Origin of the sequence: Reyranella humidisoli, assembly GCF_019039055.1 — a bacterium.
Taxonomy (GTDB): Bacteria; Pseudomonadota; Alphaproteobacteria; order Reyranellales; family Reyranellaceae; genus Reyranella; species Reyranella humidisoli.
Window position 1 is genome coordinate 54,052 of sequence record NZ_JAHOPB010000001.1, and the last position, 55,896, is coordinate 109,947.

54 protein-coding genes (1 of these 54 only partly in view) are annotated in these 55,896 nt (G+C 66.5%); 30 read left to right on the forward strand and 24 right to left on the reverse strand.

Annotated elements, in window-relative coordinates:
* Positions 1–152: 152 nt before the first annotated feature.
* The gene (locus tag KQ910_RS00315; RefSeq protein WP_216955791.1) at positions 153–1,001 is read left to right on the forward strand and encodes an amino acid ABC transporter substrate-binding protein; all 849 of its coding nucleotides are present in this window, start codon (positions 153–155) and stop codon (positions 999–1,001) included.
* Between the two features lie 23 nt (positions 1,002–1,024).
* Positions 1,025–2,044, forward strand: a complete 1,020-nt coding sequence (locus KQ910_RS00320) for an LLM class flavin-dependent oxidoreductase (RefSeq protein WP_216955794.1) — start codon at positions 1,025–1,027, stop codon at positions 2,042–2,044.
* A gap of 126 nt (positions 2,045–2,170) precedes the next feature.
* On the opposite strand, the gene KQ910_RS00325 is transcribed toward KQ910_RS00320, so the two are convergent.
* On the reverse strand, positions 2,171–2,752 hold the full coding sequence (locus tag KQ910_RS00325) for a hypothetical protein (protein ID WP_216955796.1): 582 nt from the start codon (positions 2,750–2,752) through the stop codon (positions 2,171–2,173).
* A gap of 88 nt (positions 2,753–2,840) precedes the next feature.
* Here KQ910_RS00325 and KQ910_RS00330 point away from each other — a divergent pair, with 88 nt between their 5' ends.
* Positions 2,841–5,180, forward strand: a complete 2,340-nt coding sequence (locus tag KQ910_RS00330) for a DUF6600 domain-containing protein (RefSeq protein ID WP_216955799.1) — start codon at positions 2,841–2,843, stop codon at positions 5,178–5,180.
* A 36-nt stretch (positions 5,181–5,216) separates the two neighbouring features.
* On the opposite strand, the gene KQ910_RS00335 is transcribed toward KQ910_RS00330, so the two are convergent.
* Positions 5,217–6,131, reverse strand: coding sequence for a D-2-hydroxyacid dehydrogenase (locus tag KQ910_RS00335; RefSeq protein WP_216955801.1), 915 nt, complete (start codon positions 6,129–6,131; stop codon positions 5,217–5,219).
* A gap of 112 nt (positions 6,132–6,243) precedes the next feature.
* On the opposite strand from KQ910_RS00335, the gene KQ910_RS00340 reads away from it, so the two are divergent.
* Genes KQ910_RS00340 through KQ910_RS00350 form a run of 3 tightly spaced genes read left to right on the forward strand, consistent with a single transcriptional unit; the run spans position 6,244 to position 10,353 of the window.
* A complete protein-coding gene (locus tag KQ910_RS00340) occupies positions 6,244–7,092 on the forward strand; it encodes an HpcH/HpaI aldolase family protein (protein ID WP_216955804.1) in 849 nt (282 codons plus the stop codon).
* Positions 7,093–7,108: 16 nt separating this feature from the next.
* Positions 7,109–9,193 (forward strand): S9 family peptidase, encoded by a 2,085-nt coding sequence (locus KQ910_RS00345; protein ID WP_216955807.1) that lies wholly within the window; start codon positions 7,109–7,111, stop codon positions 9,191–9,193.
* Complete coding sequence (locus KQ910_RS00350) at positions 9,190–10,353, forward strand: serine hydrolase domain-containing protein (protein WP_216955810.1); 1,164 nt, start codon at positions 9,190–9,192, stop codon at positions 10,351–10,353. Before KQ910_RS00345 ends, KQ910_RS00350 begins: the two co-directional genes overlap by 4 nt.
* Here KQ910_RS00350 and KQ910_RS00355 read toward each other — a convergent pair.
* From KQ910_RS00355 to KQ910_RS00375, 5 genes are read right to left on the reverse strand one after another with little or no spacing between them, the layout of a single operon-like run.
* A complete protein-coding gene (locus tag KQ910_RS00355; protein WP_216955813.1) occupies positions 10,341–11,570 on the reverse strand; it encodes an adenylate/guanylate cyclase domain-containing protein in 1,230 nt (409 codons plus the stop codon). The two genes, KQ910_RS00350 and KQ910_RS00355, sit on opposite strands and share 13 nt — an antisense overlap.
* Before the next feature lie 7 nt (positions 11,571–11,577).
* Positions 11,578–12,492: a polysaccharide deacetylase family protein gene (locus KQ910_RS00360; protein WP_216955816.1), complete on the reverse strand. Its 915-nt coding sequence runs from the start codon at positions 12,490–12,492 to the stop codon at positions 11,578–11,580.
* 2 nt (positions 12,493–12,494) lie between these two features.
* Positions 12,495–13,337 (reverse strand): phytanoyl-CoA dioxygenase family protein, encoded by an 843-nt coding sequence (locus KQ910_RS00365; protein WP_216955819.1) that lies wholly within the window; start codon positions 13,335–13,337, stop codon positions 12,495–12,497.
* 1 nt (position 13,338) lies between these two features.
* Complete coding sequence (locus KQ910_RS00370; RefSeq protein ID WP_216955823.1) at positions 13,339–14,091, reverse strand: SDR family oxidoreductase; 753 nt, start codon at positions 14,089–14,091, stop codon at positions 13,339–13,341.
* Between the two features lie 32 nt (positions 14,092–14,123).
* The gene (locus tag KQ910_RS00375; protein WP_216963461.1) at positions 14,124–14,864 is read right to left on the reverse strand and encodes a TerC family protein; all 741 of its coding nucleotides are present in this window, start codon (positions 14,862–14,864) and stop codon (positions 14,124–14,126) included.
* An 87-nt stretch (positions 14,865–14,951) separates the two neighbouring features.
* Between KQ910_RS00375 and KQ910_RS00380 the strand changes: the two genes are divergently transcribed.
* Positions 14,952–16,166, forward strand: coding sequence for an MFS transporter (locus KQ910_RS00380; protein ID WP_216955826.1), 1,215 nt, complete (start codon positions 14,952–14,954; stop codon positions 16,164–16,166).
* Here KQ910_RS00380 and KQ910_RS00385 read toward each other — a convergent pair.
* From KQ910_RS00385 to KQ910_RS00395, 3 genes are read right to left on the reverse strand one after another with little or no spacing between them, the layout of a single operon-like run.
* On the reverse strand, positions 16,139–17,119 hold the full coding sequence (locus tag KQ910_RS00385) for an aldo/keto reductase (RefSeq protein ID WP_216955827.1): 981 nt from the start codon (positions 17,117–17,119) through the stop codon (positions 16,139–16,141). The two genes, KQ910_RS00380 and KQ910_RS00385, sit on opposite strands and share 28 nt — an antisense overlap.
* Before the next feature lie 59 nt (positions 17,120–17,178).
* A complete protein-coding gene (locus tag KQ910_RS00390) occupies positions 17,179–18,174 on the reverse strand; it encodes a hydroxyacid dehydrogenase (RefSeq protein WP_216955830.1) in 996 nt (331 codons plus the stop codon).
* 60 nt (positions 18,175–18,234) lie between these two features.
* On the reverse strand, positions 18,235–18,714 hold the full coding sequence (locus tag KQ910_RS00395; protein ID WP_216955833.1) for an Lrp/AsnC family transcriptional regulator: 480 nt from the start codon (positions 18,712–18,714) through the stop codon (positions 18,235–18,237).
* Positions 18,715–18,805: 91 nt separating this feature from the next.
* Here KQ910_RS00395 and KQ910_RS00400 point away from each other — a divergent pair, with 91 nt between their 5' ends.
* The 3 genes from KQ910_RS00400 to KQ910_RS00410 all read left to right on the forward strand — a co-directional run bounded on the left by KQ910_RS00400 (position 18,806) and on the right by KQ910_RS00410 (position 20,362).
* Complete coding sequence (locus KQ910_RS00400; protein ID WP_216955836.1) at positions 18,806–19,054, forward strand: DUF6356 family protein; 249 nt, start codon at positions 18,806–18,808, stop codon at positions 19,052–19,054.
* A gap of 83 nt (positions 19,055–19,137) precedes the next feature.
* Positions 19,138–19,911: a CocE/NonD family hydrolase gene (locus KQ910_RS00405; RefSeq protein WP_216955839.1), complete on the forward strand. Its 774-nt coding sequence runs from the start codon at positions 19,138–19,140 to the stop codon at positions 19,909–19,911.
* Positions 19,912–19,978: 67 nt separating this feature from the next.
* Positions 19,979–20,362, forward strand: a complete 384-nt coding sequence (locus KQ910_RS00410; RefSeq protein WP_216955842.1) for an HPF/RaiA family ribosome-associated protein — start codon at positions 19,979–19,981, stop codon at positions 20,360–20,362.
* Between the two features lie 9 nt (positions 20,363–20,371).
* Here the strand turns inward: KQ910_RS00410 and KQ910_RS00415 are convergent, their stop codons facing one another.
* From KQ910_RS00415 to KQ910_RS00430, 4 genes are read right to left on the reverse strand one after another with little or no spacing between them, the layout of a single operon-like run.
* Complete coding sequence (locus KQ910_RS00415) at positions 20,372–20,974, reverse strand: DsbA family protein (RefSeq protein ID WP_369408262.1); 603 nt, start codon at positions 20,972–20,974, stop codon at positions 20,372–20,374.
* Between the two features lie 2 nt (positions 20,975–20,976).
* Positions 20,977–21,507, reverse strand: coding sequence for a hypothetical protein (locus KQ910_RS00420; protein ID WP_216955848.1), 531 nt, complete (start codon positions 21,505–21,507; stop codon positions 20,977–20,979).
* Entirely contained in the window at positions 21,504–22,679 is a 1,176-nt protein-coding gene (locus tag KQ910_RS00425) for a M20 aminoacylase family protein (protein WP_216955850.1), read from the reverse strand. The genes KQ910_RS00420 and KQ910_RS00425 overlap by 4 nt, the downstream gene beginning before the upstream one ends.
* Positions 22,680–22,684: 5 nt before the next feature.
* On the reverse strand, positions 22,685–23,479 hold the full coding sequence (locus tag KQ910_RS00430; RefSeq protein WP_216955853.1) for an alpha/beta fold hydrolase: 795 nt from the start codon (positions 23,477–23,479) through the stop codon (positions 22,685–22,687).
* A 49-nt stretch (positions 23,480–23,528) separates the two neighbouring features.
* Between KQ910_RS00430 and KQ910_RS00435 the strand changes: the two genes are divergently transcribed.
* On the forward strand, positions 23,529–23,879 hold the full coding sequence (locus tag KQ910_RS00435) for an MliC family protein (RefSeq protein ID WP_216955856.1): 351 nt from the start codon (positions 23,529–23,531) through the stop codon (positions 23,877–23,879).
* Between the two features lie 127 nt (positions 23,880–24,006).
* Here KQ910_RS00435 and cydB read toward each other — a convergent pair whose 3' ends face one another.
* Genes cydB through KQ910_RS00450 form a run of 3 tightly spaced genes read right to left on the reverse strand, consistent with a single transcriptional unit; the run spans position 24,007 to position 27,833 of the window.
* Positions 24,007–25,014, reverse strand: coding sequence for a cytochrome d ubiquinol oxidase subunit II (gene cydB / locus KQ910_RS00440; protein ID WP_304628327.1), 1,008 nt, complete (start codon positions 25,012–25,014; stop codon positions 24,007–24,009).
* Positions 25,011–26,444: a cytochrome ubiquinol oxidase subunit I gene (locus KQ910_RS00445; protein ID WP_216955862.1), complete on the reverse strand. Its 1,434-nt coding sequence runs from the start codon at positions 26,442–26,444 to the stop codon at positions 25,011–25,013. Before KQ910_RS00445 ends, cydB begins: the two co-directional genes overlap by 4 nt.
* A gap of 12 nt (positions 26,445–26,456) precedes the next feature.
* A complete protein-coding gene (locus KQ910_RS00450) occupies positions 26,457–27,833 on the reverse strand; it encodes an aminotransferase-like domain-containing protein (RefSeq protein WP_216955865.1) in 1,377 nt (458 codons plus the stop codon).
* A 19-nt stretch (positions 27,834–27,852) separates the two neighbouring features.
* Here KQ910_RS00450 and KQ910_RS00455 point away from each other — a divergent pair, with 19 nt between their 5' ends.
* Positions 27,853–28,293, forward strand: coding sequence for a DUF983 domain-containing protein (locus KQ910_RS00455; RefSeq protein WP_255560205.1), 441 nt, complete (start codon positions 27,853–27,855; stop codon positions 28,291–28,293).
* Here the strand turns inward: KQ910_RS00455 and KQ910_RS00460 are convergent.
* From KQ910_RS00460 to KQ910_RS00470, 3 genes are read right to left on the reverse strand one after another with little or no spacing between them, the layout of a single operon-like run.
* Positions 28,290–29,309, reverse strand: a complete 1,020-nt coding sequence (locus tag KQ910_RS00460) for an asparaginase (RefSeq protein WP_216955869.1) — start codon at positions 29,307–29,309, stop codon at positions 28,290–28,292. The two genes, KQ910_RS00455 and KQ910_RS00460, sit on opposite strands and share 4 nt — an antisense overlap.
* On the reverse strand, positions 29,306–29,833 hold the full coding sequence (locus tag KQ910_RS00465) for a hypothetical protein (protein WP_216955872.1): 528 nt from the start codon (positions 29,831–29,833) through the stop codon (positions 29,306–29,308). The genes KQ910_RS00460 and KQ910_RS00465 overlap by 4 nt, the downstream gene beginning before the upstream one ends.
* Entirely contained in the window at positions 29,830–31,527 is a 1,698-nt protein-coding gene (locus KQ910_RS00470; RefSeq protein ID WP_216955875.1) for a hydantoinase B/oxoprolinase family protein, read from the reverse strand. Before KQ910_RS00470 ends, KQ910_RS00465 begins: the two co-directional genes overlap by 4 nt.
* 79 nt (positions 31,528–31,606) lie before the next feature.
* Between KQ910_RS00470 and KQ910_RS00475 the strand changes: the two genes are divergently transcribed.
* Together KQ910_RS00475 and KQ910_RS00480 are read left to right on the forward strand one after the other, a co-directional pair.
* Positions 31,607–33,943, forward strand: a complete 2,337-nt coding sequence (locus tag KQ910_RS00475) for a xanthine dehydrogenase family protein molybdopterin-binding subunit (protein WP_216955878.1) — start codon at positions 31,607–31,609, stop codon at positions 33,941–33,943.
* 19 nt (positions 33,944–33,962) lie between these two features.
* A complete protein-coding gene (locus KQ910_RS00480; RefSeq protein ID WP_216955881.1) occupies positions 33,963–35,321 on the forward strand; it encodes a bifunctional 3-(3-hydroxy-phenyl)propionate/3-hydroxycinnamic acid hydroxylase in 1,359 nt (452 codons plus the stop codon).
* Positions 35,322–35,410: 89 nt separating this feature from the next.
* Here the strand turns inward: KQ910_RS00480 and KQ910_RS00485 are convergent, their stop codons facing one another.
* Complete coding sequence (locus tag KQ910_RS00485) at positions 35,411–35,806, reverse strand: Zn-ribbon domain-containing OB-fold protein (RefSeq protein ID WP_216955883.1); 396 nt, start codon at positions 35,804–35,806, stop codon at positions 35,411–35,413.
* Positions 35,807–35,809: 3 nt separating this feature from the next.
* Positions 35,810–36,982, reverse strand: coding sequence for a thiolase family protein (locus KQ910_RS00490; protein WP_216955886.1), 1,173 nt, complete (start codon positions 36,980–36,982; stop codon positions 35,810–35,812).
* A 127-nt stretch (positions 36,983–37,109) separates the two neighbouring features.
* Here KQ910_RS00490 and KQ910_RS00495 point away from each other — a divergent pair, with 127 nt between their 5' ends.
* Positions 37,110–37,922: a metal-dependent hydrolase gene (locus tag KQ910_RS00495; protein WP_216955889.1), complete on the forward strand. Its 813-nt coding sequence runs from the start codon at positions 37,110–37,112 to the stop codon at positions 37,920–37,922.
* Between the two features lie 74 nt (positions 37,923–37,996).
* Here KQ910_RS00495 and KQ910_RS00500 read toward each other — a convergent pair whose 3' ends face one another.
* Positions 37,997–39,202, reverse strand: a complete 1,206-nt coding sequence (locus tag KQ910_RS00500) for an LLM class flavin-dependent oxidoreductase (protein WP_216955892.1) — start codon at positions 39,200–39,202, stop codon at positions 37,997–37,999.
* A 76-nt stretch (positions 39,203–39,278) separates the two neighbouring features.
* Between KQ910_RS00500 and KQ910_RS00505 the strand changes: the two genes are divergently transcribed.
* The 9 genes from KQ910_RS00505 (at position 39,279) to KQ910_RS00545 (ending at position 48,639) form a co-directional block, all read left to right on the forward strand.
* Complete coding sequence (locus KQ910_RS00505) at positions 39,279–41,603, forward strand: CaiB/BaiF CoA transferase family protein (RefSeq protein ID WP_216955895.1); 2,325 nt, start codon at positions 39,279–39,281, stop codon at positions 41,601–41,603.
* Positions 41,604–41,606: 3 nt separating this feature from the next.
* A complete protein-coding gene (locus KQ910_RS00510) occupies positions 41,607–42,587 on the forward strand; it encodes an NAD(P)H-dependent flavin oxidoreductase (RefSeq protein ID WP_216955897.1) in 981 nt (326 codons plus the stop codon).
* A gap of 56 nt (positions 42,588–42,643) precedes the next feature.
* Entirely contained in the window at positions 42,644–43,756 is a 1,113-nt protein-coding gene (locus KQ910_RS00515; protein WP_216955902.1) for an S-(hydroxymethyl)glutathione dehydrogenase/class III alcohol dehydrogenase, read from the forward strand.
* A 27-nt stretch (positions 43,757–43,783) separates the two neighbouring features.
* Entirely contained in the window at positions 43,784–44,665 is an 882-nt protein-coding gene (locus KQ910_RS00520; protein ID WP_216955905.1) for an MBL fold metallo-hydrolase, read from the forward strand.
* A gap of 73 nt (positions 44,666–44,738) precedes the next feature.
* Positions 44,739–45,578, forward strand: coding sequence for an SMP-30/gluconolactonase/LRE family protein (locus tag KQ910_RS00525; protein WP_216955908.1), 840 nt, complete (start codon positions 44,739–44,741; stop codon positions 45,576–45,578).
* Positions 45,579–45,588: 10 nt separating this feature from the next.
* Positions 45,589–46,410: an SDR family NAD(P)-dependent oxidoreductase gene (locus tag KQ910_RS00530; protein WP_216955910.1), complete on the forward strand. Its 822-nt coding sequence runs from the start codon at positions 45,589–45,591 to the stop codon at positions 46,408–46,410.
* Between the two features lie 107 nt (positions 46,411–46,517).
* A complete protein-coding gene (locus KQ910_RS00535; RefSeq protein ID WP_216955912.1) occupies positions 46,518–47,072 on the forward strand; it encodes a carboxymuconolactone decarboxylase family protein in 555 nt (184 codons plus the stop codon).
* A complete protein-coding gene (locus tag KQ910_RS00540) occupies positions 47,072–47,872 on the forward strand; it encodes an SDR family NAD(P)-dependent oxidoreductase (protein WP_216955914.1) in 801 nt (266 codons plus the stop codon). The genes KQ910_RS00535 and KQ910_RS00540 overlap by 1 nt, the downstream gene beginning before the upstream one ends.
* Positions 47,873–47,880: 8 nt before the next feature.
* Positions 47,881–48,639 (forward strand): SDR family NAD(P)-dependent oxidoreductase, encoded by a 759-nt coding sequence (locus KQ910_RS00545; protein WP_216955916.1) that lies wholly within the window; start codon positions 47,881–47,883, stop codon positions 48,637–48,639.
* On the opposite strand, the gene KQ910_RS00550 is transcribed toward KQ910_RS00545, so the two are convergent.
* The gene (locus KQ910_RS00550) at positions 48,593–49,504 is read right to left on the reverse strand and encodes a LysR substrate-binding domain-containing protein (protein WP_216955918.1); all 912 of its coding nucleotides are present in this window, start codon (positions 49,502–49,504) and stop codon (positions 48,593–48,595) included. The two genes, KQ910_RS00545 and KQ910_RS00550, sit on opposite strands and share 47 nt — an antisense overlap.
* Positions 49,505–49,622: 118 nt before the next feature.
* Here KQ910_RS00550 and psrA point away from each other — a divergent pair, with 118 nt between their 5' ends.
* From psrA to KQ910_RS00580, 6 genes are all read left to right on the forward strand, one after another.
* Positions 49,623–50,735, forward strand: coding sequence for an iron-containing alcohol dehydrogenase PsrA (gene psrA / locus KQ910_RS00555; RefSeq protein ID WP_216955920.1), 1,113 nt, complete (start codon positions 49,623–49,625; stop codon positions 50,733–50,735).
* A gap of 32 nt (positions 50,736–50,767) precedes the next feature.
* On the forward strand, positions 50,768–51,634 hold the full coding sequence (phnD, locus tag KQ910_RS00560) for a phosphonate ABC transporter substrate-binding protein (protein ID WP_216955922.1): 867 nt from the start codon (positions 50,768–50,770) through the stop codon (positions 51,632–51,634).
* A gap of 30 nt (positions 51,635–51,664) precedes the next feature.
* Positions 51,665–52,507 carry a phosphonate ABC transporter ATP-binding protein gene (gene phnC / locus KQ910_RS00565; RefSeq protein WP_216955925.1) on the forward strand — a complete coding sequence of 281 codons (843 nt, stop codon included), beginning with the start codon at positions 51,665–51,667 and terminating at the stop codon, positions 52,505–52,507.
* A gap of 2 nt (positions 52,508–52,509) precedes the next feature.
* Positions 52,510–53,304: a phosphonate ABC transporter, permease protein PhnE gene (phnE, locus tag KQ910_RS00570; protein ID WP_216955928.1), complete on the forward strand. Its 795-nt coding sequence runs from the start codon at positions 52,510–52,512 to the stop codon at positions 53,302–53,304.
* Positions 53,305–53,405: 101 nt separating this feature from the next.
* Positions 53,406–54,998, forward strand: coding sequence for an ABC transporter substrate-binding protein (locus KQ910_RS00575; protein ID WP_216955931.1), 1,593 nt, complete (start codon positions 53,406–53,408; stop codon positions 54,996–54,998).
* A gap of 88 nt (positions 54,999–55,086) precedes the next feature.
* Positions 55,087–55,896 carry the 5' portion of a Bug family tripartite tricarboxylate transporter substrate binding protein gene (locus tag KQ910_RS00580; protein WP_216955933.1) on the forward strand. It continues 177 nt past the right edge of the window, so the window shows 810 of its 987 coding nt (coding positions 1–810); its start codon is at positions 55,087–55,089; its stop codon lies off the right edge, out of view.

Genomic DNA, 55,896 nt, shown 5'->3' on the forward strand with positions numbered 1-55,896 from the left:
CCGGAGTTTGGCCCGCAGGACGCGGCGCTACAAGCCACCACAATCCTCGTCGACCGCCGTGCGCAGGCTCTGCGTTTCCGCTCTTCCGGATTTCCAGTGGCCACGCGTGACCGAATATCGGATTGTTCCGCCGTCATTCGAAGAGGGACGAGATGAAGCCAATCCTGAGCGGTCTTGCGCTGGCCATGAGCTTCCTGGCCGCCGGCAGCGCCTGGGCCGGCACGCTGGACGACATCGCCAAGAACGGCGTGCTGCGCGGCGGCTTCCGTGAGAACGCGCATCCCTTCGCCTACAAGGGCGCCAACGGCGTCCCCGGTGGCTTCATGGTCCAGCTCTGCGAAGCCGTCGCCAAGAACATCGCCCGGCAGCTCAAGCTGCCCGGCCTCAAGGTCGAGTTCGTGCCCGTCACCACCGAGAACCGGCTCGACATGATCAAGCAGGGCAAGATCGACCTGCTCTGCGATTCGCTCACCGAAACGCTCGACCGCCGCGCCGTGGTCGACTTCTCCCTCACCACCTTCGTCGACGGCACGACCTTCGCCATCCGCAACGACGGCCCGCGCGACATGCAGGAGTTCGCCGGCAAAAAGGTCGGCGCCGTCGCCGGCACGCTGACGGAACAGGAACTGCGCAAGGCGCTGACCTCGATCCACGTCAACGCGACCGTCGTGCCCTTCACCGATTTTACCGCGGCCATGACGGCGCTCGAGAAGGGCGAGATCTCGGCCTACTTCGCCGGCGGCGCGATGCTCACGGCGATGATCAAGGATCACAAGGACGCCGCTAGGATCCTGCTGGCCAACACCTATCTCAGCCTGGAGCCCTTTGCGCTCGCCCTGAAACTGGGCGAAGGCCCGTTCCGCCTGGCCGTCGACCGGGCACTCAGCCACATCTACCGGTCGGGCCAGATCGCCACGATCTTCAGCGACGTGTTCGGCAAGAATGCGCGGCCGACGCAGCAGCTCCAGACGCTCTACATGATCGCGACCTTGCCGGAATAGGTCGCAGGGCCCATCTCCATCCCATGTCGCGTCCCTTCCGCCTTTCCGTCCTGGACCAGTCGATCGCCGTCTCCGGCCGGCCGCAGGACCAGTCGATCCGCAACACCGTGTCGCTCGCCCAGCATTGCGAGGCGCTGGGCTACGAGCGCTTCTGGGTGTCGGAGCATCACAACCATCCGACCATCGTCGGCACCGCGCCCGAGATCGTGATGGCGGCCATCGCCGCCACGACCGAGCGCATCCGGATCGGCAGCGCGGGCATCATGCTGCCGCACTATTCGCCGTTCAAAGTGGCGGAGGTCTTCCGCGTCCTCGAAGCGCTGGCGCCGGGACGCATCGACATGGGTCTCGGCCGCGCGCCGGGCTCGGACGGCCGTACCGCCTACGCCCTCAATCCGGCGGCGAACGAACGGCCGGAGCATTTCCCAGCCGACGTGCGCGACCTCATCGCCTGGGTGAGCAACCAACCACTGGTCGAGCGCCACCCCTTCGGCTCGGTGAAGGCGTTCCCGCAGTCGCCGACGTCGCCGGAAGTCTGGATCCTTGGCAGTTCCGACTATGGCGCGCAGGTCGCGGCCCTGTTCGGCTTGCCCTATTGCTATGCCTGGTTCTTCAGCGACGGCGCCGGCGGCGAACGCGCCATCGATCTCTACAAGCGCAGCTATCGCCCCAGCGCGCGCCATCCCGAGCCGCACTCGGCCCTCTGCGTGTGGGCACTGGCCGCGGATACGACGGAAAAGGCGCAGTACCATTTTACGTCGCGGGCCTTGAGCCGTATCAATCGCGACAAGAACATCCTGGGGCCGCTGCTGCCGCCCGACGAGGCCGCGCAGGCCCCGCTCGCCGATTTCGAGCGGGCGAAAATGGAACAGTTCCGCAAGGACTCCTTCGTCGGCACCGGACCCGAGGTCGCGGCCCGCATCACCGCGCTGAAGGAGCATGTCGGCGTCGACGAGATGGCCGTCGTCACCTGGACCCACGACGAGCAGATCCGCCGCGACAGCTACACCGAACTCGCGAAGGCCTACGGCTTCGCGCCGTAGAATCGTATTCCTCTCCATTCAAATGGGGAGGTGGCCCGCAGGGCCGGACGGGTCATGACCCCATCGCCCTCGTGAGACGAGGGCACTTCCCCTTTGCGGAGTCCGCAAAGGGGAAGCGGGAAGATTTCAGCGCTGTTCCGTCCAGCTTTCGGAAAAGGCCAGGGCCGAGGTGCTGAAGGGGCGGCCTTCGCGTTCGCGCGGCCACGGCTTGCCGCGGGCCTGCTGGCCGTTCAGCGTCAACCGGCCGGAGAGCGCAGGCACCAGGACGGTGCAGACGCCATAGGGCCGCGGGTTGGGGGCCTGGTTGGGCTCGGTGTGGATCAGCAGCGGGTCGCCGATATCGTGCCAGGTCAGCGCGATCTCGGCGTCGGGGGCCGAGACGTACTCGGTCCAGAAGTAGCGCGGGTCGCCGGACTTGCTGAAATCGGCGTCGATTACGGGGATCGACAGGTCCTTCAGCTCGGGATTGAGCATTCCCTGCACGGTCTGCTGCAGCCAGCGCGCCATGGCGATGTTGTCGGAATAGATCCGCCAGTGGCCATGCGTCAGCTCGCTCTTGAGATAGAGCACATGGCCGGGACCGGCCGGGCAGAACAGGATTCGCCAGTAGCTGGCATCGGTCGAATTGGGATCGCCGTCCTTCTCGCTGAGACGAAGGAACGGGTTTTCGCCCGTCAGGACGACGCGGTGCGGATCGGCGACACTCATGTTGATCTCCCCCTGTTCTTCTTCCCGGCGGCGCAACCGCGCCAGCAATCGGGCGTTCACGGGACCTAGCCTAGCAGGAGGTCCCGAAATGGGCGAAGCTTTTGGTCGGACGACGTTGAAGCTTCTGGCCGGGTTGATCGGCGCTTCACTGGTTACCGTGGCCGCCACGGCTCAGACCCAGGGCGAACCGCCGGGACGGGTCGGACGGCTGGCCTTCGTGGACGGTACGGTGTCGTTTCACGACGATGAGCAGAGCGGCTGGACGAAGGCCGTCCTCAACACGCCACTCACGAGCGGCGACGCGATCTGGACCGAACCCAACGCCCGCAGCGAGGTTTCCGTCGCCGGCACCCGTATCCGCATGGACGGGTCCACCGAACTCGACATGTCGCAAATCGATGACGAACAGGTCCGCCTGCAACTGGCACAGGGCCGCATCGACGTGAAGACCTTTGCGATGGATACGGCGCAGCCCTATGAGATCGTGACGCCGCGCGGCACGGTCACCCTGCAGCAGCAGGGCGACTATTACGTCGAGGCGGGCTCCACGCAGGACCCGACGCGCCTTGGCGTCCGGGCCGGTGCGGCACAGATCCAGGGCCTCGACGGAAAGGTTCTGGCGGTCCGCGCCGGCGAAGTCGGCGAGGTTTTCGGCGACGGAAGCGCGCTGCAGCTCCGGACCATCCAGGCCGCGCCGCCGGCGCCCGCCGCTTCCTGGGCCGCGCGCGACCGGCAGGTGATCTACGACCAGCAGCCGCAATATGTGCCCGCCGGCATGACCGGCTACGAGGATCTCAACGCTTACGGCAACTGGATCAATGGCAGCAGCTACGGCCAGGTCTGGGTGCCGCGCTCGACGCCCGCCGGCTGGGCGCCCTATCGCACCGGTCACTGGTCCTACGTGAAGCCGTGGGGCTGGACCTGGATCGACGAGCAGCCCTGGGGCTTTGCGCCCTATCACTACGGCCGCTGGGCCAACAGCAACAATCGCTGGGTCTGGGTGCCGCCGCAGCGCGAGCAGCGGCCGGTCTATGCACCGGCGCTGGTCGCCTTCGTGGGCGGCCTCGAATTGGCGGCGCAGCTCGGCAACCAGGGCCGCAATGCGGCTCCCGTCGGCTGGTTCCCGCTGGGACCGCGGGAGGCATACGTCCCGCCTTATTCGACCAACCGCGATTACTATCAGCGCATCAACCGGTCGGCGCAGATCCAGGACCGTGACCTGAACGATCGCTGGGAGCGTGCGCAGCGCCGTGAGGCATTCGTTGCGGGCCGGAACTCGGTGCTGGCCAACCAGCGCTTCGCGACCGTGGTGCCGTCACAGACCTTCGTGCGCTCGCAGCCGGTGCAGCGCGCGGCGCTGACGGTCACGGCCGACCAAATGGCGAAGGCCGCCGTGGCGCCCGTCTCGGCACCGCCGGCCCCCACCGCTTCGGTGGCGGCCGCTGCCGATGCCAAGACCGCCGCCAAGCCCGAGGCCCCGGACGCGAAGAAGCCGCCTATCGACGCCAAGGCCGCGCCCGAGGCCAAGGCGAAGCCGGGTGACGTTGCTGTCCCCAGGACGGCGGTGGCCGACATGCCGACCCTCGCCAGGCCCACGCCCGCTGAAAAGCAGACCGGGGCCAAGGCGCCGGGCCCGAAGTTCGTCTCGGCCGACACCAAGGCCGGTGTCGACGCCAAGCCCAAAACCGCCGAAAGCCCCGACGTGAAAACCGCCAAGCCCGCCACGCCGCCGCTGCAGCCGCGTCAGGGAGCCGCCCCGCCGCCGCTGAAGGAGACGAAGAAGGCCGCGCCGGAGCCGTCGAAACCCGAGGCCGGGAAGCCCGACAGCAAGCAGGATGGCGCCAAGCCGGCCGTCGCCCCGACCAAGGAAGCGCCACCGGCGCCGCCGAAGCCGGCCTTGGCATCGCCCGACCCGTCGCCGGCCAAGCGCGATGAGCCCAAGCGGGACGAGCCGCAAAAGGCCGCCCCGACGCCGGAAAAGCCGACCGCAACCCCGGCCCGCCCGGATGATCGCAAGCAGGCGGCCCCGGAACAGGCAAAGCCGACCGCCGCGCCGCAGCCCAAGCCGGAAGACCCCAAGCAGGCCGCACCGGCTCCGAAGCCGGCAGCAACGCTGCCGTCCCGTCAGGAAGAGCCACGCCAGGTCACCCCGCAACCTGCACCGAAGCCCGAGGCCGCGCCCCGCCCGGAAGCGCCGCGTCAGGCCGCGCCGCAGCCACGGGCCGAGCCTCCGCAGCCGGCGCAGCCGCCGCGTCCGCAGCAGCAGGCGCCTCAGCCGCCACAACAGCAGGCACCTAAAGAGAAGGAAAGCCGGGCGCCTGGCGCGCAGCCGCAACAGCTGCAGATTGCCCAGCCGCCGATGGCCGAGCCGCAACAGCAGCCTCAGCGGGGCAACAACAACGACAACAAGAAGGACGACAAGAAGTAGCTCGTCCCTCCCGAGGCCCGGGCCTGGACGCCCGGCTTACAGAACCTGGTTGCGGAGTGTCGCCTCGCCCCGCCACAGGCGGTCGAGGTTCTCGATCAGGATGTCGATTACGTTGTCTTCATAGGCGCGAGTCTCGCCCGCGGTGTGCGGGGTGATGAAGACATTCGGCAGTGTCCAAAGCGGCGACGCAGCGGGCAACGGTTCCTCGGCGGTGACGTCGAGGGCTGCCGCCCAGATCTTGTTGGCCTCCATCGTCTTGATGAGGGCCGCCTCGTCGGCAACCTTGCCGCGCGCCACGTTCACGAAAACCGACGAGGGCTTCATCGCGGCGAAGGCTGCTGCGCTCATCAGGCCGGTCGTCTCCGGCGTCAGCGCGCAGGTCAGCGCCACGATGTCGGCTTGCGAGACCAGGTTCACCACATCTTCCATGCCGTAGATTTCGTCGGCGCCGTTGGGGCCCGCCTTCGGATCACGACGCACGCCGATCACCTTCATGTCGAAGGCCTTGGCGAGCTTGGCGAGATGGCTGCCGATGCGTCCCATGCCGACGATCAGCAGCGTCTTGCCGCCCAACTCGTCCTCTCGCTGGGTAAGATCGCCCAGCATGCCGCGCCAGACCTTCTTGTGCTGGTTGTCGCGCGCCTCGGGGAGGCGCCGGTACACGGCGAGGATCAGCGCGAGCGCGTGCTCGGCGACGGCACGGGCATTGACGCCCGCTGCACTCGCCAGGCGGATGCCCTTGGCACCCAGCTGCTCCCTGGAATACTGGTCCATGCCGGAGCTGATCGACTGGATGAACTGCAGCCTGGTGGCGTGGGGGATGATGTCGTTCTTCCACATGCCCGAGACGGAGACGACATCGGCCTCGCCGACCCGCTGCACGAACTCGTCATAGCTGCGCACCTGAAAGCTGTTGATGCCGGTATTCCGGGCATCGAACCGGGCCTTCATCTGGTATGCCGCATGCGCGAAGCAGATTGTCAGTTTATCTCTCGTCGGAAACATGGAACTCCCCCTGCACAAGGTGCCACACTAGCGCGAACGACCACCCTGGGGGAACAAGATGAGCCGCAATCCACTTCGTGAAGCGCTGAACGCGGGCAAGCCCACCGTCGGCACGCACATCCTGTCGGCCTGGCCGACACTGGTCGAACTGATCGGTCATTCCAGGCAATACGACTATGTGGAGTTCACGGCCGAATATGCGCCGTTCACCATGCACGACCTCGACAATCTCGGACGCTCGTTCGAGCTGATGGGCATGTCGGGCATGATCAAGATCGAGCAGACGCAGTACACGCACCAGGCCATGCGGGCGATCGGCTCGGGCTTCCAGAGCGTGCTGTTCGCCGACATCCGTTCGGTGGAAGACGCCAAGGCCGCCGTCGATGCGGTGCGCGCCGAGACGACCATGGCCGAGGGCGCCCGCGGCCGCGGACGCCTGGGCGTCGGCATGCGTCGCGACGTCGGCACGGTTCGCACCGGCGGCTCGCCCGCCTATGTCGACGCGCTGAACGAAGTCGTGATCGCCATCATGGTCGAGAAGAAGTCCTGCGTGGACGATCTTGATGCCGTCCTCTCCGTGCCGGGCCTCGACATGGTGCAGTTCGGCGCGTCCGACTATTCAATGAGCATCGGGCTGACCGGGCAGGCCAACCACCCCGACGTGGTGGCGGCCGAGAAGAAGACGATCGAGATGGCGCTGAAGAAGGGCCTGCACCCGCGCGTCGAGCTGCGCGACCCCAGCCAGGCGGCCAAGTATCTCGACATGGGCGTGAAGCACTTCTGCATCGGCTGGGACGTCCGCATCCTCGCCGACTGGTGGGACACCAAGGGCGCCGAGATGCGCGGCATGCTGGGCGACAAGCCCGCAGCGCCGGCCAAGGCGCCCGCGAAGGCCGGCAACTACTGACGTCTGCGAGCGCCTCATGAAGCCACCGATCGCGCCGCGACGCCCGTCGCGGCGCACCCTGCACGGCGTCACGCTCGTCGACGACTATGCGTGGCTGAAGGACGAGAAGTGGCAGGAGGTGCTGCGCGATCCGTCCCTGCTCGATCCCGACATCCGCGCCTATGTGGAAGCGGAGAACGCCTATGCCGAGCAGAGGCTCGGCCCGACGCAGGTACTGCAGAAGACGCTGGTGGCGGAGATGCGCGGCCGCATCAAGGAAGACGATTCCGGCGTGCCGACACCGGACGGGCCGTTCGCCTATCTCTGGAAGTTCCGCGAGGGCGGCCAGCACCAGCAGATCGGCCGCACGCCGCGCGACGGCGGCGCGATGCAGACGATCCTCGACGGCGATGCGCTGGCCAAGGCATCCGACTATTTCAAGTTCGGCGGCACGCGCCACTCGCCCGATCATCGGCTCGAGGCCTGGAGCGCCGACCTGCGCGGCTCGGAGTATTTCACCCTGCGCGTCCGTCGCTGGGACACCGGCGAGGACCTGCCCGACCGTCTCGACGAGACCAGCGGCAGCGTCGTCTGGGGACACGACTCCTCGTTCTTCTTCTACGTCAAAGTCGACGCGAACCACCGTCCGCTGAAAGTCTACCGGCACCGGCTCGGCACGACGCAGACCGAGGATGTGCTGGTGTACGAGGAAGAGGACGTGGGCTGGTTCACCCGCATCGGTGAAAGCGCCAGCGGACGCTTCTGCATCATCTCCGGCGGCGATCACGACACGACCGAGCAGAGGCTGGTCGATCTTTCATTGCCCGACGCGCCGCCACGGCTGATCGCGCCGCGCGAGAAGGGCGTGCGCTACAGCGTGGCCGACCGCGGTGAAGAGCTCTTCATCCTCACCAACGAAGGCGGCGCCATCGATTTCAAGATCGTCACCGCGCCGCTCGCCGCGCCGGATCGCACCCAGTGGCGCGAACTGGTGCCGCACCGGCCCGGCACCTACATCCTGGGCATCGATCTCTTCGCCGGCCATCTCGTGCGGCTGGAGCGCGCCAACGCGCTCCCCTCGATCGTGATCCGCGACCTCGCTACACAGGCCGAGCACACGATCGCCTTCGACGAGACCGCCTACTCACTCGACATGGTCGGCGGCTTCGAGTTCGACACCACGGTGATGCGCTTCGCCTATTCGTCGATGACGACGCCGTCGGAAATCTACGACTACGACATGGCGACCCGGCAGAGGACCCTGCGCAAGCGCCAGGAGATTCCCTCCGGGCACGATCCGGCCGCCTATGTCACGACACGCATCCTTGCCCGCGCGCCGGACGGCGCCGAGGTGCCGGTCTCGATCCTGCATCGCCGCGACCTGGTGCGCGACGGCCGCGAACCGCTGCTCCTCTACGGCTACGGCTCCTACGGCATGGCGATGCCGGCTTCCTTCTCGGCCAACCGACTGTCGCTGGTCGATCGCGGTTTCGTCTATGCGATCGCTCATATCCGGGGCGGTGCCGACAAGGGCTGGTCGTGGTATCTCGACGGCAAGCGCGAGAAGAAGACCAACACGTTCGACGACTTCGTCGCCGCGGGCCGTGCCCTGATCGACGCCGGCTACACGGCGGCCGGCCGTATCGTCGGCCACGGCGGCAGCGCCGGCGGCATGCTGATGGGCGCCGTCGCCAACCGGGCGCCGCATCTGTTCGCCGGCATCATCGCCGAGGTGCCCTTCGTCGACGTGCTGGCAACCATGCTCGACGACAAGCTGCCGCTCACGCCGCCGGAATGGCCCGAATGGGGCAATCCTATCACCGACGCGGACGCATTCCGCTACATCCGCTCCTACTCGCCCTACGACAATGTGACGGCGCAGGCCTATCCGGCGATCCTGGCGATGGCGGGCCTGACCGATCCACGCGTCACCTATTGGGAGCCCGCCAAATGGGTCGCCCGCCTGCGTGCGACCATGACGGGCGGCGGGCCGGTGATCCTGCGCACCAACATGGGCGCCGGTCATGGCGGCTCGTCGGGCCGCTTCTCCCGCCTCGACGAGGTGGCGATCGGCTACGCCTTCGCGCTCGATACGGTCGGTCTTGCAGGAGCTACGTCATGAAGGCACGCATCGACACGATTCTGAGCGAGGCCGTGCAACGCGGCGACGTGCCCGGCGTCGCCGCCGTCGCCACGGGCGGGAACGGCACGCTCTACGAGGGCGGCTTCGGCAAGGCGATCCTGGGCCAGGACGCCGACATGACCCCCGATACCGTCGTGTGGCTCGCCTCCATGACCAAGGCGGTGACCGGCGCGGTGGCGATGCAGCAGGTCGAGCGCGGTGCGCTGAAACTCGATGCGCCCGCAAAAGAAGTGATCCCCTATCTCGGCGACGTGCAGGTGCTCGAAAGCTTCGACGCCGCCGGCAAGCCGCGCCTGCGCAAGCCAACACGCGACATCACCCTGCGCCATCTGCTGACGCACACCGCCGGCTTCGGCTACGACATCTGGAACCCGGAGATCCTGCAGTATCGCGAAGTCATGGACGTACCCACCATTGGCACCGGCCTCGACAAGTCGCTGACGACGCCGCTGCTGTTCGATCCCGGCGCGCGCTGGCAGTACGGGATCGGCATCGACTGGGCCGGCAAGATGGTCGAGGCGGTGACAGGCCGGAAGCTCGGCCAGGTGATGCACGACGAGCTGTTCGCGCCGCTCGGCATGGACAGCACCGCCTTCCGCCTCACGCCCGCGATGCGCGCCCGGATGGCCCGCGTCCATCATCGAAAGGCTGACGGCAGCCTGGTCGCCGACCTCAAGCGTGAGGTCCCGCAGGATCCCGAATTCGAGGCGGGCGGCGGCGGGCTCTATTCGACGGCCAACGACTATCTGAAGTTCGTGCGCATGGTGCTCGACGGCGGCAAGTCGGCGCGCGGCGACGTCGTGATGAAACCCGAAACGGTCGACGCGATGGCGACGAATTCGATGGGGGACTCGACCGTGACGCTGCTCAAGACCGTGATGCCGGCTCTGTCCAACGACGCCGAGTTCTTCCCCGGCGTCACCAAGCAATGGGGCCTGAGCTTCCTGATCAACAACGAGGAAGCCCCGACGGGCCGCTCGCCCGGCAGCCTCTGCTGGGCCGGCCTCCCAAACACCTACTACTGGATCGACCGCAAGAAGGGTCTAGGCGGCGTCTACATGACCCAGATCCTGCCCTTCGCCGACGTGAAGTCGCTGCCGCTCTTCTACGCCTTCGAGAGCGCGGTCTACGGCCGCTGATTAGCTAGACCGAACAGTTCCGTATCCTCACGAACGCCGCGCAGGCGATGGCGGCCGAGCGACACCAGACGGTCGCGACTCTCAGTCGCCGCCTCGGCGAAAGCCTGCGAGATCAGCAGTGCCTGGCCGAGCGGCTGGCACAGCGCCTCTATGCGCGAGGCCTCGTTCACCGCCGGCCCGATCACCGTAAAGTCGAGCCGCGTGTCCGAGCCGACATTGCCGTAGAGCACGCGGCCGATGTGCAGGGAGATGTCGAGCGAAGTGGCGGGCTGGCCCGCTTTGCGTCGCTCGACGTTCAGTGCGTCGACGCGCCCCAGCACCTCCTGCGCCGCCGCGAGGGCAGAGGCGCAGACCTCGGCGCGATTGCCGGCGACCACCGCGAAGGCCGCCAGCATGCCGTCGCCCATGAACTTCAGTACCTCGCCGCCATGCGCCATGACGGGCTGGACCATGCAGTTGAAATAGTCGTCGAGCAGCACGATCAGCTCGCGGCCCGGCATCGTGTCGGCGAGCGCCGTGAAGCCGCGCAGATCGGTGAAGAACACCACGGCCTCGACGCTCTGCACTTCGCCACGCAACACGGTGCCGGACAGCACGCGGCTCGCCGGATCGTTGCCGAGATAGGCCGCCAGCAATCCGTGCCCGATGCCGCGCAGGCTCGTGGCCTTTGCGGCTACGCCGAAGACCGGCAGCACCTCGCGCAGGAGTGCGACGCCCTCCTCGGAAAAGCCGCCGGGCCGGTCTGTCGCGGCCGAGACGGCGAGCCACAGCCGCTCGGCATGATCGGCCTCGGTCGGGCTGCCAACCTGCGGCGTCAGCTCGCCAAACGGCTGCACCCAACCCATCCACTCGGACATGCCCACGCCGCGCAGCTCGTCGAACACCGGCGTGTCGGGCAGTTCGTCGGCGCGGTCGAGAGGCTGCCGCAACTCGGCGATACCGTCACGCAGCATCGCCGCAAACGGGCTCTGCTGGATCTGCGCCGAATCGATATCGGCATGGGCGAACTCGAAATGCCGGGCGACACCCTCGCTCGAAGTCCAGATCAGGCTGCGCGCCCGCACCATGGGATGCAGCGTATTCATGCCCACGAACATGCGCTCGATCCGCAGGCCGGCCTCGTTGAGGCGGCGGCCGAAACCGTCGACCAGGTCCTCTAGGGACATGTTGCGCAGGCCGGCCTGCGCCAGCCAGCCGGCCATTGCGATGGCCGTCATCGCGCGCTCACGCCGCCGGGGGCGTCATCGTTCCCGCCGGCAGGGCGGCACAGTGATCGTAGATGTCGCTCGGTCGCGTGAACCAGACCTTGTCCTTCTGCGGATGGTTCGCGATGTGCGACAGCGCCTCGCGCAGCGCCCGCAGCCGGTAGGGCTGGCCCACGATCATGGTGTGGAGCGCGATGCCGCAGACCAGCGGCTGCTTGGCCGACTGGCGCAACAGCTCCTCGAACTGGCCGATGATCATGTCGCGGAATTCGTCGCCGCTGTGATGGCGCACCAGGACCTGCGGACTGTCGTTGACCTCGATCGGATAGGGCACGCTGAGCAGCGGGCCCGAGCGCGTTTTCATCCAGATCGGCTGGTCGTCGTTGGGCCAGTCCATCAGGAAGTCGTAGCCCGTCTCCTTGAGAAGATCCGGCGTGACGCGGGTCGAGGCCATCCACGGCGCCATCCAGCCGCGCGGCCGCTTGCCCGACGCCTTCTCGATCGAATCGCCGATCTCCTGCAGGAAGCGCTTCTCGTCGGCCTCCCACATGCCGCCGTGGCGCTCGGCATTGGTGCGGCCATGGCCGATGAACTCATCGCCGCGCGCCTTCAGCGCGTCGACGATCTGCGGCGCATAGTCAAACACCGTCGTGTTGATCAGGTGCGCAGCCGGCAGGTTGAGCTCGTCGAACAGTTCGAGGCAGCGCCACACGCCGACCCGGTTGCCGTAGTCGCGCCAGGCGAAGGTGCGCGGATCGGGCGGCGGGTTGGCGACCGTAAGCAGATGCCCCTCGCCCGCACCGAAGGCGAAATGCTCGATGTTGAGGCCGAGATAGACGGCGAGCCGCTTGCCCTCCGGCCACGAGTAATCCTTGCGCTCGGTGATCGGCGAATAGGGATACCGGTCGTGATACGGCAGCTTGATCGTGTGCATTCCTACCTCTTGACGACCGCAACCCTGTTGTCGGTCTGTTCGACATTCATCTTCCGGAACCTGTCGACCGCCTCGGTATGGAAGGCGCGCTCCTCGGGACCCGCCTCCTGCTGCGGCCGGCGCTCGTCGTCGAAGTGTCCGTACCTGTCCTCGCCCCGCACCAGCATCGCGCTGACCCTCGTGGGCGACATGCAGCGCGCCGAGGTCGGGATGTAGCTGATGCCGAGCCCGATGCGCCGGTCGTTCGAGCGGTTGGGCCGCGAATTGTGCACGAGATGGGTGTGGTGCAGCGAAAACTGGCCCGCCTTCACCGGCATGAAGGCCGTCTTGCTGCGATCGACGTCCGCCGCCAGCGCCTGGCCGCGCGACAGCAGGTTCTCCGGATCCTGCATCTCCGCATGCGGCAGCTGCCCGAGCTTGTGCGAACCCGGCACGACCTCCATGCAGCCCGCCTCGACCGGCGCGTCGGTCAGTGCGACCCAGGCCGTGACGTGGCAGGCCGGCTCGAGGGCAAAGTAGGTCGCGTCCTGATGCCAGCTCACATAGGCGCCGGAGCCGGCATCCTTGGGCCAGACGGTGAGATGGAACAGGCGGATGTCGGGGCCGATCAGATCCTCGACCGCGTCGAGCACCTCGGGCGAATGAACGATCTCGTCGACCCAGGGAAACAGAAGGTGCGGCTTGAAGTTATGGCCGCGCGTCATCTTCTGGCCCTGCGCGCGCTCGAAGCTCTCGAGCCTCTCGCGCCAGGCCCGTGTGCGCTCGGTCGAAAAAGCATCGACCGGGCAGACATAGCCGTCGCTTGCATAGCCCTCGATCTGTTCGGGCGTGAGTTTCCTGGGCATGTCAGTGCGCCGTCCAGCCGCCGTCGACGAACAGCAGCGTTCCAGTGGTGAAGGAGGAATCGGAGGAAGCAAGGAAGAGCGCGGCCTTGGCCACCTCCTCCGGCTGGCCGATGCGGCCCATCGGATGGCGCGTCTTCCACAGGGCGCGTGCCGCTTCGGGGTCGGCCTGGCGCTTCAGCGAGCGCGCCGGCATCGGCGTGTCGATCACACCCGGCATCAGCGCGTTGACGCGGATGCCCTGGCGCGCGTGATCGACGGCGACCGTCTTGGTGAAGGAGGCGATCGCGCCCTTCGAGGCGATATAGGCGACGTTGTTGCCAAGGCTCGACTGGGCGAGTTGCGAGCCCAGGGTGACGATGGCACCGGATTTCGCGGCGATCATCGGCTGAATGGCGTGATGAACCCAGAGGAAGGTGCCCTTCACGTTGATCGCAAAGGTACGATCCCAGGTCGCCTCGTCGATCCTGTCCACGGTGCCGCCCAGCGACGCGCCGGCTGCCGTCACCAGCACGTCGATGCGGCCCCATTTGTCCATGATGCGAGCGACGCCGGCACGCGCCTGCTCGTCGCTGCTGACATCGGCCGTCACAGTGAGCGTGTCGCCGCCGATCTCCGTCGCGACCTTTGCGAGGCCCGCTTCGTCGAGATCGACCAGCGCAATTTTCGCGCCCTCGGCCGCAAACAATCGCGCGGTCGCGGCGCCGATGCCGGAAGCGGCACCCGTGACGATGGCTACCTGATCCTTGAGCTTCATGGCCGGAAGCGCCTCCAGCGCCCGTTCAGTCTTTACTCTTTCCTGCCCTTGCGACGGGACAACATGTTGAGACCTTCGATCAGCGCCGAGAAAGCCATGGCGGCATAGATGTAGCCCTTGGGCACATGCACCCCCACGCCTTCGGCGAGAAGCGTGGCGCCGATCATCAGAAGGAATCCGAGGGCCAGCATGACGATGGTCGGATTGTTGCCGATGAAGCGCGCCAGCGGGTCGGCGGCCAGCAGCATCAGCAGCACGGCGACGACGACGGCGACGACCATGATCGGAAGATGCTCGGTCATGCCGACGGCGGTGATGATGCTGTCGAGCGAGAACACGAGGTCGAGCACGAGAATCTGGCCGATCGCGGACGTCATGGTCAGCGTCGCCGCGCCGACGGCGGCCGACTTTTCCTTGCCATGAGCGTCGTTCGCAACGGTATCGTGGATCTCCGTGGTGGCCTTCCAGATCAGGAACAGGCCACCGGCGATCAGGATGAGATCGCGCCACGAGAAATCCCGGCCGAACAGCGAAAACAGCGGCTGCGTCAGCTGCACGATGAAGGCGATCGTGCTGAGCAGGCCCAGGCGCATGAACACCGCCATGCCGATGCCGATCTTGCGCGCCCGCGACTGTTGATGCTCGGGCAGCTTGTTGGTCAGGATGGAGATGAAGATCAGATTGTCGATGCCGAGCACGACTTCCATGACGACCAGCGTCATGAGCGCCGCCCAGGCGGCGGGATCGGCGGCGAGGGCGAGCAGGTTTTCCATCATCGGACCATCATTGGCCGTGCCGTCTCGATTTTTCAAGAACGAACGACCTTTCCTTCGCCGGCCCAACCCGGTAAGGGCGCTGGCATGTCGCCGACTGCCGTTCCGCCGCGCGCTACCTCGACACTCGCAATTGTCTTCCTGTCGGTCGCCGCCTTCGCGTCGGCGGCCAACATGCGCGTGATCGACCCGCTGCTGGTGCAGCTTTCGGTGTCCTTCGGCGTCACGGTCGGCGCGGCCTCGATCGCTGCCACCGCGTTCCTGTTCGCCAATGGCGTCTTCGTGCTGGTGCACGGTCCGTTCGGCGATCGCTACGGCAAGATGCCGGTGGTTGCCATCGCCTGCATCGGCGCCGCGCTCTGCTGCATGCTGAGCGCAATCTCCGCCTCGCTGGGCATGCTGACCCTGGCGCGCTTCCTGACGGGCGTGACCGGCTCGGCGATCATCCCGCTCGCCATCGCCTGGGTCGGCGACAATGTCAGCTACGAGAAGCGCCAAGCCACCCTGGCGCGCTTCCTCACCGGTCAGACGCTGGGCCTGATGACCGGGGCGGCGCTGGGCGGCGCCATCGGCGACTGGCTGGGCTGGCGCTCGGTCTTCTGGGTGCTGGCCGCAATCTACATTCTGGCCGGCGGCGCTCTGTTCGTCGTCATGCGCGCCCGGCCCGACATCGCCCGCCCGGGCGAACGGGCAGCCGGCTCGATGATCGGCCAGATGCTCGGCGTCCTCAAGAGGCCGTGGGCCCGCACCGTGATCCTGGTCGTGGCGCTGGAGGGCGGCGTCTTCTGGGGTGCCTTCACCTTCGTCGGCGCCGATCTCCACCAGCGCTTCGACCTGGGCTTCGCCGCTATCGGGCTAGCCGTGGCGGCCTTCGGCGCTGGCGGTTTCGTCTACGTGATGGTGGCGCACCATCTGGTGCGCATCCTGGGCGAGCGCGGCCTCTGCACCTGGGGCGGCACCGGCCTTGGCATCGCCTTCGCGGCCATGGCGCTGGCGCCGACCGCCGAGGTCGAGTTCGCCGCCATCGTCGTGTCGGGCGTGTCGTTCTACATGCTCCACAACACGCTGCAGACCAACGGCACGCAGATGGCGCCGGAAGCCCGCGGCGCCGGCATGGCCCTGTTCGCCCTCTGCCTGTTCCTCGGCCAGGCGGTCGGCGTGCCGGTCGCCGCGCCCATCGTCGACCGCTGGGGCGCACCGCCCGTCTTCTGGGTGGCCGCCATCGTCCTGCCGGTGCTGGCCTTCTGGTTCTCGGCCGCGATCGGCCGGCGCGCTCAGTTGACCGGCGAAACGCGGAACTGATAGGGCGCCTCGAGCAGCTTCGACTCTTCTGGCGTCAGCGAGATCTCGGTCGACTGCGCGGCGGAAGTGAGCTGGTCGAGACCGGTAGCGCCAATGATGGGCGAGCCCATGTACGGCTTGTGCAGCAGCCAGGCGAGTGCCGCCTGGGCCGGCGTGCAGCCCTTCTCCTTCGCGATCTTCTTCAGCCGCTTCACGATCTCCCAGTCGCAGTCGCGATAGGTGCCGTCCTTGACCACCGTGTCGTTCTTCGCGCGCTCGGTCGAACCGCCGCCCTCCTTGCTGCGGTTGCCCGCGAGGAAACCGCGCGCCAGCGGCGAATAGGGAATGAGGCCGACGCCCTGCTCGTGGCAAAGCCGGTTCATCTCATGCTCCTCCTCGCGCTGGATCAGATTGTAGAGGTTCTGCATGGCGATCGGCCTTGCATAGCCCTTCCAGTCCGCCACCATCACCATCTGCGCGAACTTGTAGGCCGGCATGGTCGAGCCGCCGATGTAGCGGACCTTGCCCGAGCGCACGATCTGGTCGAGCGAGGACATCGTCTCCTCGATCGGCGTGTGGGGATCGAGGCGATGGACCTGGTAGACGTCGATGTAGTCGGTCTGCAGGCGCTTGAGCTGCGCATCGATCGAGGCCATCAGATGCTTGCGGCCGGTGCCGACGTCGTTCTGGTTCTCGCTCATGCGGATGCCGACCTTGGTCGACAGCACGAAATCCTCGCGCCTGGCCATCTTCATGAGCGTGGCGCCCATGATCTCCTCGGAGCGGCCGAAATTGTAGGTATCGGCGGTGTCGAAGAAGGTGATGCCGACATCGAGCGCCCGCTTGAAATACGCTGGCGCCTCGGACTCGTCGAACTTGCCCCAGCCGCGCCGGCCCTTGGCGCCCCACGAGTTTCCGCCGAGGCAGATCCTGCTGACGATCAGGCCCGAGCGGCCCAGCGGTCCGTACTTCATCGAAATCCCCTTGCCGGTTGCGGCATCGATCGATTGCGATCGATGCCGCCGTGCGAGCCTTAGCCCAGCACTTCCTTGTTCACGACGTTGGCTGCGTTGGGCCGGCCGTCGAACACGCTCAGGATGTTCTCGATGGCGGTGACGGCCATGCGATCGCTGGCTTCCTTGGTGACGCCCGCCATGTGCGGGCTGAAGATCACGTTCTCCAGCGTGAACAGCTTGTTCGTGGGCTCCGGCGGCTCCTTGTCGAGCACGTCGAGCCCGGCGCCGCGCAGCTTGCCGCTGCTCAGCGCGTCGAACAGCGCATCCTCGTTCACGATGCCGCCGCGCGCGGTGTTCACCAGGAAGGCCTCGGCCTTCATCAGGCCCAGCGTCTCCTTATTGAACATGTTGATCGTCTCGGGCGCCTTGGGGCAATGCACCGACACGAAGTCGACCTTGGGCAGGGTCGCCTTGAGGTCGGTCACCTTGGTGGCGCCGGCCTTCTTGATCTCGGCCTCGGAGATGTTGGGATCGAGGACGAGGACCTCCATATCGAAGGCGACGCAGCGCTTCACGGTGCGCGACCCGATGCGGCCCATGCCGACGACCAGGATGGTCTTGCCCGACAGGTCGGCCGGCAGGTCGGAGAGGCGCTCGGCCCATCCCTTCTCGCGCACGAAACGGTCGTACTTCTTCACCAGGCGCGCCGAGGCGAGCAGCATGTACATCGCGTGCTCTGCCACCGAGACCGAATTGGCGATGCCGGTGGTCATCAGCGGGATCTTGCGCTTGTTCAGCGCCGGGATCTCGACGGCATCGAAGCCGACGCCGAGGCGGGCCACCACCATCATGCCGGGTGCCGCGTCGAGCTCGGCCTGGCGAAACGGCGTAGCGCCCAGCGTCACGGCATTGGCGTCCGCGAGCTTCGGGTGCAGCGACGGGACGCGGTCATCCGTCAGGATCTCGTAGTCGACATCGTCGCGCGCCTTGAGGACGGCGATCCCCGCCTCCGGCATGCGGCCGACGATCAGCACTTTCTTGCGGTTCTTGCCAGTGTTCGGGCCCGTATTCATCGTTTCCCCTGCGGTCTTGTCATGCAAACGCGCGATCCTAAGGCCGGCCGCCGTGAGAGGCTAGGGCAAGTAGTTGAGGGGCAACCGCGTGGTGGACTTGATCTCCTCCATCGCGAACATCGAGGTCACGTCGGACAGCTCGATCTTGGCGATCAGGCGCTTGTAGAAAGCGTCGTAGGCCTCGATGTCGGGCAGGGCGAGCCGGATCAGGTAGTCGATTTCACCACTCATGCGATAGCAGTCCATCACCTCCGGAAACGAGGCCACGGCCTTGGCGAAGCGGGTCAGCCACTGGGCGTTGTGCTGCGCCGTCCGCACCGCGACGAACACGGTGACGCCGGCATTCACCGCCTTGCGGTCGAGCAGCGCCACGCGCGAGCGCACGATGCCCTCTTCCTGCAGGCGGTTGATGCGCCGCCAGCAGGGAGTCGTCGACAGGCCGACACGCTTGGCGACCTCGGCCAGCGGCATGTCGGCACTGTCCTGCAGGCAATCCAGAATCTTCTTGTCGAAGGAATCGAGTGTGAATTTTCCGGCCATTGGCATTCCTGCAGAATGAGATTCTCAAGTTAGGCCATCCCGACGCAAAGCTAGCAAGCCGTTTCCGTCCGCTGCCGGTACAATTGCTCTCATGATCCGCCGCTTCACCGAACACCCCGCCTCAGTCAACGAGACCTATTTCCAGCACATGGGGATGGCCTTCGGTTTCGGCAGCAAGATGCTGGTTGGCTCGATCGCCTGTTTCCTGCACGGTCTCTTTCCATGGGTCTGCCTCACCCGCGGAAGCGACACGGTTCGCGTTCTCCATCATCGCATGGTGAGCCATCGCACGGTGCGTCCCCCCAAGGACGCCACCACGGTCGTCGCGGCGGGCGACTAGCCCCGCTCTCCAGCTTCGTTGGTTGGCTCGTCGCGACGATTACCGTCGCGGCGCTTCCCGCGTTCGCGCAGGACCGCGCCCTGGTGCCGGTCACGGTCGACGGTGAGTCCGTGAAGCTCGCCACCATCACCTACAAGCCGGCCGGCAATGGCCCGTTCGCCACGCTGATCTTCCATCACGGCTCGACCGGCCGCGGCAACGATCCGGCGGCGTTTGCACGGCCGTACAATCCGACTGTTCTCGCCCAGTGGTTCACGGATCGCGGCTGGGCGGTCATCCTGCCGTCGCGCCGTGGCCGTGGCGGATCGGAAGGTCTCTACGACGAGGGGTTCGGAGCGAACCGTGCCTATGGCTACAGTTGCGAGGAGACGCTCGCACTGGCCGGCGCCGATCGCGCCTTGCGGGACATCGACGCGATCACCCCCCTGCTCCTCGCTCAGCCCTTCGTCGACCGCGGTCGTGTGGCAGTCGGCGGCTTGTCGCGCGGCGGCAGCCTGGCGATTGCCTGGACAGGCCGTCAGCCGACCGTGGCGCGCGCCGCGATCAATTTCGTCGGCGGGTGGATGGGTGAGGCTTGCTCGTCGGCGGCATCGATCAACCAGAACCTGTTCCGGCACGGCGTGCCTTTCCCTCACCCGTCGGTGTGGCTCTATGGCGACAACGATCCCTTTTATCGGCTCGTGCATTCGCGCGCGAATTTCGCCGCTTTCAGGGCGGCCGGCGGTCGCGGAACGTTCCATGAGTATGCACCACCGCCGGGCCTGAACGGTCATCAAATAATTTCCGTCCCGGGCCTTTGGAATGACGCGATGGAGACTTACCTGATGGAGAGAGGGCTGCCGGGACGTCCTCGATAGAAACCGCAACCCCTTCCCGATGGACTACGTTCATGTGCGGGGCGAGCGAACAGAAGCGGAGGCTCAAATGGAAACACCATTGCGGATCAGCTACCAGGGCGGCACTCCCAGCGAAGCCCTGAACGCTCTCATCAACGACCATGTCGAGACGCTCGAGAAGCTCCATGGCCGTCTGACCTCCTGCCAGGTGATCGTGCAGGTTCCCGAGCGTCATCACCGCACGAGCAATCTCTTCAGCGTACACATTCACATCGCGCTGCCGGGCCATATCGACATCAACATCGATCACACGTCGCATGACGACGAGCGGTTCTCCGATCCGACCTTTGCCGTGAACGACGCGTTCCGTCGCGCCAAGCGGCAAATCAAGGAGCGGGCCCGCAAGCAGCGCGGCGAAGTGAAGAACCTCCACGAGCGCGTCGAGCGCACGCTCGATCGTGCAGAGGGCTAGGCTCGGCGGCTAGCGCCGGCGCGGCACACCCTTCTCGTCGAGTCTTTCCCGCAGCAGAAAGACTCGATCGCCACCCCAGAAAATCTCGCCGTCCAGGACGAAGCTCGGGACGCCGAAGATCCCCGACGCCTCGGCCTCGCTGCGCACCGCGTCATGCCGGGCACCGCCTTCGCCATCGAGGAAGGCGGCGAAGCCCGGAGGCGCGCCAGCCCGCTCCAGCGCAGCGCTCACTGCCTCGACGCTTTCCGGATCGAGGTCCCGCCGCCAGAAGCGATCGAAGGCGAGATCGTTGTAGGCACGAAAGACGCCGTGCTGTTGCGCGTAGAGCATCCCGGCATTGATCGTGCGCGCGTAGAAGATTTTCTTCGGGCCCATCAGGACGAGACCCTGCTTGTTGGCGAAGCGGCGCGCGTCCATGTAGGCGTAGCGCACGCGACGCCAGTGGTGCGGATCACGCTGCTCGACCGAGCCCTGGAACGAGGCGATGTCGAGCGTGTAGGGCCGCCATTCGAGGTCGATTTCGTAGTCGGCTTCGAGCTGGTAGGCCCACGCCTTGGCGACGAAGGCGTAGGGGCTGACATAGTCGGTCCAGAGAACGACCCTGGTGCGCACGGTCATATCCTGCCGGTCTCGCGCCGCCACAGCCACCAGAAGACACCACCGGCCGCGATGGCCAGCAGCGCACCGACGAGCAGCAATATCGCCGAATCCTGGATCCACGCCACCGCCGGCACCGACAGCGCGAGGAAGAGGCCGACGACGCAGATACGCCAGACCCGCGCGTGAACGCCGGCCACGAAGGTGCCGAGCGCCAGCAGGATCAGGAGCGCGAGGCTCGTCGCATTGTCGTTCACGACACCGCGCACCTCGGGCAGGAACATCAGCCACATGGCCGCCAGGAAGGCCAGCCAGTGCAGCGCCTGCGTCACGACCAGCCGCAGATGCTCGGATGTCTTGTCGACTTCCCGCCAGCCCGAAAAGATGCACGCAAGACCGTAGACCGGGGCCAGCGCCATCCAGTAGCCGTAGGTCGCCGGCCCGCGAAAGCCCATGGCGATGACGCCGCCGACCGCCAGCACCAGCATGGCCACGTACGGAAGCTCCCGCAGTACCCAGTGCCGGCCGGCGCCGCCCTCGCCGGTCAACGCGGGTCCTTCGCCAGCCGCTTCTCGACCACCCGCGCCCACAGGGTCGAGCCCAGGGTGAGCGCCTCGTCGTTGAAGTCGTAGCTGGGATTGTGGACTTCGCAGCCGCCTTCGCCGCCGCCATTGCCGATGTTGATGAACGCGCCGGGCACCTGCTCCAGCATGTAGGAGAAGTCCTCGGAGGCCATCACGAACGGGCCTTCGCGGTTCATGTTCTCCGGTCCCACGATCTCGGCCGCCACATCGGCGATGAACTTCACCGCGTCCTTGTCGTTCACCAGCGGCGGGAAGGCGATGCGCACGTCGGCCTTGGCGCTGCCGCCCAGGGTCTTCGCGATGCCGCTGGAGATCGTCTCGATGCGCTCCTTGATCAGGGCCATCGTCTCCTTCCGGAAGGCGCGGATCGTGCCGCGCAGCACGGCCTCCTGCGGGATCACGTTGTAGGCGTCGCCCGAGTGCATCTGCGTGACCGAGATCACCGCCGAATCGAGCGGCGCGACGTTGCGCGATACGACGCTCTGCAGGGCGGAGATGATCTGCGTGGCGATGATGACGGGGTCGATGCCCGTTTCCGGCCGCGCGCCGTGCGCGCCCTTGCCGGTGATGTGGATGTCGAACAGGCCGCCGCCGGCCATCTGCGGACCCGAGCGGATGGCGAACTTGCCGACGTCGAGCTTCGGCCTGTTGTGCATGCCGAAGATGATCTCGCAGGGAAACTTCTGGAACAGTCCGTCCTTGACCATCGCCTCGGCGCCGCCGCGGCCTTCCTCGGCCGGCTGGAAGATCAGGTGCACGGTGCCGTCGAAGTTGCGCGTGGCCGCGAGATACTTGGCGGCGCCCAGCAGCATCGCGGTGTGGCCGTCATGGCCGCAGGCATGCATGCGGCCCTTGTGCTGGCTGCGATGGTCGAAGGTGTTGAGCTCGTCCATCGGCAGCGCGTCCATGTCGGCGCGCAGGCCGATGGCGCGCGGATTGTTGCCGACGCGGATCGTGCCCACGACGCCGGTCTTGCCGATGCCGGTCGTGACCTCGCAGCCCCACTCCTTCAGCTTCTGCGCCACGATGGTGCTGGTGCGCTCCTCCTCGAAGCCCAGCTCCGGGTGCGCATGGATGTCGCGCCGGATGGCGGTGAGCTCGGCGGCGGCGGCGGCGATCAGCGGTTCGATTTTCATGGCGCTCAGGACTCCAGCAGGAAGGAAGTCATTACACGACGAAACTCCGCGCCGTGCACGTTCGGATATGCATGACCGCCGTCCGGCAGCACATAGGCACGGGCGCCCGGGATCAGGCGGACCAGTTCCTCGGTGAAGTAGAGCGGCGTCACCGTGTCGTCGCGGGCGCAGAGGGCCAGGGTGGGCGCCCTCACCTTCTGCAACTGCTCTCGACGATCGTGCGCCACGATGGCGGCGATCCGCGACAGGACGATCTCGGGAACCGGGATCGTGTCGGCTGACCTGGCCTCGGCGGCGATGAGATCGGCGTCGTGGTCGCGTACCCAGGCTGGCGAGTTCAGCGCCAGTGCACTCGCCTTCAGATAGGCCGCCGGCCCCAGTTCGCGCAGCATCAGCGAGCGCATCTCGAACAGGCGCCGGAAGAAGGCGTCGGTCCTGGCCCATGTGGCGCTCAGCACCAGCCGGTCGATCCGGTGCGGATGCTCGATGGCCAGCACCTGCCCCATGGCGCCGCCCGTCGAATGACCGCACCAGTGAACCTTGTCGTATCCCAGCCCTTCGATGAGTTGCAGCGCATCGTCGGCCATCTGCGCCACGCTGTAGTCGATCCGCGACAGGCTGCTGCGGGCAGTGCCGCGATGATCGTGCACGACGACGGTGAATTGACGGGCCAGGTCGGACACGTTGTCGCCCCACCAGCGCCCGTCGCCGCCGAGACCGGCGACCAGAAACAGCACGGGGCCGCTGCCCTGCACCTCGTAGTGAAGGTCGGCTCCGTCGCGCAGCTTGAACAGGGGCATTCCGTCTCCTCGGCGATTTGCTATGGTCGCCCCAGGAGGTAAGCGCACCATGAAGCGCCTGTCGATTGTTGCGTTGGCCCTGATGAGCGGCTGCACTGCCCAGGAGCAGCCGCTAAACACCGGAATTCCGCGGCCGGCGCCCGAAGAGGCGACGCCGACGGGCATCGCCTATCTCTGCGAAGGCCGAAGGGAAGTCGCCGTCGTCTACGCCAAGAATCGGGTGTCGGTAACGATGGGCGACAGGACGTGGCGCCTGGAATATCAGGGCGCGGGTCAGGGCTTCCGCTATGCCGATGCCACGACGGAATGGTCTGGCCGCGACAATGCCGGCACGCTCAAGGCTCTCAGTGGCGGTGCGCCGCTCGCCGCCAATTGCCAGCCGATGCGCCGCACGACGTGACGCGCGGCAGCGCTACTTCAGCCAGAACTTGATTGCGTAGCCCACCAGGGCGGTGACGCCGACGCCACCGGCCCACAGGCCGACGAACCACAGCCACTGACGCGGCTTCGGCATCACCGGCCGCCCATCAGTGATAGCCCTCGTGGCCAGTCTTGCCGCGGAACACCCAGTAGGAATAGCCGGTATAGGCCAGGATGATGGGCACCATCACCAGCACGCCGGGCAGCATGAACTTCAGGCTGTCGTGCGGCGCGGCGGCGTCCCAGATCGAGACCGACGGCGGTACCACGTAGGGATAGAGGCTGATGCCGAGGCCGGCGAGCCCCAGGCCGAACAGGGCCAGCGCCATCAGAAACGGCGTGTAGTGATGGCCGCGTCGCAGGCCCCAGAACAGCACGAAGGTGACGACCGCGACCAGCACCGGCACCTGGGCCGTGAAAAGAACCTGCGGCCAGGCGAACCAGCGCAGCCAGTAGGCGTCGCGCAGGAAGGGCGTCGCCGCGCTCACCGCCGCCATCGCCACGATCGTGGCGATGGCCAGGCGGAAGGCCAGCCGGTAGCAACGCTCCTGCAGCGAGCCTTCGCTCTTCATCACCAGCCAGGTCGAACCCAGCAAGGCGTAGCCGCAGAGGAGGCTCACGCCCACGAGCAGGCTGAACGGCGTCAGCCAGTCGAACCATCCACCGGCATAGGTGCGGTTCTGGACGGCGATTCCCTGCAGCAGCGCGCCGAGCGTGATGCCCTGCGCCAGAGCCGCGACGATGGAGCCGCCAGTGAACGCCACGTCCCAGAGCGGGCGATGGCGCGGGTCGCGCCATCGGAACTCGAAGGCGACGCCGCGGAAGACCAGCGCCAGCAGCATCGCGATGATCGGCGCATAGAGCGCCGACAGGATCATGCCGTAGGCCAGCGGGAAGGCCGCCAGCAGGCCACCGCCGCCCATCACGAGCCACGTCTCGTTGCCGTCCCAGACCGGCGCCACCGAATTGATGGCGCTGTCGCGCTCGCGGCCGACCGGCAGGAACGGAAACAGGATGCCGACACCCAGGTCGAAGCCGTCCATGACGACATAGGCCAGGATGGCGAAGGCGATGATGAAGGCGAAGAACATCGGCAGGTCGAATGGCATGATCAGGCCTCCTTGCCGGTCGCGAGCGATTCGGCGACGGCGGGGGCGGGCGTGAGGCCCGCGGCCCGCACGGGCTGGTCGCGCCGTGGCCCCTCCTCGCCGCGATGTGGCGGATGGGACATGAGCTTCAGGATGTAGTAGGTGCCGGCGCCGAAGGCGAAGAAGTAGACGATGACGAAGGCCAGAAGCGAAGCGCCCACGGCCGGCGCATCGAGCGCCGACGCCGAGTCGGCCGTGCGCAACAGGCCGTGCACCGTGTAGGGCTGGCGTCCGACTTCCGTCGTCACCCAACCCGCGATGACGGCGACGAAGCCGGCCGGCCCCATCGCCAGCGCGAAGCGGTGCAGCAGCGGCCAGTCGTAGAGTTTCCCGCGGACACGGGCGAACAGGCTGAACACCGCCAGGGTCAGCATCAGCATGCCCATGCCGACCATGATCCGGAACGCCCAGAACACGACAGGCACCGGCGGCCAGTCCTTGCGGTCGACCGTGTCGAGGCCCTTCATTGGGGCGTCCCACGAATGCTTCAGGATCAGCGACGACGCCTTGGGGATCTCCACGGCGAACAAAGTCTTGCCCGCGGCTTCGTCGGGCCAGCCGAACAGGACCAGCGGCGCGCCGTCGGGATAGCTCTTGAAGTGGCCCTCCATGGCCATGACCTTGACCGGCTGGTGCTCCAGCGTGTTCAGCCCGTGCTGGTCGCCGGCGAAGATCTGAAGCGGCGCCACGACGGTGATCATGCCCATCGCCATCGAGAACATGACGCGGACGCCCTCGCTGTTCGCCGATTTGTCGAACCGTCCGCGCAGAAGGTGCCAGGCGGCAACGGCGCCGACGACCAGAGCCGTCGTCAGGTAGGCGCCGAAGACGGTATGAACGAGCCGATAGGGGAAGGACGGATTGAAGATGATCGCCCACCAATCGGCCGGGACGAACTGACCGCCAGCATTGATCGCGTAGCCTGCCGGCGTCTGCATCCAGCTGTTGGCGGCGAGGATCCAGAAGGCCGAGAAGAAGGTGCCGCCCGCCACGGCAAGCGTCGCCGCGAAGTGCAGCCCCTTGCCCACACGGTTCATGCCGAACAGCATGACGCCGAGGAAGCCTGCCTCCAGGAAGAAGGCGGTCAGCACCTCGTAGGCCATGAGTGGCCCCAGCACGGGTCCGGCCTTGTCCGAGAAGACCGACCAGTTGGTGCCGAACTGATAGGACATCACGATGCCCGATACGACGCCCATGCCGAAGGCGAGCGCGAAGATCTTCAGCCAGTATTTGAACAGGTCGAGATAGACCTGACGGCCCGTCCACAGCCACAGGCCTTCGAGCACGGCGAGGAAGCTCGCCAGACCGATCGAGAAGGACGGGAAGATGAAGTGGAACGAGACGGTGAAGGCGAACTGAAGCCTCGCCAGGAAGACTGCGTCGAAAGCTTCGAACATGATGTCCTTCTCCTAGACGATACGCGACGCGTAAGCCGGCGACTTCAACGCCACGACCAGCACGTCGAGCGCCGCAACGAGCTCCGAGCGATTGCGCGCGGCGCCCAGCGCGATGCGGATCGCGTGCTCAGGCTCGCCGTCAACGCTGAAACTGTCGCTCGTAACCACCGCAAGCCCCTGTCGTTGAACATGCGCGGCAAACTCCGCCCGGGTCCATGCGGCCGGCAAGCGCAGCCACACATGATGTCCCTTCGGATGGGCGAGATAACTCTGACCTGAAAGCGCCCTCGCCGCCAGCTTCTGTCTTGCGGCGGCTTCTGCTGCAACTGCCGATATGATGGCATCGGCGCTACCGTCGGCCATCCACCGGCTGACGAGCGCGACCGTCAGCGGCACGGGCATCTGCGACACTGTGCGCAGCGCATTGGAGAGCACCGACGCAGCGGCGCGATCGGGCGTGAGCACATGGGCGACGCGCAAGCCGGGGGCCATGCACTTGGACAAGGTCATCGCGAGATAGCTGCGCTCGGGAATCAACGTGGCGATCGGCTGCACCTTCGGCTCGAGATTTCCATAGGCATCGTCCTCGATCAGCACGAGATCGTGACGACGGATCGCGGCCGCGAGCTGCTCGCGTCGCGCCTGCCCGATCGTCTGCGTCGTCGGATTGTGGATCGTCGGCAGGAGATAGACTGCTTTCGGTGAATGCATGTGGCAGGCCTCGGCGAGCGCCGAGGGATCCATGCCGCCGTCATCCGACGTGACGCCGACGAGACGTACGCCGAGCGACGCGGCCGCCGACTTGAAGCCGGGATAGGTGAGCCGGTCGGTGAGCACGACGTCGCCCGGCCGTGTCACCGACAGCAGCAGCGCCATCAGCGCGCTTTGCGTGCCGGGCGAGATCACGAGCCGGCCCGCCTCGGAATGGCGCACGCGCCGCCGCAGCCAGTCCGCCGCGATGCCTCGGTCCACGGTGCTGCCGCCCGCCTGCTGGTAGCTCAGGAGATCGGAGAAACCGTGGTCGCGCTGCAGGGCGGCGAGCCCGCGCATGATGCGCCCCTCCAGGTCGGCCTCGAGGGGCGACGGCGGCAGGTTCATCGACAGGTCGACCGCGATGCCGGCCGCCGCCTGACCCGCCGGCCGGGCGCGGCTCTCGGCCACGAAGGTCCCCTGCCCGACGCGGGCGTCGGTCAGGCCCCGACGCCGCGCCTCATTGTAGGCCCGCGTGACGGTCGTGAGATCGATACCCAGCGTCCTGGCCAGCGCCCGATGGGTCGGCAGCCGCTGCCCGCGATGCAGCCGGCCCGAGGAAATGTCCCGGTCCAGCGCCTCGACGATGCCCTCATAGACAGGCCCGTCGACAGCATCGAGTGTAGGGCTCCAATCCATACAATCTGTCTCCTTGTTCTTGAATGTATGCTTTACTGTATGGATATACCAGCAGGACAAACAGGAGGACAGGATGGCTGGCAAGGGTGGTCTCTATCTTCTGCGGGGCATGATGGGTCGTTGCCCGGCCTGCGGCGAAGGCAAGCTGTTCCGCGCCTTCGTGAAGGTGGCCGACCGTTGCAATGCCTGCGGCGAGGATCTGCACCATCACCGCGCCGACGACTTCCCCGCCTACCTGACGATCTTCCTGGTCGGCCATCTGGTCGTGCCGATCGCGATGTATGTCGAGATCGTCTACCAGCCGTCCTACTGGCTGCACGCCGCGCTCTGGGCGCCAATGGTGATCCTGCTGTCGATCGGCCTGCTGCAGCCGATCAAGGGCATGATCGTCGCCCTGCAATGGCACATGGGCATGCACGGCTTCGCCGCCGCGAAGCAGGAACGCGCCGAATACTGTTAGCCGAAAGTCTCGAACACCTCGGCGATCGCCGTCCGGTCCAGGCCGGCGCGCAGGCAGGCCTGCAGCAGCACCCGCGCCTTCAGCGGGTTGAGCCGGCCGCCCCAGATGAGACCGGCCTTGCGCAGCGCGATCTCCGAGCTGGGACCGCCATAGGTCTGGCGCAGCAGCGGCCCGCCGCCGGCGCGCGGCGACACGACCGTCGGAATGATCTCCGCGAGCTGTCCCACCAGCGACGCGACACGCTCGGGCACATGGCCGCCGCCCATCGCCCCCACCACGACGCCGCGATAGCCGAGCTGGTCACGATGATCGACCATCGCCTCCAGGATGTAGCCGGGCTCGTCGAGCCCCAGCCACAAGAGCGCCACCGGCTGTTCCCGGCCCTCCGATGCCGCAACCAGCCGCTTGCGCGCGGCTTCGACCGGCGCGCGCACCGGCAGCGACAGTGGCACGACGCGATCCTCGACCAAGGCGGCGAGCGGACCGGTCTGCGGTGCTGCGAAAGCATTGAAGCGCGTCGGATGGACCTTCTGCACGTCCGCCGCCGCATAGACTTCGTCCAGCATCACAGCGAGGACGCCCAGCGACTTCGCATGCGCCTTCACCCAGGGATCGCAGGCGACGCGCACGGCGGCGAGCAGGTTGCCCGGCCCGTCGGGCGAGGTGAGTGCGGGATTGCGCATCGCCGCCGTAACGATCACCGGGATATCGCGCTCGACCAGCAGGTCGAGCAGGAAGCTGGTCTCCTCCAGCGTGTCGGTGCCCTGAGTCACCACCACGCCGTCGACATCGAGACCCATGATCTTTGCCGCCAGCGCATGCATCTGGTCGAAGGACAGCGAATGGCTGCCGACGCGCGACACCGTTTCCGCGCGGATATCCGCCAGCCCGGCCAGCGTCGGCACGGCCGCGACGAGATCGTCGGCGCCCAGGCCCATCTGCATGGCGCCCGACGCATCCGGCGCCGTCGCGATGGTGCCGCCGAGGGCCAGGATCTGGATACGCGGAAGGGTCATGGCAAAAGCCTCAGGGAACGGAAGAAACGCTCGGCCTCGGGCGCGCGCATCGCATCGGTCGGCGCGAGATAGCCCAGCGACACATAGCGGCTGCCCTTCAGCACGACGAGCTGGCGCAAAGCATTGCCGCCCGCCAGCGGACCGACCGATTCGACGGCCGGCGCACCCTGCACGCTCTTCCAGTCGACCTGGGTCCACTTGCCGCCCGCGAGACGCTGCGCGCGATCGTCGAGCGCGGATTGCAGGTTGAGCCTGGGCTGGCGCACGTCGACGTCCGCCGGATAGAGCGCGCTCTGCGCCACGAAGGACAGGCGACGGTATTCGAGACTGTAGGAGTGGTAGACGAACGGCGTGCCGCCCGGCGTCGTCGTGTCGATCTTCTTGTAGACCGGCGCGGCCGGCATCTCGACGAAGAACGACTTGTCGGCGCTCTCGACCGGAAACCACGAGGCCGATTGCGCGAGCGCATCGCCGGCCAGCAGGACGACCGGCAAGGCAAGGAACGAACGCCGATAAGCGCTCATTCGGCGGCCTGCGCCGGACCGAACTTCTCGCGCGCCTCGGCGGCGGTGTAGTAACCGCGCGCCACGTCACGGGCGATCGACTCCCGGCTGCGCCTGGCGGGATCGCCGAAGCCACCGCCGCCCGGGGTCGAAACGCGCACGACGTCGCCGACGCCAAGCTCGATGTCCTGGTCCTTTGAAAGATGTGGCGGACGGTAGGTCTGGCCGCCCTGGTCGACTTGCACCGTGTTGGCACCGCCGGCATGGCCGCCCAGCACGCCCTGCGGCCCGGTGCGGCCGTGGTCCATCACCATCGACACGCGCGCCTCGCCGCGACGCAGCTTGATCGCGTAGTTGATGCCGAAGCCGCCGCGGAACTCGCCGGCACCGCCCGAGCCCTCGCGCAGGGAGAATTCCTCGAAGAGCACCGGATAGAACTGCTCCAGCACCTCGACCGGCGGCATCTTGGAGATGCCGATCGTCGAGCAGCCGTTGCTCAACCCGTCGCCGCCCTGGAAGCCCCCATATCCGCCACCGGTGAAGAGATACATGATGTAGTTGCGCTTGCGCTCCGGATCGTAACCGCCGACACCCAGGTTACCGGAGGTCCCGGCCGGCGCGGCAAACAGCAGGTCGGGGATCGCCTTGGTCAGCGCCGCGAACACCGCCTCGGCGATGCGCTGGCTCACCTCGGCCGCGCAGCCCGATACCGGCCGCGGATACTTCGCGTACAGGAACGTGCCCTCGGGCTCGACGATGCGCAGCGGCTCGAAAGTACCGGCATTGATCGGCACGTCGGGGAAGACATGCTTTACCGCGAGGTAGATCGCCGACTTGGTGGTGGCGATCACGCTGTTCATCGGACCGCGGCAGGGCGGGCTCGATCCCGTCATGTCGAAGGTGAGCTCGTCGCCCTTCTTCGTGATCTTCATTTTGATCGTGAGCGGCTCATCGACGACGCCATCGCTGTCGACCTGCGAGGTTCCCTCGTAGATGCCGTCGGGAATGCCGGTAATCTTCGCGCGCATCTGGCGCTCGGCGCGGTGGCGCATCTCGGCGATCGCGGCGCGCACCACCTCGGCGCCGTAGCGGTCGATCAGCTCGGTGAGCCGCACCTCGCCGGTCGTCAGCGCGGCGGCCTGGGCCTTGATGTCGCCGATGCGCTGATCGGCGATGCGGATGTTCGACATGATGATGGACAGGATCTCCTGGTCCATCTCGCCCTTCTTGAAGAATTTCACAGGCGGCAGGCGCAGCCCCTCCTGCTCGACCTCGGTGGCGCTGGCGGAGAAGCCGCCCGGCACCATGCCGCCGACGTCCGGCCAGTGGCCCGTGTTGGCGAGCCAGGCAAACAGCTCGCCCTTGTAGAAGAACGGCTTCACGAAGCGCACATCCATCAGATGCGTGCCGCCGAGATAGGGATCGTTGACGATGAACACGTCGCCCGGATCGACTTTGCCGGCATAGTGCGTCTTCACCCGCTCGATCACGGCGCGGGTCGAAAACTGCATGGTGCCGACGAAAACCGGCAGGCCGAGTTCGCCCTGGGCGATCAGCGAGCCGTCGACCGTATCGTAGATGCCGTCCGAGCGGTCCATGCCCTCGGAGATCACCGGCGAGAAGGCCGCACGCACGAAAGCCAGATCCATCTCGTTGCAGACCTGGATCAGGCCGTTCTGGATGACTGTCAAAGTGACGGGATCGAGGTTCGACATGTCCGAATCCCTAGCACAGCCCATGCCTCGCTGCGCTATGATGACGTTCAAATCCCCCACTTTTCGAAGCGGAACACCCATGAACGCGCCTCTCGCCGCCGACACGACCGATTTGATGAAATTTGGCGTCGGCCAGCCGGTCCCTCGCCAGGAAGATCCCACGCTTCTCAAAGGCCAGGGTCGCTACACCGACGACATCAACCTTCCCGGCCAGGTCTATGCGGTGATGGTCCGCAGCCAGGTGGCGCACGGCCTGCTGAAAGGCATCGACGCCGAGGAGGCGCGCGGCATGCCGGGCGTGCTCGGCATCTGGACAGGCGCCGATCTAAACGCTGCCGGTTATGGCCCGCTGAAGACCGTGATGATGGTACCGAACCGCGACGGCTCGCAGATGAAGACGCCGACGCGCTATTCGCTCGCCACCGACAAGGTACGCTTCGTCGGCGATCCCGTCGCCTTCGTCGTCGCAGAGACCCAGGCGCAGGCGCGCGACGCCGCCGAGGCGGTGATGCTCGACATCGAGGCCCTGCCCTCCGTCACAAATGCGCGCGAGGCCGCCCAGCCTGGCGCGCCCATCGTGTTCGACGACGTGCCTGGCAATGTCTGCGCCGACTTCCAGTATGGCGACAGCGCGAAGGTCGACGAAGCCTTCGCCAAGGCCGCGCATGTGACGAAGCTGCACCTCGTCAGCAACCGCATCGTCGTCTGCGCGATGGAGCCGCGCACCGCGATCGGCCACTACGACAAGGAGACCGACCGCTCGACGCTCCATGCCGGCTGCCAGGGCGTGTTCGGCCTCAAGAACCAGATGGCGGCCTTGCTCGGCATCAAGCCGGCTCAGATGCGCGTCGTGACCGGCAATGTCGGCGGCTCGTTCGGCATGAAGGGCTCGCCCTACCCCGAATATGCCGGCCTCTTCCATGCCTCCAAGGCGCTCGGCCGTCCGGTCAAGTGGACCGACGACCGTTCGGGCAGTTTCCTCAGCGACCAGCACGGCCGCGACCATGATTTCGACGCCGAGCTGGCGCTCGACAAGGACGGCACCTTCCTCGCGGTGCGCCTGAAGGGCTACGCCAATCTCGGCGCCTATCTCTCGAACGTCGGCGCCGCCATGGGCGCGCTGGGTGTCTCGCGCAATCTCGCCGCGGTCTATCGCACGCCGCTGATCGAGGTTCAGACCAAGGTGGCCTTCACCCACACCTCGCCGATCGGCGCCTATCGCGGCGCGGGCCGTCCGGAAGCCAACTATTTCATGGAGCGCCTGATCACCACCGCTGCCCGCGAGATGGGCCTCGACCAGATGGAGATGCGCCGGCGCAACCACATCAAGCCCGAGGAAATGCCTTACAAGACCGCCTCGGGCACGACCTACGACAGCGGCGAGTTCACCGTGCTGCTCGACAAGGCGCTAGAACTGGCCGACGTCGCGGGATTCGAGGCGCGCAAGGAAGAGAGCCGGAAGCACGGCAAGCTGCGCGGCATCGGCATCGGCGACTATCTCGAAGTGACGGCACCGCCGATGAACGAGATGGGCGGGCTGCGCTTCGAGGAGAACGGCGACGTCACGATCATCACCGGCACGCTGGACTACGGCCAGGGCCACTGGTCGGCCTTCGCGCAGGTGCTGACGACCAAGCTCGGCATCCCGTTCGACCGGATCAAGCTGAAGCAGGGAGACAGCGACCTGCTGATCGCCGGCGGCGGCACCGGCGGATCGAAGTCGATCATGGCGTCGGGCGCGGCGATCGTCGAAGCCTCCGACAAGGTGATCGAGAAGGGCAAGCAGATCGCGGGCGTCGCGCTGGAAGCCTCGGCCGCCGACATCGAGTTCAAGCGCGGCCGCTTCGAGATCGTCGGCACCGACCGCGGCATCGGCATCATGGAACTCGCGAGCAAGCTGCGCGGCGGCCTGAAGTTGCCCGAGGGCGTGCCCGACACGCTCGACGTCAGCCACGTCCACGAGGCCGCGCCCTCGGCCTTCCCCAACGGCGCGCATGTCGCCGAAGTCGAGATCGATCCCGACACCGGCCACGTCGAGGTCGTGAAGTACACGATGGTCGGCGACTTCGGCACGGTCATCAATCCGATGCTGGTCGAAGGCCAGAGCCATGGCGGCGTCGTGCAGGGCATCAGCCAGGCGATCTTCGAGCACGTCGTCTACAGCGAGGAAGGCCAGCCGCTCACCGGCAGCTTCACCGACTACGCCATCCCGCGCGCCGGCGACGCGCCGTCCTTCAAGATCGACTATCACTCGGTACCGGCGAAGACGAACGTGCTGGGCGCCAAGGGCTGCGGCGAGGCCGGCTGCGCGGGCTCCCTGCCGTCGGTGATGAACGCCATCTCCGATGCGCTGGGCGGCAAGCACATCAACATGCCGGCGACGCCCGAGCGCGTGTGGGAAGCCTTGAGGTCCTAGCGCCCGCCGGACGCGCAACATGACGCCCCCCGTTCCCGATGTCGCCATCGTTGGCTGCGGACCGGTGGGGGCGCTGCTGGGCAACCTGCTGGGGCAGGCCGGGCTCTCGGTCGACATCTACGACCGGGAGCGCGACATCCATCCGCTACCGCGCGCCGTGCACTTCGACGGCGAGGTCATGCGCATCTTCCAGTCGGCCGGCCTCGCCCCAGCCATCGCCGCCGCGTCTCGCGCCTCGTCGAAGGGGATGCACTTCGTCAACGCCACGGGTGTCACGCTCATGGTTCGGCGAGGCCTCGAGGGGCCCGGCCCGCAGGGCTGGGCGGGCAACTGGTATTTTCATCAACCGATCCTCGAGCAGATCCTGCGCGCCGGCCTGACGCGCTTTCCCAACGTGCGCGTTCATCTCGGCCGCGAGATCGGCTCGACCGACGAACTGGCTGCCCGTTTCGTCGTCGGCTGCGATGGCGCCCGCTCGATGGTCCGCCACGCCATCGGCGGCCATTCGCACGACCTCGGCCTGCACCAGCCCTGGCTGGTAGTCGACCTTCTGTGCGATCTCGAGCGGCCGAGGGTGCAGGCCCTGCCCGACTACACGATCCAGCTCTGCGACCCGGCACGGCCCATGACGGTCGTCCATGTCGGCGGCCGGCGGTGGCGCTGGGAGATCATGCTGATGCCGGGCGACGATCCCGCCCGCCTCACCGAACCTGCCATCTTCTGGCCGATGATCGAGCGCTGGGTGGGGCCGCAGGATGCCCGGCTCGAACGCAGCGCCGTCTATACGTTTCACTCGGTCGTCCACGAAGGGTGGCGACGGGGCAGGCTGCTGCTGGCGGGTGACGCCTGCCATCAGACGCCGCCTTTCCTCGGCCAGGGCATGTGCGCCGGGATGAGGGATGCCGCCAACCTCGCGTGGAAACTCGCGGCCGTCGTCAGAGGCGAGTCCGATGACGGTTTGCTGGATACATACGAGAGCGAACGCGTGCCTCACGTCCGCGCGTTCATCGAGCTGGCGGTGAGGCTCGGCGCCATCCTGCAGGAGACCGATCCCGCCGCCGCCGCGGCACGGGATGCCCGCTTTGCCGCGGGGGCGTCGCTTTTCGACTTTCCACAGCCCCAGCTCGGCCGCGGCCATCGAGCCGAGGCGGCGCCGCCGGTCGGAATGATCTTCCCTCAGCCAAGGCTGGCCGACGGCCGACTGATGGATGACGCGATCGGCCCGCGCTTCGCAATCGTCGGCGAGACGCCATTGCTCGAGAGCGTCAAGCCCGATGCTGTGCCGCTACCCGACGTCGGAAAGGACTGGCTGAAACAGCACGGCGTCCGGGCGGCGCTGCTGCGACCGGACCGCTATGTGTTCGATGTCGCCCGCTGATGTCCTGGCCTTCGAGTTCGCGGCACATCGGTGCTGCCGAACTCGTGAAGAGGCGCGGGGCCCGCTGACGCGGGCCCCGAATGCCGGCGTCAGGCCGGGGTGAACATCGGCAGCGGCGGGCCGCCGTCGGTCGGCTTGAACACGACCGTCACCGGCTGCTCGCACTTCAGCTTGTCGAAGTCGCAGTCGACGATGTTGGTCACCATGCGCGGGCCCTCGGCCAGCGTCACATAGGCCATCGCGTAGGGCACCGGCGCGCGGCGCATGACGCTGTAGGAATAGATCGTGCCCTTGCCCGACGCCTCGACCCACTCGGTCTTGTCGCTGAAGCAGAAGGGGCAGATCGTGCGCGGATAATGATGCGCCTGGCCGCACGCGGTGCACTTGCGCACCAGCAGCTTGCCCTTGCCGGCGGCGTCCCAGTAGGCCTGCGTCTCGTCGCTGATGGCCGGCGCGGGCAGCTTGCGTTCCTTGGTCTCGGCCATGGGTTACTCCCTTTCCAGAATGACGGTGGCGCTGCCGTGCCGCAGGCCGAGCGATCCGCCCGTGCCATGCGCGACCGCGAGATTGCAATTGGGCACCTGCACCTTGGGATGCGCTTCGCCGCGGAGCTGACGCACCGCCTCGAGAACCTTGGTGAGGCCGCCGCGATTGCCCGGATGGTTGCTGCACAGGCCGCCGCCATCGGTGTTGAACGGCAGCTTGCCGGTGCCGGCGATCAGGTTGCCGTCGGCCACGAACGCGCCGCCCTTGCCCTTCTCGCAGAAGCCGAGATCTTCCAGCTGCATCAGCACCGTGATGGTGAAGCTGTCGTAGATCGAGGCGTACTTGATGTCGCCGGGCTTCACGCCGGCTTCGGCGAAGGCCGCCGCGCCGGTGAAGCGGGCGCCCGAATAGGTGAGATCGACCTTGCCGCCCATCTGCGTCTTCACGAACTCGGACGAGCCCAGCAGTTTGACCTTCGGCCGCTTGAGCTTGGCCGCGATCTCCGGCGCCACGACGACGATCGCGCCGCCGCCGTCGGTGATGACGCAGCAGTCGAGACGGTGCAGCGGATCGGAAATGACCGGCGAGTTGACGACCTCCTCGACCGTGACCACGTCCTTCAGCAGCGCATGCGGATTGTACTGCGCGTGGTGCGACGCCGCGACCTTGATCCAGGCGAGCTGCTCGGAGGTCGTGCCGTACTCGTACATGTGGCGCATGGCGCACATCGCGTACATGTTCACCACCGTCGGACCGTAGGGGAATTCGAACGGATCGTCGGGCGTCGGCGTGCCGCCGCGGCTGCGCGGCACGGTGCCGGTCGCCATGCCCTCGGCGCGCGGGCGGCCGGCCAGCGTGATCAGCGCCACCTTGCACTTGCCCGCGGCGATTGCCTCGGCGGCGTGGCCGACGTGCAGCACGTAGGAGGAGCCGCCGGTGTCGGTCGAATCGACGTGGCGGACCTTGAGGCCCATGTATTCGACCATGGACATCGGGCCGAGGCCCGGCGCGTCGCCGGCGCAGAAATAGCCGTCGACGTCGTCCTTGGTGAGACCCGCATCCTCCAGCGCGCCCTTGGCGCATTGCGCATGAATCTGCGCCAGCGAAATGTCCTTCGCGAGCCGGGTCGGATGTTCGTAAATTCCGGCGATATAGGCCTTGCCCTTGATGCTCATAGGCGTGCCATCTCCCTCGTCATTGTGCGGTGCACATGGTGAGGGATCGCAGGCTCACAGGAAAGTGCGCTCTTTCGCTGCGAAGAACGATGCTAGGCTCTGTGGAACAATCGGGGAGCACCGCCACATGGTTTTCCGTCTTCTTTCCGCGATCGCCGCGGTCTGCCTGACGCTCGCCGGCACGGCTCATGCGCAAGGCAAGGCCGAGCTGCTCTGGTACAGCCAGGCCGCCTTCAAGCTCACCACCCAGAGCGGCAAGGTGATCATGATCGATCCCTGGATCATGGGCGCCACCAGGATCCCGCCGGAGCTGAAGGACCTCGACAAGATCGGCAAGGTCGATCTGATCCTGGTGACACACGGTCACGGCGATCATCTGGGCGATGCTCTGGAGATCTCCAAGAAGAACAACGCGCCGATCTGGGCGCCAGCCGGCCTCAACCAGACGCTGGCGACGCTCGGCCTGATGCCCGCCAATCTCGTGCCGCGCATGAGCAAGGGTGGCACCATCGAGCCATTCCCCGGCGTCAAGATCACCATGGTCCATGCCGACCATTCCTCGGAAATGATCCTCAAGGACCCGGTCACCGGCAAGGACACGAGCTACGCCGCCGGCGAACCCTGCGGCTTCATCATCGAGCTGGAGAACGGCTTCAAGATCTACCACATGGGCGACACCGGCATGTTCGGCGACATGAAGCTGATCGGCGAATACTACAAGCCCGACCTGCTGCTGGTGCCGATCGGCGGCCACTTCGTGATGGACCCGAAGGCCGCCGCCTACGCCACCAAGGAGCTGATCAAGCCCAAGATGGCGTGGCCCATGCACTATGCCAGCAACCCGTTCCTCAGGGGCACGCCAGCCGAATACAAGGCGGCGCTGGGCCAGTCGTCGATCGAGGTGATCGACGCCCAACCGGGAACGAAGAAGACGTTCTAGGCTGACATAAACCTCCGTCGTCTCTCCACTACGCCGAGCTACGCTCGGCTCCGGTCGAGACGACGGGTTCTCCTTTAGACATCGCGGGCGCCGGGCGTGCGGGCGCGGAACTCCTCGGGAGCCTCGCGGCCGGCGTCGGTGAAGGCCTTCTTCACCGCCGCGACGTTGGGCCCGAAGATGCCCTTGCGGTTGTCCTTGGCCCACTGGTTCGAGTTGACGATCGTGTCGAGCGAGCCCTGGAAGCGCGGCATCACGTAGCGCGCGAACAGCTCGTAGGAGCGCATCGTCTGCTCGCGCGTCGCCCATTCGTGGGCGCGGAACAGCACGCCGCCGAAGCCGCCGTTCGAGAAGGCCAGCAGCCGCTCGATGCCCTTGGCCACCGTGTCGGGGCTTCCGACCAGGGTCGTGCCCATCTTCACGCCGTCGCGCAGCGGGTCGTCGGCACGGCCGGGCGGGCGGCCCAGCGTGTCCTCGAAATAGGTCATGGTCTCGCGGCGTTCGCCGGCATGGACTTCGCGCAACGCCTGCTCGTCGTCCTCGGTCACGTGGCAGTTCACCACGACGCGCCACTTGCCGCGATCCGCCGTCTTGCCGTGCTTGGCCGCGGTCTCCTCGTAGATGCCCCACTGCTTGCCGAGCATCTCCGGCCCGCCCGGAATGCCCGCGCCGATCGACAGGACGCCGAGCCCGTGCTTGCCGGCGGCGATCATGCCCGAGGGCGTGATGGTGCTGGCGCAGGCGATGGGGAAATGCGGATAGCTGTAGGGCGCGAGATGCAGCCTGGCCTCCTTCAGCTCGAACCAGTCGGTCTTCATCGTGACCGGTTCCTTGCATTCGAGCAGGCGCATGATCGCCTCCAACGCCTCCTCCATGCGCGGCCGCTGGGTCGAGGGATCGATGCCCATCATGTAGGCGTCGGACGGCAGCGCGCCCGGACCGCAGCCCAGCATCGTGCGGCCGCGCGACATGTGGTCGAGCTGCACGAAGCGGTTCGCGACCATCAGCGGATGATGATAGGGCAGGCTCGTGACGCCCGAGCCGAGGCGGATGTAGCGCGTGCGCTCGATAGCGGCGCCGATGAAGACTTCCGGCGAGGCGATTGTTTCCCACCCGGCGGAATGGTGCTCGCCGATCCAAGCCTCGTCATAGCCCAGCTCGTCGATCCATTCGATCAGCTCCATGTCGCGCGCCATCGAGAGCGTCGGGTTCTCGCCCACGCGATGGAACGGCGCCAGGAAGATGCCGAACGTAAGTCCCTTGTGATTGCCGGTCTGTGCCATGAAGTCCTCCGTCACGTACGACGGTAGCATGCGCGCAGCGTTGACCGCAGCACCGGCTTGCGCAGATCATCCCGCGATGAACGAGGCTTCCGCCCTGCCGCTCGCAGGTTTCCACATCGTCGAGGTGAATGACGCGAAAGTGCCGCTCTGCCTGCGTCTTGCGACGTCGCTCGCCGCCAAGATCGCCGCCGACCTCGGCGCCGACGTGCTCAAGATCGAACCGGCCGGCGGCGATCCAGTGCGAGCGGCGCCGCCGCTGCTGCCGCAGGGCGAAAGCGCGCTCTTTCAGTTTCTCAACACGTCGAAGCGCTCCTTGCAACTCGATCTCGGCAGCGAGTCCGGCCGCGGCACGCTCGCGCGTCTGGTCGAAGCCGCCGACGTCGTGCTGTTCGAGGAGCCAGCTTCGGTCGCGTCGATGCTCCGCACCGGCAAGGCCACACCGGTCGAAATCGCGGCCTTTCCGCTCGAGATGGACGCCGCGCAGCGTCCCGTCAGCGAACTGGCGATCCAGGCGCTGGGCGGGCTGATGCACATGGTGGGAGAGCCCGCGCGCAAGCCATTGAAGCTCGGCGGACACCAGGCCTCCTATCCAGCCGGCCTCACGGCCTTCACCGGCCTGATGGCAGCCCTCGCCGCACGCGACGCGGGGCGGCCGGCGCCGTCGGTGCGCGTGTCGCTGGCCGAGGTGATGCAGTGGGTGAACTGGAAGGCGGCCTCTGGGGCCGCTGCGTCCGGCACCTCGCCCGGTCGTGAGGGCAGGAACTCGGAATTCCAGGTCCTGCCGTGCCGCGACGGCCATGTCGCGGTCGTCTACACGGTGACGCAATGGCCCGCGACCCGCGCGCTGGTCGGCGATCCGCGCCTCGACGACCCGAAGTTCAACACGCGGACGGGCCGCCGCCAGAACATCGCCGAACTCTATGCGGCACTGGCGCCCTGGTTCGCCGACAAGACGCGCGAAGAAATCCAGAAGGCGGCACAGGCCAAGGGCGTGCCGTTCGGTCCGATCTTCTCGCCAGCAGAGCTGCTGCAGACGGAGCAGTACGTGGCGCGCGGCTTCCTGGCCGACATGCTGCATCCGACCGAGGGCACGCTGCGGCTGCCGCAGTTGCCGGTGCAGTGGAACGGCCGCTCCTTTTCGCCGCGCCCGGCGCCTGACCTCTCGCCTCCCCATTCAAATGGGGAGGTGCCCTCGTCATACGAGGGTGAAGGGGTCAAGACTGGGCCGACAGGGTCCATGCCCCCTCCGCCTCGGAAGACCTCGGCACCTCCCCATTTGAATGGGGAGGCGAATGACCGTCCTCTCGCCGGCATACGCGTGCTCGACTTCGGCCTGCTGACCGCGGGCGCGAACACCTCGGCCATGCTGGCCGATCTTGGCGCCGACGTGATCAAGATCGAGTCAGGCGCCTATCTCGATCCCTTCCGCGTCGTCGGCAAGATCGACAATGACGACGGCTGGTGGAACCGCTCGCCGCAGTTCCGCTTCACCAACCGCAACAAGCGCGGGCTGGCGCTGAACCTGAAGGATCCCGAGGGCCAGCGCGTCATCCGTGAACTCGCTGCGAAGTGCGATGTCGTCGTCGAGAACTTCCGCCGCGGTGTGCTCGATCGTGCGGGCCTCGGCTACAAGGAGCTGAGCGCGATCAATCCGCGCCTGGTGTTCGCCGCCATCTCCAGCCAGGGCGACACCGGCCCCGAGCGCATGAACGTCTCGTTCGGCAGCACGCTCGACGCGACGTCCGGCATCGCCTCCCTCACCGGCTACGAGGGCGAGGAGCCGCGCATCTCGGGCATGGACGTGAACTATCCCGACCAGATCGTGTCGCTGTTCGCCACCGGCATCGTGATCGCCGCCGTCACCGAAGCACGCCGCACCGGCAAGGGCGCCTTTCTCGACTTCTCCCAGCGCGAAGTCGCGTCGTTCACGCTCGGCGAGGAAATTCTCGCCGCTGCCCGGCTGGCGCCGCGCGGCAATACCGAGGCGGGTGTGGCGCAGCAGGACTCCTACAAGTGTGCCGACGGCAGATGGCTGGCCGTCACCCTCGACGCGCCCGATCCCTCGATGGCTGATTTCTGCGCCAGCAAGCCGCGCGATGCCGCCGTCACGGCGCTGCTCGCCAGGGGCATTGCCGCCGCGCCCTGCTTCGACGGCAACGATCTTCTGCGCGACACCGCCCTGCAGGGCGTGACCCTGGTGCGCGACGAGAACGGGGGCCTCGTGAAAGGCCTTCCCTACCGCCTCGGCGGCGAAGGCCTCGTCATCGAACGGCCCGCGCCCGATCTCGGCCAGCACACCGACGAGGTGTTGCGCGAGTTGCTGGGCTACGACGATACCTGCCTGAAACAATTGAACGACAGCGGCGTGACCTCGACCACGCCCACCATCGGAGAGGTTTGAGACATGCCGCGCGCCGAAGTGCACAAGTTGATGGAGCGCATGGCGATCCCCGCCATCGCCGCGCCGATGTTCCTGGTTTCCAATCCGGCGCTGACGCTCGCCTGCTGCGGCGAAGGGCTGATGGGCAGCTTCCCCGCCCACGGCACGCGCAGCCGCGAGGAGTTCCAGGGCTGGCTCGACGAGATGGTCGAGGGCATGAAGCGCCTCGAGGATGCCGGCAAGAAGCCCGCACCCTGGGCGGTCAATCTCGTCGTCCATGCCTCGAACCCGCGCTACCAGGGCGATCTCGAACTGGTCGAGAAATACAAGGTGCCAGTCGTGCTCACCTCCAAGGGTGCGCCGGGCGATGCCATCAAGCGTATCCATGGCTGGGGCGCGGTGGCGTTGCACGACATCGCCAACCGGCGGCACGCCGAGAAGGCGCTGGAAGCCGGCGTCGACGGCGTGATCGCCGTGGCGGGCGGCGCCGGCGGCCATACCGGCACGATCAATCCTTTCGCCCTGATGAACGAGGTGCGACAGCTCGGCGACAGCTTTGCCGTCGTGCTGGCGGGCGGCCAGACCACGGGGCGCGACGTGCTGGCGGCCGAAGCGATGGGTGCCGACCTCGCCTATATCGGCACGCGCTTCATCGCGACGAAGGAGGCGATGGCGGCACAGGCACACAAGGACATGATCCTCGGCACACGCGCCACCGACGTGTTCCTCACCGCCTCGATCGACGGCGCCCCGGCCAACTGGCTGACGCCGAGCCTTCTTGCCGCCGGCATCGACCTTGACGTGCTGCGCACCACCCTGCCCGGCAAGATCGTCGGCGCGCAGGAGAACAAGAAGCGCTGGAAGGACATCTACACAGCCGGCCACGGCGTCGGGAACATCGAGGACGTGCCAGGTGCCGCCGACCTCGTCCGGCGTCTCGTCAGCCAATACCGCGAGGCGAAGTCGGAAATGGCGCACAGGCTCGCCGGCCGCGCCGCAGCGTAGACGGTGGGCGGCCCCCTGCTCTAGGTTTGATCACCAGTGTTTTGAGGGGGCATCGCGTGAAGACAAAGGCAGCCGTCTGTTTCGAAGCCGGCAAGAACCTCGAGATCGAGACCGTCGATCTCGAAGGGCCGAAGTTCGGCGAGGTCCTGGTCGAGATCAAGGCGTCGGGTGTCTGCCACACCGACGAGTTCACGCGCTCCGGCGGCGATCCCGAGGGCCTGTTCCCGGTGATCTTCGGCCATGAGGGCGCGGGCGTCGTGGTCGATGTCGGGCCAGGCATCGTGTCGCTGAAGAAGGGCGACCATGTGATCCCGCTCTACACACCCGAATGCCGGCAGTGCAAATCCTGCCTCTCGGGCAAGACAAACCTCTGCACCTCGATCCGCGCGACCCAAGGCCAGGGCGTGATGCCCGACGGCTCGTCGCGCTTCTCAATCAAGGGCAAGAAGATCCATCACTACATGGGCTGCTCGACCTTCTCGAACTACACGGTGCTGCCCGAGATCGCGCTGGCGAAAATTCGCCCCGACGCGCCGTTCGACAAGGTCTGCTACATCGGCTGCGGCGTGACGACCGGCATTGGCGCCGTCATCAATACGGCCAAGGTCGAGCCCGGCGCCAATGTCGTGGTGTTCGGCCTCGGCGGCATCGGCCTCAACGTGCTGCAGGGCGCGCGCATGGTTGGCGCCAACATGATCGTCGGTGTCGATCTCAACCCGGCGCGCGAGGCGCTGGGCCGCAAGTTCGGCATGACGCACTTCGTCAATCCGAAGGACCTGGGCGACAAGGATCTCGTCGCACATCTCGTCGAGCTGACCGACGGCGGCGCGGACTACAGCTTCGAATGCGTCGGCAGCACCAAGCTGATGCGCCAGGCGCTGGAATGCTGCCATCGCGGCTGGGGCAAGTCAGTGATCATCGGCGTCGCCGGCGCCGGCCAGGAGATCGCCACGCGCCCGTTCCAGCTCGTCACCGGCCGCACCTGGATGGGCACCGCCTTCGGCGGCGCCAAGGGCCGCCGCGACGTGCCGAAGATCGTCGACTGGTACATGGACGGCAAGATCGACATCGATTCGCTGATCACCCACACCATGCCGGTCGAGAAGATCAACGATGCCTTCGACCTGATGCACAAGGGCGAGTCGATCCGCAGCGTCGTGACGTTCTAGCGCTCAATTCCTGAAGGAAGCCACGCCATGACCGTGCGAAAGCTGGGCGGAGCCACCATCGAGAAGGTCGAGGAAATCTGCGGCCCGGGCTTCAAGCCCGGCCGCATGTTCCCGAAGTTCGATCAGGAAGCCTTCGACGCTCAGAAGAGCTGGATGGTGCCGGAGCACGTGCAGGACGGCAGCGACCGGCTTATCGGCTCGGTCCATACCTGGATCGTGAAGACACCGAAGCACACGATCCTGATCGACACCTGTCTCGGCAATCACAAGCAGCGCCACAATGCGGGCTGGAACAACCTCGACACGCCGTTCCTTGACCGCCTGAAGGCCTGCGGCTGTCCGCCCGAGTCCGTCGACTTCGTGATGTGCACGCATCTGCACGTCGACCATGTCGGCTGGAACACCAGGCTGGAGAACGGCCGCTGGGTTCCGACCTTTCCCAACGCGAAGTACCTGTTCGCCAAGCGCGAATACGCGCACTGGGAAAGCGAGCGGAAGAGCCAGGGTGAAGGCAAAGTGAACGACGGCTCGTTCGACGATTCGGTCCTTCCGATCGTCGAGGCCGGCAAGGCCGTGATGATCGACAAGGATCACCAGCCCGATCCGCTGCTCACCATCAAGGATTATCCGGGCCACACGCCGGGTTCGATCGCCATCAACCTGAAGGATCAGGGAAAGCAGGCCTGCTTCTCGGGCGACATCATGCACCACCCGATCCAGGTCTATCACCCCGACTGGTCGAGCCAGTTCTGCTGGGATCAGGCGATGTCCGCCGTCTCGCGCCGCAAGCTCCTCGAGGACTGCGTCGAGAGCAACGCGTTGCTCTGCCCCGCCCACTTCCCCGGCGCCAATGCCGGCTACGTCAAACCCGAAGGCAATTCCTTCAAGATTGAGTGGGACCGCCAATGATCGACAAACGCAAAGGGTGTCATCCCGAGCGCAGCGAAGGATCCTTCGCTTCGCTCAGGATGACAACGTGCCCATGAAACTCGAACCGCTGCTCGACGGCCTTTCCTTCGGTGAGGGCCCGCGCTGGCGGGACGACCGGCTCTATTTTAGCGACTTCTACGTCCATCAGGTCCGCACGGTCGACGAGAGCGGCAAGGCCGAGACGATCGTCGAAGTGCCCGGCCAGCCGTCCGGCCTGGGCTGGCGACCCGACGGCACTATGCTGATCGTGAGCATGACCGACCGCCGGCTGATGCGCTTCGCAGGCGGCAAGCTCACCGTCGAGGCCGAGCTGGGCGCGATCGCGACCGGCCTGTGCAACGACATGATCGTCGATGCCAGGGGCCGCGCCTATGTTGGCAATTTCGGCTTCGACCGACATGCCGGCGAGAGCCCGCGTCCGGCCGTGCTGGCCCGCATCGATCCCGACGGCTCCGTCCATGCCGCGGCCGACGGGCTGATGTTCCCCAACGGCACGGTCATTACGCCCGACGGCAGGACGATGATCATCGCCGAGACCTTCGCCAAGTGCCTGACGGCCTTCGACATCGCCGCTGACGGCACGCTGTCCAATCGCCGCGTCTGGGCGGAAACGCCGACCTGCAATCCCGACGGGATCTGCCTCGATGCCGAGGGCGGTATCTGGGTCACCGGCGCCTTCACGCATCAGATGGTCCGTGTGCTCGAAGGCGGCAAGGTCACGCATGCGCTCGATCTCGGCGAGCGCGCGGCCTACGCCTGCATGCTGGGCGGCAAGGACCGCCGCACGCTTTTCGTCATCACCAACACCGGCAGCGGGCCGGCCATCGCCGACAAGAAGGCCGGCCGCATCGAGACGATGCGCGTGGACGTGCCCGGCGCCGGCCTGCCCTGAGGAGGAATTCGTGAAAGGTCCAGAGGACGATGCCGGGCTTGCCGGCAAGGTCGCGATAATTGCCGGCGGCGGCGCCGCCGGCGACGGCATCGGCAACGGCCGTGCCGCGGCGATCCTGCTGGCCCGCGCCGGCACCCATGTACTGGTGGCCGACCGCGACCTGAAGCTCGCGGAACGCACGGTCGAGATGATCAAGGCCGAGGGCGGCCAGCATGCCGCGGCCCATGCCGGCGACATGACGCAGGAAGCCGAGTGCAAGCGGCTGGTCGACGCCGCGGTCGATCGCTGGGGCCGGCTCGACTTCCTCGACAACAATATCGGCATCGGCAGCCGCGGTTCGGTCGTCGAGGAGAAGTCCGAGGAATATCGCCGCGTGATGCAGGTGAACGTCGAGACGATGTTCCTGCTCTCCAAGCATGCGATCCCGGCCATGATCAAGACCGCCAAGGGCGGCTCGATCGTGAACATCTCGTCGATTTCGGCGCTGCGTCCGCGTGGCCTCACGACCTACACGACCTCGAAGGCGGCGGTGATCGGCCTCAGCCAGGCGATGGCGGTCGACCATGGCCGCGACAATATCCGCGTCAACTGCATCTGCCCCGGCCCGATGTACACGCCGATGGTCTATGCCCGCGGCAACGGCATGAGCGAGGCCGCGCGGGCGCAGCGCGCCAGGGCGTCCGTCCTCAAGACCGAGGGCACCGGGTGGGATGTCGGCCATACCGTGCGCTTCCTGCTCAGCAACCATGCCCGCTACATCACCGGCCAGGTGATCGTCGTCGACGGCGGTGTGACCCTGCAGGGCCCGGCACGCGATTCGCAAGATCACTGACGCCCATCACCTGCAGGTGTCATCCCGAGCGCAGCGAGGGATCTTTAAGGCAACAGCAAGGATCCCTCGCCTTCGGCTCGGGATGACAATGAGGAGGAAAGCAAAAGATGGCCCGCCTGCCCTATCTCGAGCCCGACCAGGTCGCGCCTGAGTATCGCGACATGCTCAAGCGCAACACCAACCTGCACAAGCTGCTGGTCAACTCGCCCGACATGGCGCGGGCCTTCAGCGGGCTGGGCGGCTACATCCGCTTCAAGAGCAAGCTCGACACGCGCCTGCGCGAGCTGGCCATCCTGCAGGTCGGCTGGATGGAGAAATCCGAGTATGAATTCACCCACCATGTGAAGATCGGCAAGGAATTCGGCGTCACCGACGAGGACATCAAGGGCCTGATGGCCGAGACCGAGGGCAAGCCCTCCCATCTCGAGCCGCTGACCAAGGCCGTCCTCAGGGGCGCGCGCGAGATGGTGAAGGACCTCGCAATGTCCGACGCCACCTTCGCGGAGATCAAGAAGGACCTGTCCAACGAGCACATGACCGACCTGGTGCTCACCATCGCCTTCTACTGCGCCGTCGTCCGCGTGCTCGCCACCATGCAGATCGACAACGAGCCGCAATACAAGGAAGTGCTGAAGCAGTACCCCATTCCGGGAGTGAAGTGATGCGCCTGAAAGATCGAGTCGCCATCGTCGTCGGCGCCGGCCAGAGCCCCGGCGAGGGCATGGGCAACGGCCGCGCCACCGCGCTCACTTTTGCGCGGGAAGGCGCCAAGGTCCTCTGCGTCGACCACAATCTCGAATCGGCGAAGGAAACCGTCGAGATGATCGGCGCCAACCAGGGAACGGCGATGGCCTTCAAGGCCGACGTGACCAGCAACGCCGACCTCAAGGCCATGGTCGACGACGCGCATGCCCGCTGGGGCCGCATCGACATCCTGCACAACAATGTCGGCGTCTCGTTGTCGGGCGGCGACGCGGAGCTGCTCGACATCACCAGCGAGGCCTTCGACCGCTGCGTGGCGATCAACCTCAAGAGCTGCATTTTCGCCGCCAAGCACGTGCTGCCGATCATGCGCGCCCAACAGAGCGGCGTGATCATCAACATCTCCTCGATGGCGGTCATCACCACCTATCCCTATGTGGCCTACAAGGCGACCAAGTCGGCGATGGTGTCCTTCACCGAACAGCTCGCCTACCAGAACGCGCAATACGGCATCCGCGCGAACGTGATCCTGCCCGGCCTGATGAACACGCCGATGGCCGTCGACACACGCGCCCGCACCTTCAAGAAGAGCCGCGCCGAGGTCGAGGCCGAGCGCGATTCCAAGGTGCCGCTGCGCAAGAAAATGGGCACCGGCTGGGACGTCGCCAACGCCGCGCTCTTCCTGGCGTCCGACGAGGCGAGCTTCATCACCGGCGTCACCCTGCCGGTCGACGGCGGGGCGAGCGTGCGTCGAGGCTGACGCCGGACATGGGCCGCCTTGCGGGCAAGACCGCCCTCATCACCGGTGCCTCCTCGGGCATCGGCCGTGCCATCGCCCGGAAGTTCCAGGCGGAAGGGGCAACCCTTCTGCTGATGGACATCACCGAGGCCGTGGTCGAGGGCGGCGAGCCGACGCACAAGATCCTGAACGTGCCGTTCTTCCAGGGTGATGTGTCGAGCGAGAAGGATGTAGAGGAAGCGGTGCGGCAGGCGGCCCTGCCGACCGGCCGGCTAGACATCGTGGTCAACGACGCCGCCATCCGCTCGGCGAAGAAACTCACCGACACCAGCCTCGAGGAATGGAACCGGGTGATGGAGGTGAACGTCACCGGCGTCTTCCTGATGTGCCGCACCGCCGTGCGCCGAATGCTGACCCAGGAGATCCGCAACGAGGCGCGCGGGCGCATCGTCAACATCTCCTCGCAGCACGGCATGATCTCCTCGCCCGAGGATTTCTCCTACGGCGTCTCGAAGTCGGCGGTGGTTTACATCACGCGGCAGATCGCGTCCGACTACGGAAGAGACAGCATCATCTGCAACGCCGTCGCGCCGGGGAAGATCCTCACGGGCAAGACCGGCCGCGCCGTCGAGCCGCGCTGGATCGACTACAGCCACGCCCGCACGCCGCTACCGCGCCTCGGCCGTTCCGAGGACGTCGCCAATGCCGCTCTCTTCCTCGCCTCCGACGAGGCGACATTCATCACCGGCGAGAATCTGATGGTCGACGGCGGCTGGATGGCGAACTGACCGGCAGCAAGCCCGCAAGAACCTGAAGGAAGGCGCGCACGAGACGTGCGTTCTGCCGCTCCTTCAGGTGAACGACGTGGGCGTAGGTGTAGACCTCGGCATCCGTGATCGGCAGCGGCCGGATGCGCGGATCGGGGATGAATTCCGCCTCCGACACGACGCCCATGCCGATCCCCTTGGCGACCGCCTCGCGGATCGATTCGCGACTGCCGATCTCCATCACGACCTGGGGCCGGACATGGGCCTCGCGCATCGCCTGATCGAAGGCGCGACGGGTCGTCGAGCCCGCCTCGCGCAGGATCAGGCGCTGGCCTTCCATGTCGCGCACGCGAATGCCGCGACGCTGCGCGAACGGATGGTCGATATGGCAGAAGGCGACCACGCGGTGGCGGCGATAGGGAATGGCGACCAGCCGCGGATCGGGATCGACATGGGCGAGCACCGCCACGTCGGTCCGGTAGTCCAGCAGGTCGCGCAGCGTGTCGCGCGAATTGCCCACGGTCACCGAGACATAGAGGCCAGGATGGCGTGCATTGAAGGCCGCCAGCATGTCGGTGACGTGATAGGGACCGACTGCACCGACACGCAGATGGCCGGTCTTGAGGCCGCGCGTCTCGTTGAGATAGTCGGCCGCTTCCTTCTCGTCGGCGAAGAGCCGGCGCGTGATGTCCAGAAGGCCGCCACCGGTCTCGGTGAGTTCGATGCGTCGGCCACGGCGCACGAACAACTCGACGCCGAATTCCTGCTCCAGCGATTTCACCTGCGTGGTGATGGTCGGCTGGCTGACGCCCAGCTCGCGCGCGGCGGCGGTGAAGCTCAGCCGCTGCGCCACGGCATGGAAGGACCGGAGCTGCGTGTGCCTCATATTGATTTTCTCAATGCCAGTTCGAGAATGTTTGAATTGGATAAATGTGAGAGGCGGCCGGAGGATTGTCAAAAGGCCGACAAGGCCAAAGCCGTAAAGCCAAGGGAGTGAAGCGCGGATGTGGCGCTATCGGAATCCGGTCGACGTGAAGTTCGGCACGGGCGTCTTCGAGACGCTGGGCAAGGCCTTGGCCGGCCGCCCCTACTGCCTCGTGACCTATGACGACGCCAATGGCGGCGGCATCTTCGCCGAGCTGACCCGGCGCGTCGTGGCCCAGGCCGGTGCCCCGGCCGTCACGGTGAGCAACATCGGCCCCAACCCGGATTTCATCGGCCTCGCGGACTCCTGCCGCACCTATGCCGCCGCGACGCAACCGGTCGAGGCGATCGTCGCGCTGGGTGGCGGTTCGGTGATGGATGCGGCCAAGGTGCTGGCCGCCGCGAAGGGCAACTTCGACACGGTGCGGCGCCATCTCGAGACCGGCAAGGACGGCGACGCGCTCGGTCGTACGCCGATCATCGCCATTCCGACCACGGCCGGCACCGGCAGCGAAGTCACCTCGTGGGCCACGGTGTGGGACACCGTCGCCATGAAGAAGTACTCGCTGGCCCGCGAGACGCTCTATCCCGAGGCGGCCCTCGTCGATCCCCTCCTGACGCTCGGCCTTCCGCGCGCGATCACGATCAGCACCGGCCTCGATGCGCTCAGCCACGCGCTGGAAAGCATCTGGAACGTCAATGCCAACCCGGTGTCGAGCTCGCTGGCCGAGGTCGCGGCGCGCGAGGTGATCGAGGCGCTGCCCATGCTGGCCGACGACCTCAGGAACGAGGCGCTGCGCACGCGGCTGGCGCGCGCCAGCCTGTTCGCGGGCCTCGCTTTTTCCAACACCCGCACGGCGCTGGCCCATTCGCTGTCCTATCACCTGACCCTGCATCACGGCGTGCCGCACGGCATCGCCTGCTCGTTCAGCCTGCCGATGGTGATGCGCGCCGTGGCCGGATGCGACGCCGCCTGCGACGCCTCTCTGCGGCGCATCTTCGGCACAGACCTGGTGGCGGGCGCGGCGCGCCTGGAAGCTTTCCTGAAAAAACTCGGCATCTCGCCGGACGCCACCGCGCACGGCATCGCCGCCCGCGACTGGGCGCGCCTGGTCGACGACGCGCTGGCCGGCGACCGCGGCCGCAACTTCATCGGACGCCGGGAGGCGCTGTTGGCCGAAATGGCCGCTTAGTCGAAGAAAAGCAAAACAAGGAGGAAGCAACAATGACCAGGATGACGCGTCGCGATTTCGGGCTTCTCACCGCAGGTTCCCTCCTGCTCGGCGGACCGGCACAAGCGCAGCAGGTGCTGAAGGTCGGCCTGATCCCTTCCGAGGATTCGCGGGCGATGCTGGCCCAGAGCAAGGACATCCTCGACGCGGTCGAGAAGAATTCCGGCATGAAGGTCCAGGGCTTCGTCGCCACCGACTATAACGGCGTGATCGAGGCGCTGCGCGCCAAGCATCTCGACATCGCCTATCTCGGGCCGTTCTCCTACGTGCTGGCTACCACCGTGACGCCGGTCGAGGCCTTCGCCATCGCCGAGACCGCCAAGGCCGGCCGCACCTACTATCACTCCAAGATCATCGCGCTGAAGTCGAGCGGCATCAAAACGCTCGCCGACCTCAAGGGCAAGAACTTCGCCTTCGTCGATCCCGCCTCGACCTCGGGCTACGCCTTCCCGCTCGCCGGGTTGCTCAAGGCCGGCATCGAGCCCAAGCGCGACTTCAAGACCGTGCTGTTCACCGGCGCGCACGACGCCAACGCGCTGGCCGTCGCCAACGGCAAGGTCGATGCCGCGACCATCGCGGACCGCATCCTCGATGCCGCCATCGCCAAAGGCCACATCAAGGCCGACCAGATCCAGGTCGTGTGGGAATCGGCACCGATCCCCGAATCGCCGATGGTCTGGCGCAAGGATCTTTCGCCTGAAACGAAGGCCAAGGTGAAGGCCGCCTTCCTGTCGATCAAGGACCTCAACTGGTCCGACCAGGGCAAGCTGAACGGCTTCAAGGAAACCAACGACCAGGCCTACGACGTCGTGCGCGAGACCGCGAAGCTCGCGAACATCGACCTGAAGAAGCAGAAGTAGTCGCCCGCACCGCTCCAGGGAGATCGACCGATGATCGAAATCCGCGGCCTCGCCAAATCCTATGGCGACCTCCAGGCGCTTTGCGACGTCAACCTTTCGATCCGGCCCGGCGAATTCGTCGTCGTGCTGGGACCGTCGGGCGCCGGCAAATCGACGCTCCTGCGTTGCATCAACCGGCTGATCGAGCCGACCGCCGGCGACATCGTGGTCGACGGCACGTCGCTCTCCTCGAACCGCCGTGACCTGCGCCTGCTCCGGCGCAACGTCGCGATGATCTTCCAGCAGCACAATCTGGTGAAGCGCCTCAGCGTGCTGAAGAACGTGCTGGTCGGCCGCATGGCCGATCTCTCACCGGTCCTGAGCAGCCTGCAGCTCTTTCCCGAAGCCGACGTCAAGATCGCGCTTCACTGCCTCGAGCAGGTCGCGATGTCCCACAAGGCCCGCAGCCGTGCCGACGCCTTGTCCGGCGGCGAGCAGCAGAGGGTCGGCATCGCCCGGGCGCTGGCCCAGCAGCCCAAGTTCATGCTGGCCGACGAGCCGGTGGCGAGCCTCGATCCCAAGACCTCGCGCACCGTTCTCAACTACCTGAAGAAGAGCTGCAAGGAATCGAACATCGCGGTTCTCTGCAATCTCCACCAGATCGACTATGCGCTGGAGTTCGCCGAGAGGGTCGTGGGCCTGTCGGCCGGCCGCGTCGTCTATGACGGCGCCCCGGCGGGCGTCAGCGGCGACGTGATCCGCAGCATCTATCCCGGCCTCGACGATCCCAACGTGCTCGACGCGGCCCAGCGCCTCACCGAGCGCCGCCGCGCCGCGGCGGAAGCCGAGATCGCGCTGGCGGCAACCACCGCCTCTGTCGAAGGGAGGGCCTAGGAATGTCCCTGCAATTCGTCGTCAACAAGCCGCGCGGTCCGCTCGGCTGGTGGATCATGCTCCCGATCCTGGGCGCCACGGTCGCGATCCTCTGGTGGTCGGCCCTCGGCACTCGCCTCAGCATCACCGGCTTCATCGACGGCCTGCCCTGGATCGGCGACTTTGTCGGCCGCATGCTGCCACCGAACTTCGCCTTCATGCAGAAGCTGGTGCAGCCCGCGATCGAGACGGTGCAGATCGCATTGTGGGGCACGTTGCTCGGCATCGTGCTGGCCCTGCCGGTCTGTTTCTTCGCGGCGCGAAATCTCTCGCCCTACGCCTGGGTGTTCCACGGGCTGCGTCAGGTGCTTAACGTGATGCGGGGCATCAACGAGATCATCCTGGCGCTGATCTTCGTCGCCGCGGTCGGCCTCGGCCCTTTCGCGGGCGTGCTCGCCATCGCGCTGCACGGCGCCGGCATGCTGGGCAAGTTCTTCGCCGAAGCGATCGAGGAGATCGACGAGGGTCCGCTCGATGCGCTGCGCGCCGCCGGTGCAGGCACCTTGCAGCGAATCGTGTTCGGCGTGTTGCCGCAGGTGTTGCCCGCCTGGATCGGTGTCGTGCTCTATCGCTTCGAGACCAACATCCGCGTTTCGACCGTGCTGGGCATGGTCGGCGCAGGCGGCATCGGCTTCGAACTCATCAGCTCGATGAAGCTCTTCGCCTACGAGGATACGGCGGCCTGCGTGATCGTGATCCTGATCCTCGTACTTGCCGCCGATCTGATGTCGTCGAAACTTCGGGCCATGATCCGCTAGGCAAGGATTCTCCAGCCCGAACCGCTAGCCGGACCGGCCCTCTCGACGGAGGGCCGGCTTCACGTCATCCTCTCTGCAACGGGGCATGGGAGGATAAATTGATGCGTTTACCGATCAGGATTCTTGGCGTCGTTGCGGCCTTTGGCCTGTCAGCGACGCCCGCACTCGCTCAGAAGAGCGGCGGCACCCTCAAGATGTACATCGCGGACAATCCGCCCAGCACGTCGATTCACGAGGAAGCGACGACCTCCACGGTCGTGCCCTTCATGGGGCTCTACAACAACCTCGTCATGTTCGATCAGCAGATTCCGCAGAACAGCCTCGAGACGATCCGCCCGGATCTCGCCGAAAGCTGGTCGTGGAGCGGCGACGGCAAGAAGCTGACCTTCAAGCTGGTCGGCAATGCGAAGTGGCATGACGGCAAGCCCTTCACCTCGGCCGACGTGAAGTGCACGTGGGACATGCTCGCCGGCAAGAGCGAGACCCAGAAGCTGCGCAAGAACCCGCGTACCTCGTGGTACTGGAACCTGCAGGACGTCACGACCAACGGCGACCGCGAGGTGACCTTCCATCTCGGCCAGCCGCAACCGTCGCTGCTGATCCTGCTCGCCTCGGGCTACAGCCCCGTCTATTCCTGCCACGTGCCGACGGCGCAGATGCGCACCAAGCCGATCGGCACCGGTCCGTTCAAGCTCGGTGAATTCAAGCAGAAGGAGATCGTCAAGCTCGTCCGCAATCCCGACTACTTCAAGAAGGGCAAGCCCTACCTCGACGCCATCGAGATGCCGATCGTGCCGGCCCGCGGCACCGCCATGCTGGGCTTCGTGTCGGGCCGCTACGACATGACGGCGCCCTACGCCGTCACCATCCCGCTGCTCAAGGACATCAAGGCGCAGGCTTCCAGTGCCATCTGCGAGGTCGCGCCGATGAACAACAACACCAACCTGATCGTGAACAGCGCAGCGCCGCCGTTCGACAATGCCGACATCCGCCGCGCGATGCTGCTCACCATCGACCGCAAGTCGTTCATCGACATCCTGGCCCAGGGGGCCGGCGAGGCCGGCGGCGTCATGGAGCCGGCGCCCGGCGGCGTCTGGGGTATGCCAAAGGAGATGTTCGACAAGGTCCAGGGTTACGGGCCAGACGTCGCCAAGAACCGCGCCGAGGCGCAGGCGATCATGAAGAAGGCGGGCTACGGGCCGGACAACAGGCTGAAGCTCAAGGTTTCAACCCGCAATCACCTGCTCTATCGCGATCCGGCCGTCATCCTGATCGACCAGCTCAAGGAGATCTACATCGACGGCGAACTCGATCTGGTCGACACCGCCTTGTGGTTCAACAAGGTCGCGCGCAAGGATTACTCCATCGGCCTCAATACCACCGGCAACGGTGTCGACGATCCCGACCAGACCTACTTCGAGCACTATGCTTGCAAGTCGGAGCGCAACTATGTCGGCTACTGCAATCCCGAGATCGAGAAGCTCTTCCCGATCCAGTCGGCCGAGCGCGATATCGAGAAGCGCAAGAAGCTCGTCTGGGAGATCGACAAGCAGATCCTCGAGGAGGGCTTCCGTCCGATCATCATGTGGAACGCCTCGGGCAGCTGCTGGCACCCCCACGTGAAGGGTTTCCGCCCGATGGTGAACAGCCTCTACAACGGCTCGCGCTTCGAGGACGTCTGGCTCGACAAGTAAGTCGATGGCAGAACGGCCGGGCCGCTGCGAGCGGCCCGGCCCAAGAGCGCAAAGGCGCCAGGCACGACACTTCAGGGAGGGATCTGAGATGAGATTGCCACGCATCGCTCTGACGCGCCGACATGCCCTGACGGGCGCGCTGCTGCTTACGGCAGCCCCGGCGATGGCCGCCGATTGGCCCGAGCGCCCGATCCGCATGATCATCCCGTTCGCCGCGGGAGCAGGCGCCGATATCGTCGGGCGCACCTTCGGCGAGGAGCTGGCCAAGGCGCTGGGCCAGCCGGTCGTGATCGACAACAAGGGTGGCGCCGGCGGCCTGCTGGGCACGGCCGAAGGCGCACGGGCGCCGGCCGACGGCTACACGCTGCTCCTCACCTCGCAGGGCGCCACCGTGTTCAACATGGGCCTCTACAAATCACCGGGCTACGATCCGCTGAAGGATCTCATTCCGATCGCCACGACCGGCATCCTGACCAACGTCATGGTCGTGTCGACGGCCAACCCGGCCAACACCGTCGCAGACGTCATCGCGCAGGCGCGCGCCAAGCCGGGCGAGCTCACATACGGGTCGAGCGGCGTCGGCAGCAGCCTCCATATGTCGGGCGTCATCACGGAGCAGCGTACCGGCGTGAAGCTCCAGCACGTGCCCTATCGCGGCGCGCCGGCCGCCGTGCTCGCGGTGATCAATGGCGAGGTGACCATGGGCTTCTTCAACGCCCCGACCGTGGTCGGCCAGATCAAGGCCGGCAAGCTGAAGGCGCTTGCCGTCACCACCAAGGACCGTTCGGTCATCATGCCCGGCGTGCCGACCATGATGGAGGCGGGCGTGCCCGACTTCGTGGTCGCGACGTGGCTGGGCTTCGCGGTGCCGACCGGCACCCCCGCGCCGATCGTGGCG

Bases quoted from the DNA above. Each gene is read 5' to 3' on its own strand.
- KQ910_RS00315 (WP_216955791.1), top strand. From the start codon at position 153: ATGAAGCCAATCCTGAGCGGTCTTGCGCTGGCCATGAGCTTCCTGGCC.
- KQ910_RS00320 (WP_216955794.1), top strand. From the start codon at position 1,025: ATGTCGCGTCCCTTCCGCCTTTCCGTCCTGGACCAGTCGATCGCCGTC.
- KQ910_RS00325 (WP_216955796.1), bottom strand. From the start codon at position 2,752: ATGAGTGTCGCCGATCCGCACCGCGTCGTCCTGACGGGCGAAAACCCG.
- KQ910_RS00330 (WP_216955799.1), top strand. From the start codon at position 2,841: ATGGGCGAAGCTTTTGGTCGGACGACGTTGAAGCTTCTGGCCGGGTTG.
- KQ910_RS00335 (WP_216955801.1), bottom strand. From the start codon at position 6,131: ATGAAGGCCCGGTTCGATGCCCGGAATACCGGCATCAACAGCTTTCAG.
- KQ910_RS00340 (WP_216955804.1), top strand. From the start codon at position 6,244: ATGAGCCGCAATCCACTTCGTGAAGCGCTGAACGCGGGCAAGCCCACC.
- KQ910_RS00345 (WP_216955807.1), top strand. From the start codon at position 7,109: ATGAAGCCACCGATCGCGCCGCGACGCCCGTCGCGGCGCACCCTGCAC.
- KQ910_RS00350 (WP_216955810.1), top strand. From the start codon at position 9,190: ATGAAGGCACGCATCGACACGATTCTGAGCGAGGCCGTGCAACGCGGC.
- KQ910_RS00355 (WP_216955813.1), bottom strand. From the start codon at position 11,570: ATGACGGCCATCGCAATGGCCGGCTGGCTGGCGCAGGCCGGCCTGCGC.
- KQ910_RS00360 (WP_216955816.1), bottom strand. From the start codon at position 12,492: ATGCACACGATCAAGCTGCCGTATCACGACCGGTATCCCTATTCGCCG.
- KQ910_RS00365 (WP_216955819.1), bottom strand. From the start codon at position 13,337: ATGCCCAGGAAACTCACGCCCGAACAGATCGAGGGCTATGCAAGCGAC.
- KQ910_RS00370 (WP_216955823.1), bottom strand. From the start codon at position 14,091: ATGAAGCTCAAGGATCAGGTAGCCATCGTCACGGGTGCCGCTTCCGGC.
- KQ910_RS00375 (WP_216963461.1), bottom strand. From the start codon at position 14,864: ATGGAAAACCTGCTCGCCCTCGCCGCCGATCCCGCCGCCTGGGCGGCG.
- KQ910_RS00380 (WP_216955826.1), top strand. From the start codon at position 14,952: ATGTCGCCGACTGCCGTTCCGCCGCGCGCTACCTCGACACTCGCAATT.
- KQ910_RS00385 (WP_216955827.1), bottom strand. From the start codon at position 17,119: ATGAAGTACGGACCGCTGGGCCGCTCGGGCCTGATCGTCAGCAGGATC.
- KQ910_RS00390 (WP_216955830.1), bottom strand. From the start codon at position 18,174: ATGAATACGGGCCCGAACACTGGCAAGAACCGCAAGAAAGTGCTGATC.
- KQ910_RS00395 (WP_216955833.1), bottom strand. From the start codon at position 18,714: ATGGCCGGAAAATTCACACTCGATTCCTTCGACAAGAAGATTCTGGAT.
- KQ910_RS00400 (WP_216955836.1), top strand. From the start codon at position 18,806: ATGATCCGCCGCTTCACCGAACACCCCGCCTCAGTCAACGAGACCTAT.
- KQ910_RS00410 (WP_216955842.1), top strand. From the start codon at position 19,979: ATGGAAACACCATTGCGGATCAGCTACCAGGGCGGCACTCCCAGCGAA.
- KQ910_RS00425 (WP_216955850.1), bottom strand. From the start codon at position 22,679: ATGAAAATCGAACCGCTGATCGCCGCCGCCGCCGCCGAGCTCACCGCC.
- KQ910_RS00430 (WP_216955853.1), bottom strand. From the start codon at position 23,479: ATGCCCCTGTTCAAGCTGCGCGACGGAGCCGACCTTCACTACGAGGTG.
- KQ910_RS00435 (WP_216955856.1), top strand. From the start codon at position 23,529: ATGAAGCGCCTGTCGATTGTTGCGTTGGCCCTGATGAGCGGCTGCACT.
- KQ910_RS00445 (WP_216955862.1), bottom strand. From the start codon at position 26,444: ATGTTCGAAGCTTTCGACGCAGTCTTCCTGGCGAGGCTTCAGTTCGCC.
- KQ910_RS00450 (WP_216955865.1), bottom strand. From the start codon at position 27,833: ATGGATTGGAGCCCTACACTCGATGCTGTCGACGGGCCTGTCTATGAG.
- KQ910_RS00460 (WP_216955869.1), bottom strand. From the start codon at position 29,309: ATGACCCTTCCGCGTATCCAGATCCTGGCCCTCGGCGGCACCATCGCG.
- KQ910_RS00465 (WP_216955872.1), bottom strand. From the start codon at position 29,833: ATGAGCGCTTATCGGCGTTCGTTCCTTGCCTTGCCGGTCGTCCTGCTG.
- KQ910_RS00470 (WP_216955875.1), bottom strand. From the start codon at position 31,527: ATGTCGAACCTCGATCCCGTCACTTTGACAGTCATCCAGAACGGCCTG.
- KQ910_RS00475 (WP_216955878.1), top strand. From the start codon at position 31,607: ATGAACGCGCCTCTCGCCGCCGACACGACCGATTTGATGAAATTTGGC.
- KQ910_RS00480 (WP_216955881.1), top strand. From the start codon at position 33,963: ATGACGCCCCCCGTTCCCGATGTCGCCATCGTTGGCTGCGGACCGGTG.
- KQ910_RS00485 (WP_216955883.1), bottom strand. From the start codon at position 35,806: ATGGCCGAGACCAAGGAACGCAAGCTGCCCGCGCCGGCCATCAGCGAC.
- KQ910_RS00490 (WP_216955886.1), bottom strand. From the start codon at position 36,982: ATGAGCATCAAGGGCAAGGCCTATATCGCCGGAATTTACGAACATCCG.
- KQ910_RS00495 (WP_216955889.1), top strand. From the start codon at position 37,110: ATGGTTTTCCGTCTTCTTTCCGCGATCGCCGCGGTCTGCCTGACGCTC.
- KQ910_RS00500 (WP_216955892.1), bottom strand. From the start codon at position 39,202: ATGGCACAGACCGGCAATCACAAGGGACTTACGTTCGGCATCTTCCTG.
- KQ910_RS00505 (WP_216955895.1), top strand. From the start codon at position 39,279: ATGAACGAGGCTTCCGCCCTGCCGCTCGCAGGTTTCCACATCGTCGAG.
- KQ910_RS00510 (WP_216955897.1), top strand. From the start codon at position 41,607: ATGCCGCGCGCCGAAGTGCACAAGTTGATGGAGCGCATGGCGATCCCC.
- KQ910_RS00520 (WP_216955905.1), top strand. From the start codon at position 43,784: ATGACCGTGCGAAAGCTGGGCGGAGCCACCATCGAGAAGGTCGAGGAA.
- KQ910_RS00525 (WP_216955908.1), top strand. From the start codon at position 44,739: ATGAAACTCGAACCGCTGCTCGACGGCCTTTCCTTCGGTGAGGGCCCG.
- KQ910_RS00535 (WP_216955912.1), top strand. From the start codon at position 46,518: ATGGCCCGCCTGCCCTATCTCGAGCCCGACCAGGTCGCGCCTGAGTAT.
- KQ910_RS00540 (WP_216955914.1), top strand. From the start codon at position 47,072: ATGCGCCTGAAAGATCGAGTCGCCATCGTCGTCGGCGCCGGCCAGAGC.
- KQ910_RS00545 (WP_216955916.1), top strand. From the start codon at position 47,881: ATGGGCCGCCTTGCGGGCAAGACCGCCCTCATCACCGGTGCCTCCTCG.
- KQ910_RS00550 (WP_216955918.1), bottom strand. From the start codon at position 49,504: ATGAGGCACACGCAGCTCCGGTCCTTCCATGCCGTGGCGCAGCGGCTG.
- psrA (WP_216955920.1), top strand. From the start codon at position 49,623: ATGTGGCGCTATCGGAATCCGGTCGACGTGAAGTTCGGCACGGGCGTC.
- phnD (WP_216955922.1), top strand. From the start codon at position 50,768: ATGACCAGGATGACGCGTCGCGATTTCGGGCTTCTCACCGCAGGTTCC.
- phnC (WP_216955925.1), top strand. From the start codon at position 51,665: ATGATCGAAATCCGCGGCCTCGCCAAATCCTATGGCGACCTCCAGGCG.
- phnE (WP_216955928.1), top strand. From the start codon at position 52,510: ATGTCCCTGCAATTCGTCGTCAACAAGCCGCGCGGTCCGCTCGGCTGG.
- KQ910_RS00575 (WP_216955931.1), top strand. From the start codon at position 53,406: ATGCGTTTACCGATCAGGATTCTTGGCGTCGTTGCGGCCTTTGGCCTG.